This window comes from Arthrobacter sp. M2012083 (assembly GCF_000281065.1).
Taxonomy (GTDB): domain Bacteria; phylum Actinomycetota; class Actinomycetes; order Actinomycetales; family Micrococcaceae; genus Arthrobacter.
Map to the genome: position 1 here is coordinate 112,221 of NZ_AKKK01000003.1, position 50,524 is coordinate 162,744.

A 50,524-nucleotide genomic window follows, 5' to 3' on the forward strand; every position below is an offset into this window, starting at 1 on the left:
GTGGTTGGCGTGGCCGGCGACGGGACACTCTTCCTGTACGCCGGTACTGGCCGGGGAGCATTCCAAACGGTGGTGCTGGACCCGCGGTAGGACATGTCAGAGGTGAGACACTGATGCCATTTTTGTCGTGGCGCGGCGCTAGCATTGGCCCTATGCGCCGTGTCTGCCACGGCATTCCACTCTTGAACCCGGGGGAAATCCGTGTCTTTTCTGAGCATCCGGCACTGGCGTGCGTCCGCCATGGCGATAATTGCAACACTGACGGCATCACTGGTGTTGGGAATGGTTCCGGCGCAGGCCGTGGGCTTGACCCCTCATGCCGTTCGTGCGGAGACGGCAAGCGGAACGACGGGCGGTTCGATCAGCGGAACCGTTACTGTCCGTTCAAATGTGGACCTGGGGTCGGTCTCCGTCTTTGCGATTAATCTCTATAGTCCGTCCTCCAACGCTCCGTCAGGAATGGTGAACCCCGACGGTACCTATACGCTTCCCAGCCTGCCGGCCGCAGAATACAAGGTCTATTTCCATTCCAGCGACCCCGGGTGGACGCGTATGGAAGTCTATGGCGGCTCGGACCTGAGCACCTACACTCCGGTGCTGGTCAACGAGGGACAGGACGTCACGGGAATCGACCAAAACATGAGCGGCGGAAGGATCCAAGGCCGGGTCCAGATGCCCTACTACGTGGATACCACCACCGTGGTCGTCGAGGCTTTGGACTCCTCCGGAGCCGTAGTAGCTTCAGAATTTCCAAGCACCGGCGGCCACTACGATCTCAAGGGACTCCCCAGCGGCGACTACAAAATCCGGGCCAGCGGTGGCGTCCTTACTTCCTGGCATGGAGGAGGGGCCTCGTTCGCTGAGGCCGCCACTATCTCCATTGAGGGCGAGCAGGATGTCTACAACGCAGATCTGGCCGGTGATCCCGGCGCCAGCATCAGTGGCTGGGTTTCCAGCTCGTGGCCCTCAACGGGCGCGGGCTCGCATAGGGTCTCTGTCCATGACCTCGCTGGCAAAGTAGTGAAGGACGTCCCGGTTAATAGCAGTTATTACACCGTCAGCGGACTTCAGCCCGGCCAATACAAGCTTGCGTTGGATATGGTGGCCGTCACCAGCGCCCACCAGGCGAAGAGTTCGTATGAGGGGCAGTACTACAGCGGTGTGAGTGAGGACAAGGGTCCCGGTCCTGCGCAGACGATCACCCTCACGGCGAATGAGCAGAAAACCCGTTTCGATTTCGCCGGCACGGATGGCGGGAGCATGAAGGGATACCTCCGCGATGCCAGCGGCCATCCTTTGCCGTTCGGGGTTGTCGAGGCATACACCCGTGACGGTGCGCTCGTGACGAGGAAAGCCGTCACGGATGCCCAGGGTAGGTTCGAAATCACGGGCCTGACCACCGGGTCGTACCGTCTCCGCGGCAACACGACGAATGTGCGCTTCGCTGGTCTCACCTACTCAGGAAGCGTCGCGGAGCAGTCCGAGGCCAAAGAAATCGCGGTCAGCAGCGGTACCCAGACCGACGTCGGTACAGTGGGCTATTGGTCCCGCGCCAACTTCACCGACGTCTTCGAAGGCCAACAGTTCGACCACCAGATCAGTTGGATGAAGTCCACCGGCATCTCCACGGGCTGGCCGGACGCCACCTTCCGCCCTTTGCTGTCCGTGAATCGTGACGCCATGGCTGCGTTCCTCTACCGGTTGGCTGGGCAACCCGCGTTTACGCCTCCGGCTACGTCGCCTTTCGTGGACGTCCCCACGACCAACCAGTTCTATAAGGAAATCGCGTGGCTCGCGTCCACCAAGATTTCGGGCGGTTGGCCGGACAACACTTTCCGGCCCGTGGAGCCAGTGAACCGCGACGCGATGGCTGCGTTCTTGTACCGCTTCTCCAAAGTCACGGGCTTTGAGCCGCCGGCCACCTCGCCGTTTACCGACGTCCCGGCCAATGGCCAGTTCTACAAGGAAATCGCTTGGTTGGCTTCCACGGAAATCAGCACCGGCTGGGAGGATCACACTTTCCGGCCTGTCACACCCGTCAACCGTGACGCCATGGCTGCCTTCATGTACAGGTTCAACGCACTGGACAAGTAGGGACAACGAAATGCCCGGCATGTCAGGAGGACGTGCCGGGCATTTCCGCGCTTCAGGCCCGGTAAGCGGGAAGGAGCGCTGGGCTTACTTTTGTGCTGGGGTTTTAGTGAACTTGCTTGTGCAGGCCGAGCTCCGTGGTGGGAGTTTTGGCTGATTCGCGGGCGGTCATGGCCGACACAGCTGCGATCACACAGATCACCGCGGTGAAGATCGAGATCTGTACCCATCCGCCGGGCTTGGTGCCACCCAAGGCTGTGACGATGGCCGGTGCGAAGCCTGCCATGAGGAAGCCCAACTGGGTGCCAATGGCCAAGCCGGAGAAACGGACCTTGGTGCTGAACATTTCGCCGTAGAAGGACGGCCATACGGCGTTGGCGGCGGCGTATCCGAAGGAGAAGAACACCACGGATACCAGGAACATCAGCGGCACGTTGCCGCCTTCGAGGGTCAGCAGGAACACCGGCGTCATGATCGCGCTGGAAAGGGCTCCGTAGATGAACACGGGCTTGCGGCCGATCTTGTCCGAGAGCATGCCGAACAGCGGCTGTGTTCCCAGGGCAACCACGTTGGCTGCAACCACCAGCCATAGCGTGATGGTGCTGTTGACGCCGGCAACATCCTGGGCGTACTTGATGGCCAGTGTTCCAAAGACCGTGCTCACTGCGGCGATGAAGGCGCAGCATACTACGCGGAGGACATCGCGCCAGTGCAGCCGCAGGAGATCGGCAACGGGGAGCTTGGAAATTTCATTGTTCTTCTTGGCTTCCGCGAAGGCCGGCGGCTCGTGGAGGGTGCGGCGGATGAAGAACGCCACCAGAACCACCACGGCGCTCAACCAGAACGGAATACGCCAACCGATGCCGTACTTGATGTCGTCGGGCAGTGCTACCACCGGGATGAACACCAACGCAGCGAGGATCTGGCCGCCCTGGGTGCCGGTGAGGGTCCACGAGGTGAAGAAGGAACGGCGGTTGTCCGGGGCGTGCTCCAAAGTCATGGAGGAAGCACCGGCCTGCTCACCAGCTGCAGAAAGTCCCTGGCAAAGACGGGCGACAACCAACAGGATCGGGGCCCACCAGCCGATGGTCTTGAAATCGGGGAGGCAGCCGATCACGAAGGTTGCTGCGCCCATGAGGACCAGTGTGAACATGAGGACCTTCTGCCGGCCGATCCGGTCACCGAAGTGGCCCAGAATCACGGCGCCCACGGGGCGGGCGACATAGGCGAAGCCGAAGGTCGCGAATGACATGATGGCCGCGTTGGCATCGGCGGAGGGGAAGAACACGTGGGGGAAGATCAGGGCCGCGGCAGAACCGAAGATGAAGAAGTCGTAGTACTCGACGGCGCTGCCCAGGAAGCTGGCAAGCGCGGCTTTTTTGGGGGTTCCGGCGGTGGTTTCAGTGCCTGGCGTCGCTGACGGCATTGTTTGGCTCATGGGAGGTTCCTTCTGTGACGACGGTGTCGCGGATCTAGCTTCTGTGGGGAGACCAGAGCGAGGTGCGGCCGGATCATCCCGAAAGTAACCACATGGTGAGAGCTACTTGTGCAATATAGCAATAGTGGCTGTGAGTGGGGTCACTTGTCAAGAGATGTCACCACCATCTAGAAATAGCTCTCACTATGTGAGAGCATCGAGTTATGAGTGTGAAAGAGGACACAAAGACCGACATGGTCGGCAAGGCCTTGAGCCTGTTGGTATTGCTGGGCAATGAACCCCGCGGGGCCAGTGCTGCGGACTTGGCGAGGAGTGCGAACCTTCCGTTCAGCACTACCTACCGACTCCTGGGTTCGCTGACCCGTGACGGCTTTGTGGATTACGAGCCCGATGGGCGCCGCTACCACCTGGGCTTGCGCGTGTTTCAGCTCGGGCAGAGGGTCTCCAATCATCATGGTTTTGCTGCCACCGCGCTGCCCGTCCTCCAGCGCGTTACCGAGCGCACGAATGAGGCAACCATCTTGTCCGTGCGCGATGGCAACCATCACCTCACTGTGAACAAGGTCGACGGGCCCAAGACTTTCCGCGTTACCAGCGACCCCGGGCATTTGGGTGCGCTGCACACCACCTCCGTTGGCAAGGCAATAGTGGCGTTCGAAGACGAGATAGAGCGAAAGAGGCTTCTCGAGGAGCTTCCCCTGGATCCGCTCACCGAACACTCCATCACTGACCGCGACAAGTTCCGGGACGAAATCGAGCGGGTGCGCCGCCAGGGGTATGCCGTCATGGATGAAGAAAATGAGATCGGCATGCGCGCTGTCGCCGTGCCGGTCCTCAACTCCCAGGGGCATGCTTTCGCGTCGGTGGCCACGGCGGTGCCGGTGTTCCGCATGTCCATGGAGGAGTTGATCGCGCACGTGCCCACTCTTCAGGAAGCCGCAGCTGAACTCGCGGCCCGCCTGCCCCAGCGATGACCTCGTCGGCCGGCTCCGTTGTGAGGCCCGATTTGCATGCTAAGGGCAAGGCAAAGGGTGCAGAGTAGGCCCCGCAACGCACCGCCCGTATGGCAAATGTTCGCGATAAGAACAAGCGTGCGGAATATGAACACTTGTAGTAATCTAAATAACACCCGGTCCGGCGGCGCCCCAGAACAGCGCCAAAGACCCGTGGTGCTGAAGTCAAAGGAGCTTTAGGATGAGCAACCGAGCCGAGTCCGTTCTGGTGGGCCTCATAGGCGAAGGTGTTACGCCCTCGCTCACGCCGCCCATGCACGAACGCGAAGCCGACGTACAGGGTCTTCGCCTGCTGTACCGCCCCCTGGACCTGCTGGAACTCGCATTGCCGGCCACCGCCGTCGGGGACCTCCTCACCGCAGCCCAGCGCATGGGCTTCAATGGCCTGAACATCACGCACCCGTGCAAGCAGCTGGTGCTTGAGCACCTGGATGAAATTTCCGACGACGCCCGTCGCCTGGGTGCCGTCAATACGGTTCTCATCCAAGGCGGTCGGTTCATCGGCCACAACACAGACTTCTCCGGTTTTGGCGCAGCCCTTAGCAATGGCCTCCCTAACGCGAAACTGGACCGCGTGGTCCAGCTCGGTGCAGGCGGAGCCGGTTCCGCCGTAGCGTATGCGCTCCTCAAAGCCGGCGTCAGCACGCTGGACCTTGTGGACATGGATCCGGCCCGCGCCGCTGAACGCGCCGCCGAACTCGGCGGACTCTTCCCGGCGGTCACCGTCACGCCGCGCACTACCGCAGAGCTAGGCGGGATCATGCCCCTCGCCGACGGCCTGGTTCACTGCACCCCCATCGGCATGGCCGCGCACCCCGGCCTGCCCCTCGACATCGATCTCCTGGAAACGCGCCACTGGGTGGCGGACATCGTGTACCGCCCCATCGAAACGCAACTGGTCCGCGAGGCACGTGCCAAGGGCTGCGACGTCCTCGACGGAGGCCGGATGGCAGTGGGCCAGGCGGCCGATGCCTTCCAACTCATCACCGGACGCGAAGCCGATCGTGAACGGATGCGGGCGCACTTCCTGGAGCTGATCGCAGTGGAAGACGCTGCGGCTGCGCTGACCCCCGAGCTGACGAAGGCGGGCAACTGATGCGCACCGGAATCGCCACGGTCTGCCTGTCCGGCACGTTGAAGGAGAAGATGCAGGCCTGCGCCATCGCGGGCTTCGACGGCATCGAGATCTTCGAGCAGGACCTCGTCACGTCCCCGCACAGCCCTGAAGACGTCCGGAAAATGGCCGCCGACCTCGGTTTGGGATTGGACCTCTACCAACCGTTCCGGGATTTCGACGGCGTCACTCCGGACCTGCTCAAAGCCAACCTTCGCCGGGCTGATGCCAAGTTCAAGCTCATGTCCCGCTTGGGCATGGACACCATTCTGGTCTGCTCCAACGTAGCCACGGCAACCATCGACGACGACGAACTCCGCGCCTCCCAACTGGCCGAACTGGCCGGACTCGCAGGGGACCACGGCGTCAAGGTTGCCTACGAAGCGCTGGCCTGGGGCAAGTACGTCAACGACTATGAGCACGCGTACCGTCTGGTTGAAATGGTTGACCACCCTAACCTCGGCACCTGCCTCGACTCGTTCCACATTCTGTCCCGGGACTGGGACACCGCGCCGATCGAGGACATCAACGCGGAGAAGATCTTCTTCGTCCAGGTTGCCGACGCCCCCAAGCTCTCCATGGACGTGCTGTCCTGGAGCCGTCACTACCGCGTTTTCCCGGGCGAAGGGCAGTTCGAACTCGCCAAGTTCATGGGCCACGTGGTCCGGGCCGGCTACACGGGTCCGGTATCCCTTGAGGTTTTCAACGACGTCTTCCGCCAGTCGGACACCGAGCGCACCGCCGTGGATGCCATGCGTTCCCTGATCTGGCTGGAGGAGCAGAGCGCCAAGTGGCTCGCAAGCACCTCAACGGATGCCGCGGCCGGTAACGGCAGCGGGTCCCGCCGTCGTTACCCCATGGAACTGGCCACGCTGCCCAAGGTGAACGAACCCGCCGGTTTCAACTTCGCCGAGGTCAAGGCGGACGACACCGCGCAGCTGGAGAAGCTCCTGGGCCAGCTCGGCTTTGGATTCGAGGGCCGGCACCGCACCAAGGATGTCCAGCTGTGGACCATGGGCCAGGCCCGCGTGATCATCAACGAGCAAGCGGCATCGCACTCGGAACCGGCTATCGCCGCTTTGGGGTTCGACGTCGATTCGCCAGTGATTGCCTCCGCTCGCGCCCAGCAACTCAAGGCACCGGTAGTGGCCCGCAAGGTTCAGGCCGACGAGGAAGTCTTCCAAGGCATCTCCGCCCCGGACTCCACGGAGATCTTCCTCTGCCAGGGCAGCCCGGATGGCACCGCGGCGTGGACGCATGAGTTCGGCGAAGGGCTGGAGCGCTCCGCAGCGCCGCAGAACGCTGTCATTGACCACGTGAACCTCGCCCAGCCTTGGCAGCACTTTGACGAAGCTGTCCTCTTCTACACCAGTGCCCTTGCCCTTGAACCACAGCCGTTCGCCGAGGTCCCGAGCCCCAGTGGGCTGGTTCGCTCGCAGGTCATGGAGACCAGCAACGGAGCGGTCAGGCTGGTCTTGAACCTGGCACCCGCGCAGCAGGCACAAGCAGCCCGCAAAACGTACCAGGAACACATCGCCTTCGCTGTGGACGACCTCGTGGCGACTGCCCGGGACGCCCGCGACCGTGGCCTCGAATTCCTGCAGATTCCGGCCAACTACTACGAGGACCTGGACGCCCGATTCGATCTTGAACCCGGATTCCTGGCAACCCTCAAGGAGCTCAACCTCCTGTATGACCGGGACGCCAATGGCGAATTCCTCCACTTCTACACCGCCACCGTGGGCAGTGTGTTCTTCGAAATGGTGGAACGTCGGGGTAACTACGACGGCTACGGGGCCCCCAACGCTCCAGTGCGACACGCCGTCCAATACGACTCGCTCCACCGGGTTTAGGCCCGTAAACCAACAAGAACCCATCAACCGAAAGGAGCCGGCCGTGCCGCAAGAACAGACCGCACAAGCGCTCGAATCCGAGGAACTCGTGCCGCCCGCAGAGGCGCATGCCGCGCACGTTTCCCCCAAGAAGGTGGAAACCCAAGCGGACCTCAGCGCTGAGATGAAGGGCATCAGCGACCGCTATGCCGAGGCCCTGAAGAACGGCCGGGGTCCGGAGACCATGCCGCGCCTGGACTACGCGCCGTACCGCAGCAGCATCCTGCGCCACCCCACCAAGAGCCTGCACCACGCGGACCCGGAGACCATTGAGCTCTACTCGCCCGCGTTCGGCCACCAGGACGTCCACGCGCTGGAATCCGACCTGACTATCCAGCACAACGGCGAACCCCAAGGTGAGCGCATCATCGTTGCAGGCCGTGTCCTTGATGGTGACGGGCGCCCTGTTGCCGGCCAACTCGTGGAGATCTGGCAGGCCAACGCCGCCGGACGCTACATCCACAAGCGCGATCAGCACCCCGCGCCGCTGGACCCGAACTTCACCGGCGTCGGCCGTTGCATCACAGGTGATGACGGCTCCTACAGCTTCACCACCATCAAGCCCGGCGCGTACCCGTGGAAGAACCACCTGAACGCCTGGCGTCCCGCGCACATCCACTTCTCCATGTTCGGCTCGGAATTCACGCAGCGCATCGTCACCCAGATGTACTTCCCGGGTGACCAGCTGTTCCCGCTTGACCCCATTTACCAGTCGATCGTGGACCAGGACGCCCGCGACCGCCTCGTGGCAGAGTACGACCATGAACTCACCAGCCCCGAGTGGGCGCTCGGCTACAAGTGGGACATCATCCTGACCGGCTCCAACCGGACCTGGACAGAGAACGAAGCATACGGCGACGCCGGGGACGAGGAGTAAGCGCATGACCAAGCTGACACCCACACCGGGCCAGACTGTAGGCCCTTTCTACGGCTACGCACTTCCCTTCAAGAAGGACAACGAACTGCTGGCACCAGGCAGCCCCGGCAGCATCCGCCTGCAGGGCACGGTGTACGACGGCTCCGGCAGCACCATCCCGGACGCCATCCTGGAAATCTGGCAGCCGGATTCCGACGGCAACATCGTCCAGCGCACCGGCTCCCTGGTCCGCGACGGCTACACGTTCACCGGTTGGGGTCGCGGCTCCGTGGGCAACTCCGGCGTGTACACATTCACCACCGTCAACCCCGGCCCCACGGCACCCGGCGCTGCGGCCTTCATCTCCGTGGCCGTCTTCGCCCGCGGCCTCATGAACCGCCTCTTCACCCGCGTGTACCTGCCGGAAAACGAGGAAGCATTGGCCAACGACCCTCTGCTGAGCTCCCTGGAACCTGAACGTCGTAAGACGCTTATCGCCCGCCGCGACCCCGACGGCGGCCTCACCTGGGACATCCGCCTGCAGGGAGGCGATGAGACGGTCTTCCTGGACTTCCAGCAGGACGGCTCGCTGGAAACCAGCGTCAACGCCGATCACTCTGCAAGGGACAACAAGGCATGACCGACGGCGACTTCGGCCTCCTTAGCCCCGTCTCGGCGTCGCCCGATGTGGCGGCGCTGACTGGCGACCGTGCCGTGATTGCGGCAATCCTCGACATCGAAGCCTCCTGGGCTGCCGTCCTTGAGGAGGCGGGACTCGTTCCCGCCGGATCCGCCGCCGTGGTGGCCGAAGCCGCCGACCCCGGCTCCTACGATGTCGCATCGTTGGCGGAGCGCGCGCAGGGTGGCGCGAACCCGGTGATTCCCCTGCTCGGGGACCTGCGTTCCCGCGTCAAATCCTTGGACTTGGCGGGGATTGGCGCCGGCAAGGCCGTCCACACCTCGCTGACCAGCCAGGACGTCCTCGACTCCGCCCTGATGCTGCTGGCCAGCCGTACAGTGTCTGCGTTGCTGGTTGACGTCAAAGGCACGACGACGGCGCTCGCCACCTTGGCGGCACAGCATGCGGACACGCTGTGCGTGGGCAGGAGCCTGACGCAGCATGCGCTTCCCTATACGTTCGGGCTCAAGGCGGCCCAGTGGTTCCAGGGTGTGGCCGCTGCGGCTGCTCGTTTGGAGTCGCTTCAGTTGCCGGTTCAGTTCGGGGGAGCCGGAGGAACGCTGGCTTCGGGGACCAAGCTGACGGCGGGATCTGCTTCCACGCCGTTCGATCTGGCCGATTCCCTGGCCTCCCGGCTTGGCCTTGCGCCAGCTCCCGCTCCGTGGCACACCAACCGCCTCGCTGTCACGGCCTTAGGGGATGGCCTTGCTGCCCTGATCGATTCCTTCGGGAAGATCGCCGCCGACCTGCTGTTCCTGAGCCGCCCGGAGGTTGCCGAACTCGGCGAACCCTTGGCTGCCGGGCGCGGTGTTTCCTCGGCCATGCCGCAGAAGCAGAACCCTGTCTTGTCGGTGCTGATCCGCAGTGCGGCGTTGCAGGCTCCCGGCCTCGCATCCCAACTGCACCTTGCTGCGGCAACCTTCAACGATGAGCGGCCAGATGGGGCCTGGCACAGCGAGTGGCCTGCCCTACGTCAGTTGCTCGCGTTGGCACTTGGGGCTGCCGGACACCTCCGCGAACTTACCGAGGGCCTTCGCGTCTTCCCCGATGCGATGCGCCGGAACCTCGACATCTCGGGACCGCTGCTCCTCAGCGAAGGTGTGGTGGCCGCCGTCGCTCCTCTCCTCGGTGAGGACGGAAAGCAGAAGCTGCAGGTCGTCGTCGACGAAACCCTGAAGGCACCGGCCGCAGAGCAGAGCCGGATCTACACAAAACTCCTACGTGAAGCCGTCCCCGCGGACAAGCTTTCCGATTCCGAACTCAAAGCGCTCCTGGACCCCGCCAGCTACCTCGGTGAGGCATCCGGGATCAGCCAAAGAATCCTCAGCGCCTACCCGGACTTCGCGGCGCCAGCCGACTTCACTGGAACTTCAACGAAGGGAACTGCTCGTGGCTAAGCCAACTGTGAAGGCCGTGCTGCTCTCCCCGCAGCGCGATGTGGGAGCCAAACCTCTCCTGGTGGTGGGTCCGTCGCTGGGTACGTCCACTGTGCTCTGGTCCGAAACCGCGGCACTCCTCGGCGACGACTACGACGTCATCGGCTGGGACCTCCCTGGCCACGGCATCTCGCCGACCGCCACCGAAGGTTTCGATATCGCGGAGCTGGCGGACGCCGTCGTCGGTCTTGTGGACTCTGTTTCGCCGGGCGCCAGGTTCCACTACGCGGGTGTTTCGATGGGCGGGGCTACGGGCTTGCAGCTCGGCATCAAGCACGGCGACCGACTGCTCAGCCTGTCGGTCCAGTGCAGTGGCGCCAAGCTCGGCACGCCCGAGGGCTGGCTTGAGCGAGCGGACACTGTGCGCAAACTGGGCACTCCTGTGATGATCCAGGGATCTGCGGAGCGCTGGTTCGCACCGGGTTTCATGGACCGCCAACCGGAGATCAGCAGCCGCCTTCTGCACTCCCTCCGCGACGCGGACCGCTTTGGCTACTCGTTCTGCTGCGAAGCCCTCGCGGCATTCGACGTCCGCGAGCAGCTCGGCAGCATCACGGTTCCCACGCTGGCGATTGCCGGCAGCGAGGACACTGTTGCTCCGCCGTCGTTCGCTGAAGCTGTTGCCGCAGGGATCACTGCAGGCGGCGGCACCGCTGAGGCGGTAACGCTCGACGGCGTCGGTCACCTGGCACCTGCAGAGGCACCGGCCGCTGTGGCTGACCTGATGCGGACCTTCATAAAGGAGAACGAACGATGAGCCCTGTTTCTGAACCCAACGGCCCTGCACGGAAAGGTGCCGTGCAGCCCGACGCCACCGCCCAGGATATTTACGACGCCGGCATGGTGGTCCGCCGCGAAGTACTCGGCAACGCACACGTGGACCGGGCGAACGCCTCCAAGGATTCCTTTACCGAGGACTACCAGGACATGATCACCAGGATCGCTTGGGGTGGCATCTGGACGCGGCCCGGCCTGAACCGTCAAATGCGCTCCGCGGTCACCCTCACCGCACTGGTGGCGCACGGCCATTGGGAGGAGCTGGCAATGCACGTACGGGCAGCCCTCAACAACGGTCTGAGCAGGGACGAGATCAAGGAAATCCTGCTGCAGACTGCCATTTATTGCAGTGTGCCATCGGCCAATTCGGCCTTCAAGACGGCCCAAAAAGTATTCGCTGACCTAGACGCCAACGAACCCAACTAACTCGCACTTGTGGTTGCTTTGAGCCCTCAGGCCAGCCACTACTGCCAGTCAGTTGGGCAGAACGAAAGAGAAACCAATGAACCAGGCTTTCGTGTACGACGCCGTGCGCACGCCCTTTGGCAAGTTCGGCTCCGGCCTGGCTGCCGTCCGTCCCGATGACCTTGCCGCGCATGTGGTCCGTGAGTCCGTGAAGCGGGCGCCCGGGCTGGATGTTGAGCGGATCGACGAGGTGGTGTTCGGCAACGCCAACGGTGCCGGCGAGGAAAACCGCAACGTGGCCCGCATGGCTACCCTGCTGGCCGGCCTCCCGGTCTCCATTCCGGGCACCACGGTGAACCGTCTTTGTGGTTCCTCCTTGGATGCAGCCATTATCGCTTCCCGGCAGATCAACGCCGGCGACGCCGAACTCATGCTGGTGGGAGGTGCCGAGTCGATGTCCCGTGCGCCGTGGGTGCTGCCGAAGACCTCCAAGCCCTACCCGGCCGGTGATATGACACTCGCGTCCACCACGCTCGGGTGGCGACTGGTGAACCCTGCCATGAACAAGGACTGGACCATCTCCTTGGGTGAGGCCACTGAACGGCTCCGGGAGAAGTACGGGATTACTCGTGAACGGCAGGACCAGTTCGCGGCGGACTCGCACAACCTGGCCGACGCCGCGTGGAACGAAGGCTTCTACGATTCGTTGGTTACAGCGGTTCCGGGCACGGACCTCGTCCGTGATGAGGGCATCCGTGCCGGATCATCGGCGGAGAAACTGGCTGGGCTGAAGACCGTTTTCCGTGCCGAGGCTGACGGGCCCGACGGCGGTACGGTCACCGCCGGGAACGCCTCGCCGTTGTCTGACGGTGCCTCTGCGGCGTGGATCGGTTCCGAGAACGCCGCTGGCATTCTGGGCTTGGAGCCCTTGGCCCGTATTGCCGGTCGTGGTGCGCACGGCAATGATCCCCAGTTCTTTGGGTTCGCCCCGGTGGAGGCCGCGAACAAGGCCCTCGCGAAGGCGGGCATCGGCTGGGACCAGGTGGGCGCCGTCGAACTTAACGAAGCGTTCGCCGCGCAATCGCTGGCGTGCGTCGATGCGTGGGGGATCGACCCCGGAATCGTGAACCAGCATGGTGGCGCGATTGCGATGGGTCACCCGCTCGGTGCTTCCGGTACGCGCATCCTCGGGACGCTGGCCCGTTCCCTGCAGGCCTCCGGCCAGCGATGGGGCGTCGCGGCGATCTGCATCGGCGTGGGTCAGGGCCTTGCCGTGGTGCTCGAAAACGTTACTGCCGGCGCATCGGCATAGAAGGGGTAAGAGTCATGCTGAATTTCATTGACACTGTTGGCGAGGCTGTTGCCGGCATCAAGGACGGCTCTACGGTGATGATCGGCGGGTTTGGCAACGCCGGGCAGCCGTTCGAACTGATCGACGCGCTGATGGATTGTGGTGCGAAGGACCTGACCGTGGTCAACAACAACGCTGGCCAGGGCGATCAGGGCCTGGCGTTGCTGATCAAGGAAGGCCGGGTCCGGAAAATGATCTGCTCCTTTCCGCGGCAGTCCGATTCCTGGCATTTCGACGCCAAGTTCCACGCCGGCGAGATCGAGCTGGAGCTGGTACCGCAGGGCAACCTGGCCGAACGGATCCGCGCTGCCGGCGCCGGTATTGGCGGGTTCTTCACCCCCACCGGATACGGCACCACGCTGGCCGAGGGCAAGGAAACCCGGTTGCTGGACGGGAAGTGGCAGGTCTTTGAGACTCCCATCCACGCCGACGTTGCCCTCATCAAGGCACTCAAGGCTGACGGCAAGGGCAACCTCGTGTACCGCAAGACCGCCCGGAACTTCGGGCCCATCATGGCTGCTGCGGCCAAGCACACCATCGTCCAGGTCTCGGAGGTCGTGCCCACCGGCTCCCTGGATCCGGAGAACGTGGTGACCCCTGGGATTTACGTCAACAGCGTGGTCCGCGTCGATTCTGCCGGCTCAAACAAGAAGGTGGCCTGATCATGAGCACCCAAACCAGCATCCAGACCTCGGAAAAGCCGTTGGGCCGCGACGAGCTCGCCCAGTTGGTGGCCCGCGACATCGTCCCGGGTTCGTTCGTGAACCTGGGCATCGGCCAGCCGACGCTCGTGTCCAACTACCTCACCGAGGAACAGAACATCACGCTCCACACGGAGAACGGGATGCTCGGCATGGGCCCGGCAGCTGAAGGTGATGAGATCGATGAAGACTTGATCAACGCCGGTAAGATTCCCGTCACCGAGCTGCCCGGAGCCTCGTACTTCCACCATGCAGACTCGTTCGCGATCATGCGTGGCGGGCACTTGGACATCTGCGTTCTCGGCGCGTTCCAGGTCTCCGCCAAGGGCGATCTAGCCAACTGGCACACCGGAGCCCCGGGTGCCATCCCCGCGGTCGGTGGCGCGATGGACTTGGCAACGGGTGCCAAGGACGTTTTCGTGATGATGACGCTCCTGACCCGCGAAGGCGTGTCCAAACTTGTGGAACAGTGCACCTACCCGCTCACCGGCGTCGGCTGTGTCACCCGCGTGTACACGGACAAGGCCGTGTTCCTGACAGGACCCGACGGCGTGACTGTCCGCGAGACGTTCGGCTGCACCTTCGAGGAAATCCAGGAACTCGTCCCCATGCCCCTCAAAAAGGCAGAGTAGGCCCCGCAAGTTGCGCTCCTCCCGTTGTGAGGCCCGCTCTGCGTGGTATTTCGGGAACGAAACGCGCAGAGTAGGCCCCGCAACGCAATCTAGGATTGGTAACCATGACCGATTCCGCAGTAACCCCGCAGGCCAGCGACCAGTATGTTCAGTCGTTGGCGCGGGGTCTGGCAGTGATCCGGGCGTTTGACGCGAACAACCCCGTGATGACCCTCAGCGAAGTGGCGGCCCGCACGGACCTGACCCGGGCAACGGCACGCCGTTTCCTGCATACCCTGGTTGAGCTCGGCTACGTCCGCACCGACGGCAAGACCTTCGCGCTCACGGCCAAGGTGCTGCAGCTTGGTTACTCGTACTTGTCGGCGTTGTCCCTGCCGCAGTTGGCCCAGCCGCACTTGGAACAGTTGAGCCTGAAGCTGGGGGAGTCGACGTCCGCCGCGGTCCTGGACGGTCCGGACATCTTCTACGTAGCCCGCGTCGCTACACGCCGAATCATGAACGTGGGGATCACCGTGGGCACCCGCTTCCCGGCGTACGCCACCTCCATGGGTCGCGTCCTGCTTGCCGGATTGCCGCAGGCCAAGTTGGAGGCCTACCTCTCGACGGCGGAACTTACGCCGCTCACGCCGCGAACCGTCGCCCGCGTGCCCGACTTGAGGGCCGCCGTCGAGCAGGTCCGTTCGCAAGGGTGGTGCCTTCTGGACCAGGAGCTGGAGATCGGGCTGATGTCCATTGCAGCGCCGGTGTGGAACCACAACAATGGCGACAATGTCGCGGCCATTAACGTGTCCCTGCAAGCTCAGGCAGTCGCGTCCCAGCCGAACCCGGCGAAGTACCTCGACGCCGTGCGCCAAGAAGTGGTCGCCACGGCCAACGCCATCTCGCAGGATGTTTCCGCGAAGCACTAACCCATCCGAGCCGGTTGGGCCAGGGGGGCTACTTGCGGATCGCTGCCAGCCGTGTCTCAAGGATCCGCCGCACCATGGAGTCGGGCACGGGGTTATCCGCAGAAAAACGCAGCGTCCCCGGTGACCACGAATAGCCCCCAAGCTCCTCCGACATCTCCGGTAGGATCTGCCCGCTGAACGGGTACAGGGCCAGGTGCTTTTTGGTTTCCTGCACGCTCAGGAAGCCTTTGCCATCAACCAGCAGCGCGGGCATTCCGTAGCTGATGCCTTCTTCGGCGTCGGGAGCCAACTCGCGGGCGATCCCCACGATCCGCTCCAGAATCGTGCGGTTGGCCTCGCTGACGCCCTCAAGATATTCGGTGACCGTTCCCATAGGGACATGCTTCACCACGGGCACCCGCAAGGGCCAGAGGTTTAGCGTTCCGGAATCACCGCGATGCCCTGGATTTCGATCAGGGCCTCTTTCTGCCAGAGGCGAGTGACGCCGATACCGGCCATTGCGGGGTACTGCGAGCCCGCCATTTCCCGCCAGATTCGTCCGATTTCGCGGCCGTTGGCCATGTAGTCGTCTACGTCGGTGAGGTAGATCGTCACGTTGACCAGGTCTTCGGGCTCTCCGCCAGCCTCACGCAGAGTGGTGATCACGTTGGAGAACGCCTGCGTGAACTGCTCCACAATCCCGCCGGGAACGATGTTCATGTTCTTGTCCAAGGCAGTCTGCCCGCCCAGGAAAACGGTGTTGCCGGCCAGGATGCCGTGTGCGTAGCCGGATGGTTTGGCCAGCGATTCCGGGTTGATTGTTGTGTGGCTCATGCTGTTCCTCCTCGTTGTGGCAACTGCAAAAACTTTTGGAAAGCCTCTGTGCAGATCATTTCCGCCGTGCTACGTTGAGCATATGTGACGATCGTAAAAAAGTCGACACATCACAAAATCTCGAAGGGAAACCCGCAATGAAACTAGCCACCTTGCGCACGGCCGGAGGAAGTACGACGGCGGCCCTCGCCACGGGCGCCGACTCATACCTCCCGTTGCCCGCCACTGACGTCGGGGCCCTCCTGGCTCAGTCGGAATGGCGGATGGTCGTCGAGAAGGCGGAAGGGGCTGCCGCGTCCAAGGAACAGAAATTCATCGCGGCAGGCGAAGCCGAACTTGCGCCGCTCCTTCCCCGCGCCGGCAAAGTCATCTGCTGTGGCCTGAACTACGGTGACCACATCCAGGAAATGGGACGCGAGCTTCCCGAGTACCCCACCCTGTTTGCCAAGTACGCGGACACGCTGGTCGGAGCAAACGACGCTGTGGAAGTCCACGGCAGCGGTCGCGTCGACTGGGAAGCCGAGCTCGCCGTCGTCGTAGGTTCAGAACTCTTCCGGGCGGACGAAGACCAGGCCCGTGAGGCCATTGCCGGATACACAGTTGCCAATGATGTTTCCATGCGCGACTGGCAAAACCGGACCCTGCAGTGGTTCCAAGGCAAAGCCTGGGACGGCACAACCCCCGTGGGCCCGCTCATGGTCACGGCAGATGAAGCCGGGGAACATTTCGACGTCCGCGGATACGTCAACGGCGAGCTTGTGCAGCAGGGGAACACCAGCACTTTGGTGTTCGGTCCGGCACAGCTGCTGTCCTATATTTCGCAATTCACCACCCTGCGCCCCGGCGACCTCGTCCTCACCGGAACGCCCGGGGGAGTGGGGATGGGAATGACCCCGCCGCGCTTCCTCAAGGACGGCGACGTCCTCACCACCGAGATCGACGGGATCGGCCGGTTGGATAACCAGTTCCGGATCCATGCACCGCTCCCGGCAAACGCCTAAGAACACCACACCAAAAGGAGAGACCCAATGAGCCAGACCACCACCGAATACCGCCTCGAAGGCGATAACTCCATCTACGCCCAGGCTGACGGCAAGGTTGTTCCTGTAGTCACCCGCGCCGGTGCCGAAGACACCAACACGGCACAGTCCGGCGATTGCATCCGCGTCTCCGGCGTGAGTATCCAGCACACCCCGGCAACCAAGATCTGGTTCGGCCAGGTGTCCAACACTCCGGGCTACCGCTCACTCCCGCACCACCACGGCGAGGCTGAGACCGGTGGCTACGTGCTCCGCGGCCACGGCCGGATCTACTTCGGCGAGAACTACTCAGAGTTCATCGACATGAAGGCCGGTGACTGGGTATTCGTTCCGCCGTTCATGCCCCATGTCGAGGCCAACATGTCCGTCACGGAAGAACTCGTGTGGCTCACTGCGCGCACCCCGGAGAACCTCGTGGTCAACCTCGAAGACGTTGCCGACGAGACCCTCGCCGACTACCGCCGGGCCTAAGCCATGATCACTGGAACCCTGACGTCCGAAACCTTTCTCAAGGCCGTTGAACTCACGCCCGCAACGGCCGAGGTGTTCGACGAAGCCTACGAAGCAACCACCCAGTACGTGCCGTGGCCAAAAGCCTATGGTGGAGACATGGTGGCACAGGCTGCGGCCGCAATGATGCGGTCCGTTGATGCTGACAGGACTTTGCACTCGATGCACAGCTACTTTATGCGTCCGGTGGATATCGGTTCCAGTGTCCGCTACGAAGTGGAGCGTCTGCGGGACGGCCGCGGGTACTCTACCCGTACGGTCCGTGGCTTCCAGAACGGCAAGCCCGTCTATGCAGCCATGGGTTCGTTTCAGGTGCCCGAAAACGGCCCCGACTTCCAGCCCGAGGCCCCTGCCGCCGTCGAGCCTGAATCGCTCCGGACCGCTGCCGAAGCGTTGGACGGAACGGATGGTCCGGCCGCGGACTACTGGTCCACGGGCCGCAGCTTCGATATGCGCCATATTCCAGGACCGGTATATATCGAACTGGAAGGCGGATCGGTGCCGCAGCAGGCGATTTGGGTTAAGGCCTTCGACGCCCTGCCTGACGACGCCGACCTCCACCGCACAGCTTTGGCTTACGTCTGCGATTACACAATTTTGGAGCCGCTGCTCCGGGTGAACGGACTCAATTGGTCCAGCCCGGGACTCGCCACCGCCAGCCTGGACCACTCCATGTGGTTCCACCGCGACGGTCGTGCTGACCACTGGGTGCTCTACGCCCAGGAAGCTGTCTCCGGTCAGAGCAACAGGGGCCTCGCGATGGGCCGCTTCTTTGATCGGCAAGGAAGACTGCTGGCCACGGTCGCCCAGGAGGGCATGATCCGGGCCGGCTCCTCAACAGTTTGAACCCCCAACCCCACTCCGCTTCAACGACGCACCACTGAAAGGAACGGCCATGAGCATGATGCCATCGGCCCACGTGGACACGTTCACCCGCGACCACCTGCCGCCCGCCGATACCTGGCCTGCGCTTGAATTCACCCTTCCCGAACTCCACTACCCGGAACGGCTCAATGCTGCTGCGGTCCTGATCGACGACGGCGTCGAACAGTACGGCGCGGACGGCCCGGCCCTGCGGACCCCGGACGGCGTTGTCTGGACCTACGGTCAACTCCAGCAGCGTTCCAACCAGGTGGCCCAGGTCCTCACCGAAGACCTCGGCGTGGTTCCAGGCAATCGCGTGTTGCTGCGCGGGCCCAACAACCCCTGGATCGTGGCTGCCTGGCTCGGCGTACTGAAGGCCGGCGCCGTGGTGGTGACCACCATGCCCATGCTGCGCTCCAATGAAGTCTCCACGCTGATCCAGCTCACCAAGCCTGTTGTGGCCATCTCTGATCACCGCTTCGTGGACGAGCTCAGGGTCGCGGCGGGGGACCAGGTTAAGGTCCTGACGTACGGGTCCGACGACGACGATGACCTCACCTCCCGCTGTGGGCAAAAGAGCGGCGAGTTCACGGCTGTGGATACCTCGGCGGACGATGTTGCCCTGCTGGGTCCGACGTCGGGTACTACGGGCGTGCCGAAGGTGACCATGCACTTCCACCGGGACGTCCTGGCCAACGCGGACACCTTCGCCCGCTTCATTCTGGAGCCCACGGCCGATGACGTCTTCGCCGGTTCGCCGCCCCTGGCTTTTACGTTCGGACTGGGCGGCCTGGTGGTCTTCCCCCTCCGTTTCGGCGCGTCTTCGCTCCTGACTGAGAAAGCCGGGCCCGTGGAACTGGCAGAGCACGCCGCAGCGGCTGGCGCCACGATCCTCTTCACGGCTCCCACTGCGTACCGGGCCATCCTGAAGGAGAAGCGGGGGGACCTCCTCCGCGGACTCCGCGTTGCTGTCTCTGCTGGAGAGCACCTGTCCAAGGAGACCTGGGAAGCTGTCCGGGAGGCTACCGGCCTGCGTCTGGTCAACGGAATCGGCGCCACTGAGCTGCTCCATGTGTTTATTTCCGCCGCCGGCGATGACATCCGTCCTGGAACCACGGGGCGCGCGGTGCCGGGGTTCCGGGCCACCATCCTGGACGACGACGGCAACGAACTCGGCCCGGGAAACATCGGACGCCTGGCCGTGATCGGCCCTACCGGGTGCCGCTACCTCGACGACGCCAGGCAGGCAAACTACGTGGTCCGGGGCTGGAACGTCACCGGCGACACGTTTGCCATGGACGCCGACGGGTACTTCACCTACCAGGCCCGCTCGGACAACATGATCGTCTCCTCCGGTTACAACATCGGTGCACCCGAGGTTGAAACGGCTATCGATCAGCACCCGGATGTGGTGGAAAACGCGGTCATCGGAGTTCCGGACGAAGAGCGTGGCAGCATCGTCTGCGCTTTCATCGTGCTGCGCGAAGGCGTCACCGGCGACGCTGCAAAGCGCAAGGAAATACAAGACTTCGTGAAGCAGGCCATCGCCCCCTACAAGTACCCCCGGGATGTCCGCTTCGTCAACGAACTGCCACGCAATCCCAGCGGCAAACTCCAGCACTTCAAGCTCCGCGACGGTCTTCTTTCAGAAAATACTGCGACCACGCCATTAGAGAGCGCCGCGGAACACACCGAACAACTTACCCCTGCCGGCCAGAGCCAGGCCTGAGAAGGAGCAACACCCATGAAAATCGCAATCGTTGGAGGCGGCCCCGGCGGCCTGTACTTCGCAGCACTGATGAAGCAGCTGGACCCGTCGCACGACATCACCTTGTGGGAACGCAACGCTGCCAGCGACACCTTTGGCTTCGGCGTCGTATTTTCCGATGAGACACTCGGCGGCATCGGCAACGCCGATCCCGTGGTGGCTGAATACATGAGCCGCCGCTTCGCCCGCTGGTCCGACATCGACATCCACTTCCGCGGCGAAATGATGACAGTCGGCGGCCAGGGCTTCGCTGCCATGAGCCGCAAGGAATTGCTGGAGCTGCTTCAACGCCGCTGCATCGAACTGAACGTTGACGTGCGGTTCAGTACCTTGGCTCCCGCCGTCGAGGAACTTGAAGCCAACTACGATCTGGTTCTTGCCGCGGACGGCATCAACTCGCAGATCCGCGCCAAGTACGCCGATTCGTTCAAGCCAAACCTGGACCCGCGGACCAACAAGTTCATGTGGCTTGGTACAGACCAAGTGTTTGAGGCCTTCAAGTTCTTCGTGAAGGAAACCGAGTGGGGCATCATGCAGATCCACGGTTACCCGTACTCGGACGAGGGGTCCACATTCATTGTGGAAATGCACCAGGACGTGTGGCATGCGGCAGGTTTCGATGAGACCGCCAACGAGATCTTCCCTCCCGGCGTCTCGGATGAAAAGGCCATCGCCAGGATCCGCGAGATCTTCGCCGAGGAACTGGACGGCTACGAGGTCCTCACCAACAACTCGAAGTGGATCAACTTCACCACGGTCCGCAACGAAAACTGGCGCCATAACAACGTCGTGCTCCTGGGCGACGCTGCCCACACTGCCCACTTCTCCATTGGTTCCGGCACCAAGCTGGCTATGGAGGACTCGCTGGCACTGGCCGCTTGCCTGCACGAGCACCCGGATATTGAGTCCGCGTTGGCAGCTTATGAGGCTGAGCGTCGGCCCGTGGTCGCTTCCACGCAGCGCGCAGCCCAGGCCTCCCTTGAGTGGTTCGAACGGATCGGACAGTACAAGGACCAGGACCCCACCCAGTTCGCGTTCAACCTGCTCACCCGCAGCCGCCGCATCACCCAGGAGAATCTGCGCCTGCGCGATCCCGAGTTCGCAGAGGCGGTGGATCGCGGCTTCGCCGAGTCCCAGGGCCTCAGCGAGGTGGCACCGGCCATGTTCCAGCCCTTCCGTATCGGCGAGCTGGAGCTTAAGAACCGTATTGTGGTCTCCCCGATGGACATGTACTCGGCCACGGACGGCGTTCCGGGTGACTTCCACAAGGTCCACTTGGGCTCCAAAGCACTCGGTGGCGCCGGCTTGGTCATGACCGAAATGGTCTGTGTTTCCGAAGCCGGCCGCATCACCCCCGGCTGCAGCGGCCTCTACACCGATGGCCAGCGTGACAGCTGGAAAGAAATCGTGGACTTCGTTCACAGCCGCTCCACCGCAAAGATCGGCGCGCAGCTGGGACACTCCGGCCGGAAGGGCTCCACCAAGCTCATGTGGGAAGGCATCGACCAGCCACTCGACTCCGGAAACTGGACCGCCGTCGGCCCTTCTGCCCTTCCCTACAGCCCGGAAAACCAGACGCCCGTGGAGTTGGATCGCGTCGGCATGGATGCCATCAAAGCGGAGTTCGTCGCTTCGACGATCCGTGCTGATGAGGCTGGTTTCGACCTCCTGGAAATCCACGCCGCGCACGGCTACCTGCTGTCCTCCTTCCTTTCGCCCGTGTCCAACAAGCGGACCGACCAGTACGGTGGCAGCCTGGAGAACCGGCTGCGGTTCCCGCTGGAAGTGTTCGACGCCGTTCGCGCGGCATGGCCTGCCCACAAGCCTTTGACGGTGCGCATCTCAGCCACTGACTGGATCGAAGGTGGCAACACTTCCGACGATTCCGTGGCCATCGCCAAGGCGTTCGTTGAGCACGGCGCTGCCGGCCTGGATGTTTCCACCGGACAGGTGGCCAAGGAAGAGAAGCCCGCTTTCGGCCGCAGCTACCAGACCCCGTTTGCCGACCGCATCCGCCAGGAAGTTGCCGCCCCGGCAGGCGTGGCTGTGATCGCCGTCGGCGCCATCTCCACGTACGACGACGTGAACTCCATCCTCCTGGCGGGCCGCGCGGACCTGATCGCCTTGGGCCGTACGCACCTTTACGATCCCCAGTGGACGCTGCATGCCGCAGCTGAGCAGGAGTATCAAGGTCCCGGAGCCGAGTGGATCCCGCAGTTCCGCGCTGGCCGAAGGAAGCCGCCCAGCTCGCGTACTGACGCAGTGCGGCCGCGCCTGTCCTTGCTGAAGGAAGCGGACATCGAAGAGAACATCACCCACCTTCGCTGGACTCCTGAGTCCGCCACGGCATCGGTTTTGGTGAAGTAGCCATGGCAACCGCACCCCTCAACACATGGAATGTGCCCAGGAAGACCACCGGACTGGTGTTGTTCTGCTGCTGGCTCGCGATCCTCGCCGAAGGCTACGACGTGGGCGTACTCGGGGCCATCCTTCCTGCCCTTGCCGAGTACAAGGAATGGAATCTTAGCCCGTTGGCACTCGGTGGACTCGGCTCATATGCCCTGATCGGCATGCTTATCGGAGCCCTGTTCATCGGCACTCTCAGCGACCTCGTGGGCCGGAAGAAGATGCTCTTGGCGTCCATGGCGATCTTCACGCTCACCCAGGCCGGAGCCGCGTGGGCCCCGACGCCGGAGCTCTTCGGCCTGTTCCGGCTCATCGGTGGCCTGGGAATGGGCGGTGTCATCCCGGTGGCAGCGGCCCTGACCATTGAATACTCGGCGCCGAACAAGCGTTCCTACAACTACGGCCTCATGTACTCCGGCTACTCGTTGGGAATAGTCGCGGCCGCCCTCGCCGCCCTGTTCGTCCTTCCCATGGGCGGCTGGCGTGCGGTGATCGCCATCGGGGCAGCGCCAGTAGTGCTGATTCCGATTATCTGGAAGTTCCTCCCGGAGTCCTTGGAATTCCTGGAATCGAAGGGCCGGAAGTCCGAAGCGAAGGCTTTGGCAGCGAAATTGAACATCGCCAACTACAAGCCGATTGTCGCAGCGGCTCCCGCAGCTCCTGCTGCCCAAGGCGGTCAGGCCGATCCGTGGTGGAAGACCATCACCACCATGTTCTCCCGGAAGTACCTGCGTTCAACGGTGTTCTTCTGGATCTCGCTGTTCTGCGGTTTGGTACTGGTTTACGGCCTGAACACGTGGCTGCCGAGCATCATGAAGAAGGCCGGCTACGACCTCGGCTCGTCCTTGACGTTCCTCTTGGTCTTCAGCCTTGCTTCCGCGATTGGTGGCCTGCTCCTGGGCCGCGCCGCGGACAAATACGGCAAGAAGCTCATCCTGGTGGTGTTCTACATTCTGGGCGGCTTGGGCATCATGCTCCTGGTCTTCCCCAACACCATGGTGGTCAACTTGCTGTTCGTGGCCTTCGCGGGTGTGGGGTCCATCTCCACATCGCTGGTCCTGACCGGCTACATCGCCGACTACTATCCGGCGAAGGTTCGTGGCACGGCAACGGGCTGGGCCTTGAGCTTCGCTCGTCTGGGTGCCATCTCCGGACCGTTGATCGGTGGCTGGATCGCAGGCTCCAAGCTGCCGTTTGAGGCCAATTTCGCCATCTTCGCGGGTATTGCCGTACTTGCAGCAGGCGCTGTGGCAATGATTCCCAAGCCACAGCCTGAGGTGCCGGTTGCCGCCGTCGACGTTGATCCTGACGACGTCGCCGTCAGCGCGCGCTAGGAGAATCATGGACAGGTATCCGGAGGCATGCGTCGAGCGAACGGTGGAGTGGGTAGACACCGATGCCTCCGGACACCAGCACAACTCGGCAATCCTGCGCTGGGTTGAGGCTGCCGAAGCTGAGCTCTTCCGCTCTCTGGAGCTGCCGGACTACTTCCCTAGCGCTCCGCGGGTGCAGCAAGTGATTAATTACAAGGCCAAGCTGTGGTTCGGCCAGCGCATCACCGCCACGGTGAAGATTCAGGCGCTCGGCCGGACCTCGCTGACCATGGCTTTCGATGTAACGTCCGACGCCGGTGAGGTCGCCGCGTACGGGACGGTCACCACGGTGCACGTCCCTAACGGCAGCACCGCTGCGCAGCCTTGGCCGGAGCATCTGGTCCGGGCCGTAAAGGGTGTGCCGGCAGCCGAATAGCTCCGCCGAGATGGCAGTTGACACCAATGTTGAAGCCTGGGATTGGTGTCTACTGCCATCTCGGCGAGGTGTTTGTCTAGCGCAGGCCCTTAAGGATGTTCTTGGGCCGCTGCATCTCACCGTGCTTGGCACCCAGGATGATCACCCAGGCAGCAAACGCGGGAATGGCCCACTGGAGTGCTTTCAGCTGGGTTTGGGCGGTCTTCAACTCGTCCGATGCGCCGGGCCGCGGCTCCGTGGCACCCTCGGCGCCTTCATCGGAGAGCTCGTCCACCTTCTTGCCCACTACACCTGCGTACAAGGTGATAGCTGCACCGGCCAAGGTCACTACTGTCTTGTAGATGGTGTTGGCGGCGACGCTGTCCTGCTTGGCGATCCTGCCTTTGTTTTCCCAAGCGATTGCCAGGTCCGCCGCGAGGTGTCCGGCGAAAGCTGCCGTCTGAACCGGGGCCCACTTCCCCCAGCCTTTGCTTGAGAGGCGGGTTCGTTCGGTGGGGTCTTTGGCTTCCGCTGCGGCCCCGTTGAGTCCGATTGCCCCCATCAGCGAACCGCCGAACCATGCTGCGGCTGTGAGGTCGTGAATGGAACGGGCTACGAGATTTCCTGCCATGATGTGCTTCCTATCGTCGATCCGGAAAGTACCTTTTAGGCCGTGTCAGCCTCGAAACAGCGTGGTTCTATACTAAGCATGCTTACTAAGGTGCGGCCAGTCGGTAGAGCGACGCCTTGCGGTTACGCTTAGCCCGTGGAGCAGCTTTACGCGATTCTTGCGTGCACAATTCTTGGTTGTTTGGCCGTTTTCCAAGTGGCGTTGGTGGTTGGCGCGCCCCTCGGGCGGTTCGCTTGGGGTGGGCAGCATGACGTCCTGCCGCAGAAGCTGCGGGTGGGAAGTGTAGTCTCCATTGTGCTGTACGCCCTGTTCGGCTACTCGGCGTTGGCAAAAGCGGGATTAGTGCCGGTGCCGGTCAGTGAAACCTTCACCGGCATTGTCATGTGGGTACTTACCGCCTACTTCATTGTGGGCGTTGCGATGAATGCGATCTCCCGCAGCAAGCCCGAGCGTTTCGTCATGACCCCGGTGGCGCTGGTTCTCGCAATCCTCTTCCTGCTTCTTTCGCTGGATTGATTCGAACACCAGGCTGATCCGGAGCATCGGCAGGGGCCCGCGCCGCACCTATGATGAACTGGACTGGCGCCGGAACTGCGGCGCGGAAATGAGGACCCTTAGATGTTCGCCGTTCCGGCACCCCCGGTGCGCCACCAGCAACTGCTCGTCACGATTTTCGGTCTTTACGGCCGGAACGCCGGCGACGCGTTGCCGGTTTCTGCCCTGATTTCCATGCTGGGCTCGCTCGGCTACGACGCTCCGGGTGTGAGGTCGTCCGTCTCCAGGCTTAAAGCCAAGGGCGTACTGAAGAGTGTCCGTGAGGGCGGAATCGCCAAGTACAAGATCTCCGAGTCCGTCAGCGACGTGTTCCGTGAAGGTGACCGGCGGATCTTCGCGCCAGAGCAGCCTGCGCCGGTGGATACCTGGGTGCTGGCCGTCTTCTCCGTGCCGGAATCGATGCGTAACCGCAGGCACCAGCTGCGGTCTGCACTGCTCGGGCTTGGTTTTGGTTCCGTTGCCAACGGTGTGTGGATCGCACCCGCACACAAGCTGGAGCAAGCCCGGGAACGCCTTACCGCGAGTGGGCTGATCGAGTTCGTCGATCTTTTCCGGAGCGATTACGTGTTTGACGGGCCCATGCGCCCCAAAATATCTGAGTGGTGGGACCTCAAGGAACTCGATCAGCAGTTCACCGAGTTCCTTGAGGTGTACAAGGGCGCGGAGCGGCAATGGACCGAGCAGGTGGGTGATGATCCGGAAGCTGCCCTGGCTTCGTCCACCGAAGAGCTGCGACGCGACGCATTCCGTTTTTACATTCCCATGCTCACCATGTGGCGTAAGTTCCCGTACCGGGACCCGAACCTCCCCACCGACTACCTTCCGCCCGAGTGGCACGGACCAGCGGTGCGCAAGACCTTCCTGGCCGTACACCGCTTGGCGGCACCCCTTGCAGCAGCCCACGCACATGAGGTCATTGCTGAAGCTTTGAACCCGGCCGCCGCTTGAACCCGGAGGCCTTGCTCGCGGCGGCCTGGGCCTTGGGCTGTCCGGTTACTCGTTGATGCGGGGTGCGTCGATGATGCCGAACACTTCACCCTGCGGCGCTTGAATCATGGACATGCGTCCCAGAGGGCTCTCCGTCACGGGCATCAGAAGGGTGGAACCGAGCACCACCGCCCGTTCCGCAGTGCCTTGGACGTCGTCGCTGGCGAACCAGGTCAACCAGTGGTTAGGGGTATCTTCGGGGATATCGGCGTCATGCTGGATTCCTCCCACTTCCCGGCCGTCAAGCGGCCTGCGGAAAGTGGAGTAGGAAAGGCCGTCCTCGGTGGCGTCCTGGTAGCTGATATCGAAGACGTCTGAGTAGAACGATTTGGCGGCTGTTAAGTCGCGGGTGTGGAGCTCGTTCCAGCACAGTGCGCCGTGTTCATTGACGCGTTCCGCTCCGATATGGGTGCCGGCCTGCCAGATGCCAAAGGCCGCGCCCCCGGTGTCAACGGCCAACGCCATGCGGCCGGATTCCATGACATCGAACGGTGGCGCGATCAACACTCCGCCAGCCGCGCTGATTTTCCCGGCAGTAAGGTCCACATCGTCCGACGCCAGGAACGTGGTCCAGACTGTGGGCATGCCAGGTGCCTGCTTCGGCCCCAGGCCCGCTACGGCGCGCCCGCGAAGGTGCGCCAGGAGGTACTCCCCGGCGTCCGGGCCACCGGATACGAATTCCCAGCCGAAGAGAGCCGCGTAAAAGGCTTTCCCGGCTGCGAGGTCGTCCACGCCCAGGTCCACCCACATGGGCGTTGCTGCCGGCCAGCTCGAGATTTTGGTGGACATGGGACTCCTCGGGGTAGGGCGCTTAGGGGGTGGCTGACTCCCCAGACGCCCGATGCGCCGGGCGTCTGAAGAGACAGCCACTATAAAGTGCGCCGTTGTCCCGGTTCGTGACACGATTTCAACCCTGCGTTTTGCGCGCGCCCCAAAACCGCCCGCCCCAAAACCGCCCGTCCCAAGAAGGCGGCGGGAAAGCGAAAGCCGCCGTCCCGCCGTCGTGCGTTTCCAGCTAGACCGTGCGCGTTGCCTTCGCGAGGTTCTGGCGGAGTTCGTCCGCGTTCTGCCGGATGACGTAGGCCGGGCGGTCGCGCTCAACGCGCCAGCTGTCCTCCAGCGGGCCGACGTTGACGGTGTCGAAGCCGAACTCGTCGTAGAGCTTGGTGACAAGCTCGGCTGCTTCCGGGAAGTCACTCGAGGTAGCAAGGGCGCGACGGTTGGCGCTGCCTGCGGGGGCGCCGTCGGTGGTGATGTCCTTGGCGAAGATGTGATTGAAACCCTTGGCCACTTTGGAGGTTGGGAGGTGCTTCTGGAGCAGGCCGGAGGTGGTTGCTTCTCCGTTATCCAGCTCGGGAATGCGGCCGTCGCGCTCCCAGTAGTAGTTGTTGGTGTCGATGACGATCTTGCCCTCAAGCGGCTCAGTCGGAATGTCCTGGTAGTTCTTGAGGGGTACGGTCACGACGGCGAAATCACCCGCCGCTGCTGCTTCGGCTGCCGTCGCAGCCCGGGCGCGCGGCCCCAGCTCCGCCACCAGCCCGCTAAGGGTCTCGGGACCCCGTGAATTGCTGATGACGACGTCATAGCCAAGTTCCACCGCTTTGCGGGCGACCTGGCTGCCAATGTGTCCTGCTCCGATGATTCCGATTGTTGTCATGACCTTGCCAACAATAAGTTGCAGACGCCGCATTCCCGCGTTACGCAATATTTCTGGGAGGCCTATACTAAGTAGTCTTACTATACTGGTTGGCATCGAAGACGAGGAGGTAGGGATGGCCGGGCATTTGGAACTGGTTGAGACGCCTGATGGGGAATTTCGGATCTTGATGGTGGACGGCGAGGACGTGTTGATGGGTCTCTCCAAGCGGTTCGCTTCAATGGACGAGGCCGTTGAGGGAGTTGCTGCCATCAGGGAAGTTGCGGGGACCGGACTCCTTCGCACCTCAACGGCAGAGCGGTATGCCGTGCTGATGTTGGAGGAACCTGTGATCGATTCTGCGCTGGCAGCGCAGGGTGTGCACGGTGCACAGGCCCGGACGAAGGTGGTTAACTGTGGCAGCTGATGCGACGACTCAGAAGAAACGCGGCGTTCTTTTCGATGTGGATGGAACGCTGATCGATTCGAGCTACTTCCACACCATGGCTTGGTGGCAGGCGTTCCGACGCGAGGGGTTGGACATCGAGATGTCCGCCATCCATCGTCGAGTGGGCATGGGTGGCGACCGGCTCATCCAGAGCCTGGTTCCGGACTGCACTGAGGATATGCAGGAAGATCTGAAGTCCGCGCATAGTGCGGTTTTCTCCACGTTTTGGCCCACTCTGCGTACCTTCGATTCGGTTCGGGACCTTCTGGCCGCGTGTTCCGACGCCGGCCTGGCGGTTGGCTTGGCGTCCTCGGCGCAGGAGCGCGACCTGGAAGTGAGCAGGCACCTCCTGGACGCCGGATCTTCCATTGATGCGTGGACCAGTTCCAATGACGCCAAGGAGAGCAAGCCCGCTCCGGACATTCTTGAGGCGTGCTTGGAGAAGCTTGGGCTTAGCCCGGAGGACGTGGTGTTCGTTGGGGACGCGGTATGGGACGTGAAGGCCGGCAGTGCCATCGGCATTCCCGTCATCGCGCTGACCTGCGGTGGAATCAGTGAAGCCGAACTGCGGGACGCCGGCGCCGCGGAAGTCTATGACAATCCGCGGCACCTGCTGGAGAACCTGGAGACCAGCATGATCGGCACGTTGATGGCTGGTTCCCGGGACGCCTAATGGCTGTTGCCGGTGCGTCTAGCGCGGCTCGTTGCTGATTCCCTTGTCCCGCCCGCGCCGGTTCCGCAGGGTCCAAATGATCAACGCGATGATGATGGCTGCCGCAACGCCCGCAAGAATCCACGGAACGACGTCGGTGCGGGTCTGCTCCTGCTGTTCGGTCTCGCTGGTGCCTGGATTGGCAGGTCCGGTGCCGGCGGGATTCGAGACGTCCGTGGTCGGCTCCGCGGTGGGCGTGGCCGTGGATGGGCCGGAGGGGTTGCTGGGTTCCGGCGAGGGGGTGGTGGTGGCAGCTACGCTGCCCTGCGCACCGACTGCTGCATTGGCTGCAATGGCAGTGGAAAGCATGGACCCGGCGAAGAGGGTCAAAGCAAGGGTGGTCATGGCCAATCTGCGAAGCATTGTTCCTCCTGGGTTACTAGCATGATTCCTCATATAGTAAGCATACTGAGTAAACCCTGGCTGTGGTCGCTAATAGCGGGCGCCGCCGGCAGTAGATCCGGAGCGGCACCCGCGGGCGCCCTAACGCGTGAGCTTGGCGGAATCCGGTTCCGGGTCGCCGATGTGGCCCGGCGCATTGGCGGCGAGGACCCGCTGGACGAACGCACTGTACTCCTCCATGTAGTGTCGCAACAGCCCGGCCGTTCCTTCGTCCTTAACTGAACCGTCGTCGTCGTACGCGTCTGCCACGAACCGGATATAAGCCTCAGGTGCGTTCAGCTGCGGCGCGTCCAGGAAGCTCAGGACGCTGCGCATGGACGACTGCATCACCGCCGTACCGATGCCACCCGGGGATGCGCCAATGATTCCGGTCGGCTTGCGCGCGAACGAGTTGCTGCCCCACGGGCGCGAACCCCAGTCGATGGCATTCTTCAACGCCCCCGGAATTGAGCGGTTGTACTCGGGGGAAACGAAAAGGATGCCGTCCGATGCGGCGATGGCATCCTTCAATTCCCGGCCTGCCGGGGGAAAGTCGGCGTCGTAGTCCGAGCTGTACAGGGGAAGGTCCTTGATGGCAATTTCATGGAACTCGAGTTCCGGCGGCGCAACGCTGATTAAGGCCTTGGAGAGGACCCGATTGATGGAATTGCTTGCCAGGCTTCCGACGAAATAACCGATTTTGAAAGTGTCCATAGTGGCTTTCCTTTCCGACGGCACGGCCGGAACCGGCTCGTCGACGGTGTGGTGGCTGGTTGCCCCCAGCTTCCACCGACCCTAGTTGACTTATGCACATAGCGCAGCCCCTACTCCCGCCGGGACCTCTGCGGTCATAGACTCATGCCAACTGAGTTCTGGAGAGTTCCGGAAGAGGGGTGGCGGGTGAAAGCAGGCATAGCGCGCGAGACGCTCGACGGCGAGCGACGTGTTGCCGCAACGCCGGAAACGGTGAAGCAACTGGTGGCTTTGGGCCTTGAGGTCGAGATCGAGTCCGGCGCGGGGCTGGCGTCCGGCCACAGCGACGGCGACTACCGGGCGGCGGGCGCCGCTGTGGTGGAGTCGTTGGTTCTCGGATCGCTGGATGTTTACTGCCACGTGCGTCCCATGGAACCGTCGACGGCGGGGGCTCTCCGCCGCGGTTCGGTCACCGTCGGTCTAGGATCGCCGTCCTCGGAGTTGCCCACAGTGCGGGCACTCGCCGCGGGAGGAATCACCTCCTTTGCGCTTGAACTGGTTCCGCGTATATCCCGTGCCCAGTCCATGGATGCACTCACTTCCCAGGCCCTGGTGGCTGGCTATCGATGTGTCCTCGAGGCGGCCATGCGGCTCCCACGGTTCTTCCCGCTGTACATGACGGCGGCAGGGACCATTCCACCCGCCCGCGTCCTGGTCCTCGGTGCCGGAGTGGCTGGGTTGCAGGCTATCGGAACTGCCAAAAGGCTAGGTGCACGGGTTTCCGCCAACGATATCCGCCCGGCCTCGGCTGACGAAGTGGCATCCATGGGAGGCACCTTCATCAAGCTGGACCTGGAAACCGCCGAAGCGTCCGGCGGATACGCGCGGGAACTCAGCGCAGACCGGGGAGCCCTGCAGCGTGCCCTTCTGACGCCGCACGTGGCCCAGGCCGATGTCCTGATTACCACGGCCGCTGTACCGGGAAGGCGGGCGCCCCTCCTAGTGACCCGCGAGATGGTCCAAGGGATGCGCCCGGGATCCGTGGTGGTGGACTTGGCTGCCGAATCCGGGGGCAACGTGGAAGGGAGCACCCCCGGCCAGGACATCCCCATCCCCACCGGCGACGGTCAGGGTGTGGTGACACTCGTGGGAATCAAGGACCCTGCCTCGGCGATGCCTGCGGACGCCTCCCGCTTGTACGCCAAGAATGTGTCCAACTTTTTGGGCCTGATGACGCATAACGGCGTTGTTGCTCCGGACTTCAAAGATGAAGTTGTTGCCGGCACGTGCCTCACCCACGACAGCGAGGTCAGGCACGCGCCAACTGCGGAAGCACTAACGGCGCTCGCAGGGGAGACCGCCCCCTTTGGTAGCGGGCCTGCCGGCAGTTCCCACACGGGCAGTTCCCACAAGGGCAGTGAAGGAGTGCGCTGATGGACGGCATGAGCTTGCTAACGATCACGGTCCTGGCAGTGTTCGTGGGCTTTGAAGTGGTTTCCAAGGTCTCCAGCACCCTGCACACGCCGCTCATGTCAGGGGCCAACGCCATCCACGGCATCATCTTGGTGGGCGCCATCATCGTGGCCGGGCAGGCTGCTGATCCGTGGATGTTGGCGGTCGCCCTGCTGGCCGTAGTCCTTGCCACGGCCAACCTCGTGGGCGGGTTCGTGGTGACCGACCGCATGCTGGAGATGTTCCGCGGAAGGCAACGGCCGCCGTCGGATGCTGGTCCGGGAAGTTCCGGCGCCGTGGAGCCGGTTCGAGGGGAGCGCCGGCCATGACGCTTCTCAATCCCACGTGGACGGCACTTCTGTACCTGGCCGCCGCAGCCTGCTTCATCCTCGCCCTGAAGGGATTGAATTCGCCAAAGACTGCACGGCGCGGCAACCTGATCGGAGCACTAGGTGCCTTGCTGGCTGTGGTGACGGTGTTTGTTTCAGTGAAGCTGGACAACGTTCCATGGATTCTTGGGGCCATAGCTGTGGGCTCGGGGGTTGCTGCGCCTGTGGCCCGTCGCGTGCAAATGACTCAGATGCCGCAGCTCGTAGCCCTCTTCAACGGTGTGGGTGGTGGTGCCGCGGCGCTGGTCGCTCTGCTGGAACTCTCCCACGCGGACGATCCGTGGGTTCGATTGGCAATCGTCTTCACGTTGCTGGTGGGTGCGGTGTCCTTCGCTGGCTCCGGTGTCACTTTCGCCAAACTCCAGGGGCTCATGACCACCCGTCCGGTGACGTTCCCTGGCCTGCCCGCCCTGATGGCCGTGGTGCTGTTGGCCGCCTTGGGAGCCGGCGTCGTGGTGATCCTGAATGGCTCGTTGGTGTTGGCGCTGGTCCTGCTGGTTCTGGGGCTGGTTGCCGGAGTGCTGTTGGTGCTCCCGGTGGGTGGCGCCGATGTGCCGATTGTCATTTCGCTCCTGAATGCCTTCACTGGGCTGGCCGTCGCGGCATCTGGATTGGTGCTGGGCAATGTCCTCCTCGTCGTGGCCGGCACGTTGGTGGGAGCTTCCGGCACCATCCTCACCCGTGCCATGGCTGCCGCGATGGGACGCAGTGTTGCAGGCATCATGTTCGGGGCCTTCAAGGGGGGATCCACGGCCGGATCCACTGCCGTGAGTGAGCGGCCGGTGCGTTCCTCCAGTGCGGAGGACGTGGCAGTACTGCTCGGCTATGCGCAGCGGGTGATCATCGTTCCGGGATATGGCCTTGCGGTCGCCCAGGGGCAGCACACCGCCGCAGAGCTTGCCCTTGCCTTGGAAGCGCGCGGTATTGAAGTGGACTTTGCCATCCATCCTGTGGCTGGGCGCATGCCCGGCCATATGAACGTACTGCTCGCAGAGGCCAACGTCCCGTACGAGTCGCTGAAGGAAATGAGTGACATCAACTCCGAGTTCAAGACCACCGATGTGGCCTTGGTGGTGGGCGCCAACGATGTTGTGAATCCAGCAGCAAAGACCACCTCGGGATCGCCCATCTACGGAATGCCTATCCTGGAGGTCGCCGACGCCCGGCAAGTGGTTTTCCTCAAACGCTCCATGCGTCCCGGGTTTGCGGGGATCGAGAATGAACTGTTGTACGAACCTCAAACCACCCTGTTGTTCGGCGATGCGAAGGACTCGCTGACCAAGGTCCTGGGGGCCGTCAAGGCGCTCTAGAGACTTATCCTCCCAATTCGACCCGCGTATTTCCGTCATGGATTGACCAGTTCCGGCACACGTCTTGTACAGAAAGCTTCTAGGGTGAGCTTGCATACGGGCGAGGGGCCATCGATTTGGAGAACGGTAAGAGGGATTCGATGTTTGGGACCCGCTTCAGCCAAGCAAGAGGAAGGCGGGTAACCAATTGGAGGTCTCTGGTTGGCCAAACTGTCCAGGTCTGTCGCGGCAACGACGTCGTGGACCAGGGCACGGTGGAAGCGGTGACTGCTGACGGCACGGTGCTCTGGCTGAGCCAGAAGGGGCCGGTGGAACGACGGATGGTGATGAAGGAACGGGGCAGCGGCCTCTGGATTCGGCTCATGAACTGACGGCTTGGACGCGTCCCCGCTGGATTGACGGATCTTCCGGACCCTCCGCGGGAGTTCTAAGCTGGCTGCACGAACTACCGAAAGCCAGCCACATCCAAGCGAGGTTGCGCCATGACCGTGAAACTCAACAAGAAAGCGCTTGACCACGCGAAGCGCCTGGTCCGCGACGGCAAGGTGGTCAAGGATTCCCGGGATGACTGGAGCGAGCACGCCCCCAGTGCCAAGGATGAAAGTGCATTTCTGGACAAACATGGGCGCTCGGAGTACTCCAAGTGGTTCCTCGGTGTGGACGACGATCACCCCGACGACCAAAAGGGCCACTATAAATTTCCCATTGGTGACTTCAAGAAGATCCACCGCTGCGGTGTGATTTCCGCCGAGAGCAGGGCCGGCCAGTACGACTACGACGATATTCGTGATGCCTTGGGGAAGCTTCTCGAAAAGATCGACGAGGACTGAAATCCCGTATGTCTTTGGACGGCTACATCGCGGTTACGGATGTGAGGAAACCCTGCTGGAATTCGTGCAGGTGCGCACTTGGCAATGGCACCATCTTCCTGAGGTACCGCGTGTTGACCAGACGCTTCCGCCTTCCCTCAGTTTGTGGACGGTTCGTACGCAGGACTATGCGCCAGGATTTCCGCGAGTTCGGCCAACCTGTGCGCGCGTGCCGATTCGGCGGGTGAAAATGGTTCGCCAGGTCGGGAAAAGAGCAGCGGGCCGTGCCACGCCGTCGGGACCTTGAGGATGTCAGTTGAAGGCCCGACGACGGTAGCCGCCTCGGTCATGGGGCGCTCCGGATCGATCTGGACTACTTTTGCGGACAGGAGTTCGGCGACGGCCATCGGAAGCTCGGCCGGATTCCCCGCGATGCGGTTGGCGAGACTCAGGGCCTTTGTTTGACCGTCGGCCATGGCCAAAGCAGTAGTGGGCCACACGTGGGACTCACGCCCGCCGCCGTCGTGCAGTGCCTTCAGCAGTTCCTGTTCGGAGACGTCGCCCGGCGTGGAGAGAACGAACTCGTCCATCACCCTTTCACTGTGGGCTGTAAGAGCTGAGCCGGTTCCGATCATCGGGTGGACGTGCAGGCTGAGGATGTTGGCGTCCATCTTGGCGAGGGCATGGGTAATTTTCTCCAGGGATCCTGGTTGGTCCATGAGCACCGTTCGTGCACGCCACAGTGCAGGGGCGAGGTGCAGTTTATGCCGCTGACGGAGGGCAGGCGCATGCAGCCAGCGGCGGAGGACCTTGGCCGCTGAAGGTTCGGCAACCCAAATGACCAACACCGTGGCGGTGACGGCCAGCAGCAGGACCTTGGCCACGTAGTGCAGATGGGTTCCAACCACCGCCGCATGAACCAGCAATTCGATGGGAAGCATCACTGCGATGTTCGCGAGTGTGAGCCGGGCTTTGGGCACTTCGGGCAACTGACCGCAGACGTCGCAGAGGAGATCCGCGGTGACGGGAGTGCTCGGGTTGGGCTTCATGCTTTCATGCTGCCCTGACGCTGTTTCAAACCCGTTGCCTTCGCGTCACGTTCTGGGGACGGGCCTGTGAACGAACGAACCCGGCACCCTCGCGGTGAGGATGCCGGGTTCGATCCAGCAGACGGGAGGAGCCCTCGAAGTGAGCGGGCAGTGTTAGCGCGTGCGGTCGGAGTCGAAATCCGGATCCAGTTCGGAAGTCTGGCCTGCGTTGCGGTGGGCCGCCGCCTCCTTGAGGAGATCGCGGATTTCGGCCAGGAGCGCTGTGTCTGCCGGGAGCGGCTCTTCCTCGGGTTCTTCTGTAGATAGGCGGTTCTTGACCAGGGAATTGATCTTGTTCATGGGCGCTACGAAGATGAAATAGACCACGGCGGCGGTAATCACGAAGGTAACGAGTGCCGTCAGAACAGCGCCGATGTTCACGAGCGTGGCGGGATTGTTTTCCCAGATCCTGAAGCCGAGTCCGTCAGCATTCATGCCGCCGGCGGCGGCGATCACCGGGTTGATGATGTTGGTGGTGAAAGCCGTAACAAGAGCGGTGAACGCACTACCGATGACCACGGCAATGGCCAACTCGATCACGTTGCCGCGAAGTATGAAGTCCTTGAAACCCTTAAGCATGGATGATCCTCCGATTGGGTGCGGGTGGCTGCTCAGCAGAGATCAAACTACCACTCGGAGGTTTCAAGGAGTTGTCACAAGAGGTGAGAGAGGGTTGGCCGGAAGGGCTGGGGAGGTGAGAGAGGGTTGGCCGGGAGGGCTGGGGAGGTGAGAGAGGGTTGGCCGGGAGGGCTGGGGAGGTGAGAGAGGGTTGGCCCCCTCCCCGTCAGGCGAGCAGCGACCTGGTGTGGTCGTTGAGGAACATTCCGCGGGGATCAAATTCCTTGCGGACTTGGATGAAGGTATCCAGCTCCGGGTAGAGGCGTTCCAAGCGGTTACGGGTCATGAAATGGATCTTTCCCCAATGGGCGCGTGGTTCGAAATCCTGCAGCACGGCGTCGGCGTCCCGGAAGAACTGCCAGTAATCCGTTCCCGGTTCGGTTGTCAGGGTGATGACGGTGCTGTCGCGGCCTTGGAACTGGGACATGTACGCGTCGTCGGACTTCACCCAGCGGACCTCAACGGGATACTTCTGCTCGGGGTACTTCCTGCGGATGAGGTCCTGGATGGCCTCGACGGCCACCAATCCGTCCTCGCTGCGGACAAAATACTCAAGTTCATGGAACTGCGTGGTGAAGCCGCCCGGGTATATCCGGTAGGAGCGATCCAGCCGCGCACCCTCCACGGCAGAGAGCTGGCTTTCATCCTGAATGGAAGCAATGTTGTACCGCTTCGTGTAACTGCGGCCGCCCATGCTGTGATCCGGGGAACCCGGAAGATCAAGGAGTTCGCAGGAGTCGTCCTCGGGGCACCAGAGGAAGGAGTAATGCCTGTTGTCATCGATGTCGGCCTGCCACGTGGAGGTGGTTTCCGCCCACGTGGGGTAGGTAATCTGTTCCTGCAGGTAGTAGCTGTCCTCAACGGCCAACTCGACTTCCAGGAAGATCCCCAACGTTCCCAGGGCTGTCTGTGCGGCACGGAGCTCCCGCAGCTGGCCTTCGCCGATCTCCACGATCTCGCCGTAGCCGTTGATCAGCTTCACCCAGCGCAGCTTGGAGGAGAAGCTGCCCAGGTCCTTGCCGGACCCATGGGTGCTGGTGGCCAGTGCGCCTGCTATCTGCTGCTTGTCAATGTCCCCTTGATTGCTGAGCGCCAGTCCCTTCTCCCACAAGGCGTCCCCGAATGCGTTGATGGTTGTACCGGCCAAGGCCCGGGCGCGGCGCCCCAACTGGTCAGTTCCGGTGATGCCCGAAAGGCCTGCCATGTCCATCAGGACTCCGCCGGTTTGAACCAATGGCGACGACGAATGTCCTGAACCGACTGCCCGGACAGGCAGGCCTTCGCGAATGGCGAAACGGACGGCGTCGAGCGCTTCTTTTTCATTCCTGGGCCGAACGGTGAAGGCGGGTGTCGCGCTTTGGTTACCGCCCCAGTTGGTCCACGTGGCATCCGTGGCAAAAGGGGCAGAAGGGGTAGCGGCACCTGGCAAGGAAGCCGGGCGGGAAACATTAGTGGTCATGGTGAAAGCTCCGTTGCTTGTCTGAACGCTCACGCGCCGTGGTTGATCATGACGTGCTTGGTGCGCGAATAATCGTCCAGGGCATAGAGCGAGAGGTCGCGGCCGTAGCCGGAACCTTTGAATCCGCCCCACGGTACCTCGCACGCGAGGACGAGGTGGGCATTGACCCACACGGTGCCGAAGTCCAGCTGCTTGGGAATCCGGAGGGAAAGGCTTGAATCGCGCGTCCACACCGAGGCTGACAAACCGTATGGGCTCTCGTTGGCCCGCATGACGGCTTCTTCGGTGGTGCTGAAGGTTTCCACGGTGACCACTGGGCCGAAGATTTCGTGTGTTGCGATGGGCGCGCCCGCCGGCACATTGCTGATGACGGTGGGCTGGATGAAGTATCCGGGACCATCCATAGCGGATCCGCCAACGGCCACGTTAAGGCCCGCTTCCCTGGCTTCTGCCAACGATTCCTTGACCCGCTCGTAGTGCGGGAGGGAGATCATGGGGCCGATTTCGACGTCGTCGCCGGCATCGGGTGAGCCGAGCACCAAGGTGCTGACCTCCCGGACCAGGTGTTCGGTGAATTCTTCGGCCACTGACTCGTGCACCAGAACGCGGCAGGCGGCGCCGCAGTCCTGTCCGGCGTTCCAGAAGCCGGCGTTGCGCACGCCCGCAGCGGCAGCGCGGAGGTCGGCGTCGGGGAAGACAACAACGGGAGCCTTGCCGCCGAGTTCCAGGTGGACGCGCTTGACGGATTTTGCGGCGGTTTCAGCCACTGCCTGGCCACTGACGACGCTGCCGGTCAGGGCGACCAAGGCAATGTCAGGATGCTCGGACAGGCGCTGTCCCACGGTCCGGCCACGGCCCGTGACCACGTTGAGGATCCCGTCCGGGATGCGCCCGGCCAGCACTTCCACCAGCTTCAGCGTGGACAACGGGGTTTGCTCGGAGGGCTTGATGACGATGCTGTTGCCGGCGGCGAGGATGGGTGCGATCTTCCAGGCAGCCATGAGCAACGGATAGTTCCAAGGGGTGATGACGCCGACCACGCCCACGGGTTCGCGGAGGATCACGGAGGTGTGGTCCGTGGCGTAATCACCGCCGGCCATGGAGGTCAAAGTCCGTGAGGCGCCGGCCATGAACCGGAAGGTGTCGATGGTGCTGGAGACGTCGTCCTCGGATACAGCCTGCGGCTTGCCGGTGTTGGCCGATTCCAGGACCTCGAAGACCTTGCGGTTCTCCTCGACGATGTTCGCAATGAGGTTCAGGACATCCGCACGCTCCTTGGGGGTGGTGGTACCCCAGGTCTTTTGGGCCACGACGGCGGCGGCAACCGCCACGTCAACATCATCGGCTGTGCCTGCCTGCACGGACGTGATGACCTGTTCCGTGGTGGGATCCACGACGTCGATGGACTGGCCTGACGAACCCTGGACGAAGGATCCGTTGATGAAGTGCCCCGCCGGAGGCAGTGGCAGTTCCGGAAGAGGCAGGTTATGGGTATCAGCGGATGTGCGTCGGACGGTGAACTGTTCGGTCTGGGTGGTCATGATGTTTCGCTTTCAGATGAGGTCTGGGGTGAGTGCGGTTGCGGGAAAGGGCGCGGCTTCTGTTTTCTTGCCGAACAGCCGGGCCGCGAAGTAATAGAGGGGAGCGACGACGACAAGGCCAACGATCCAGGAGATGTCCACTCCACCCATCGCTGCGGCAAGTGGGCCTGTGTAGATTGCGGTTGCCGAGAAGGGAACCTGGATCAGGGCGCCCGCTATATAGGAGCCGATGGCGACCCAATTGAACCGCCCGTAAACGCCGCCGTCGCGCTTGAAGAAGTCTTCAACCCGGTAATCTCCGTGCCGTAGGAGGTAGTAGTCCACCAGGTTGATGGCCGTCCACGGAACCAGGACGTACATCAGGAAGGAGAGGAAGTTGGTGTAGAAGAGGATGAAATTGTCGCGGGCAAACAGGGCGATGGAGACTGCGACAACGAAGAGGATGATCGCGGCGACGCTGCGGGTCTTTGCGCGTGGCAACCAGCTTGGCTTGAACGTCTGCCCGATGGTGAGGGCGCACAGGACGCCGCAGTACAAGTTCATTGCGTTCGACGCCGCGACGCCCAGGCAGAAGATGCCCACGATGATCAGCGTCCATGGCTGGAGCAGTGCACCCAGGCTGCCGACGATTTCTACGTCGTCGGCACTCATGGAGACAGCGAGCGTCCCTACCAAGGCGCCCAGGATCATGGGGAACAACGTTCCCAGCACACAGCCTGAGTAGGAGGCCCAGAAGGCCGGGGCGGATCCTGTTCCTTGCGGCATGTATCGCGAGTAGTCGGAGACGTAGGGTGCGTAGGCCAGCTGCCACAGGGCGGAGACGGAGATGGTCCCCATGAAGCCCACCCAGTTGAAGTTACCCGTCTCCAGGAAGTTTCCGGGCAGTCCGTGGACCATCAGGATCCACGCGAATGCCAGCAACAAGGCCAGGCCGGCCGCGACGCTGAGGACGCGTGCATAGGCGTGGATAAGCCGGTAGCCGAAGATTGTGGCGATGACGCTGACCACGCCGATGATGATGATGCCCGCGTCAACGCTGATGCCCGGGCTGACCGCGGCCATTGCTTCCCCGCCGAACACGAGGTTCGCTGCGAAGAAGCCGACGTACATGATGACCACGATGGCCACGATCAGCAAGGCGCCGAAGGATCCGAACTGGCCACGGGTCTGGATCATCTGGGCCACACCCAGTTGCGGGCCCTGGGCGGAGTGCAGCGCCATGAAGATGCCGCCCACTACGTTGCCGATGATGATGCCCACGATCGCCGGAACAAAGCCCAGGCCGAACACCGTGGTGGCGAGCCCGCCGGTCACGATGGTCATGATCATGATGTTGGAGCCGAACCAGATGGTGAAGAGGTCCCGGGCCTTGCCATGACGTTCGTTGGCCGGGATGGGCTGGATGGTTTTGTCTTCGAGCCGGGGTACTTCAGTGACTGGAGCAGTACTCATGACGCACTCCGGGATGCCGAAGCGAGTTCGCGAACAGCGGTGTTGTCTGCTTTGCTGCGGTTTACCATGAGGCCGAGCAGGTCGAACACCAGGGTGGCCGCGGCGACGGTGGTGATGTCCGCATGGTCGTACGCCGGAGCGACTTCCACGACGTCGGCGCCAACGATGTTGATGCCGTCCAGTCCACGGAGCAAAGCCAGGAGTTCGCGGGAGTGGAGACCGCCCATCTCCGGGGTTCCAGTGCCGGGGGCGAAGGCGGGGTCAAGGACGTCGATGTCGATGGAGACGTAGACAGGGGTATCGCCGAGCCTGTCCTTCACGCGCTGGATAGCTGCCGGGACACCAATAACGTCCAGGTCCGAGCAACGAATGATCTGGAAACCGAACTCGTGGTCGCGGAGGAAGTCGTTGCGGTCGTAGACCGGGCCGCGGATACCCACATGCATGGACTTGTCCTCCACCAGCAGGCCTTCCTCGAACGCCCTCCGGAAGATGGTTCCGTGCGTGATCGGCTGATCGAAGTATGTGTCCCAGGTGTCCAAGTGCGCGTCGAAGTGCAGCAGCGCTACCGGGCCATGGACCTTGTTCAACGCCCGGAGCATGGGCAGGGCGATGGTGTGGTCGCCGCCGATGGAAATGAGCCGCTTGTCCGCGCTGATGAGGGGCAACGCCTGCTCTTCGATCTCACGAACTGCCCGGGTGATGTCGTAAGGCGTGCAGGCGATGTCGCCGGCGTCCACCACCTGCGCTTCGTACACCGGTTCAACGTCGAGCTCCGGGTGGTAGCCGGGACGCAGGAGGCGGGAGGCCTCGCGGACTGCGGCAGGACCGAAACGGGCGCCGGGCCGGAAGGAGGTTCCGCCGTCGAACGGCACGCCGACGATCGCAATGTCGTAATCCGGGACGCGGTCGATTTGGGGGAGGCGGGCGAAGGTGCCGAGGCCTGCATACCTGGGGACTTTGGTTGCGTCGACAGGACCGATGGGCTTGTGGGTTGTCATTGACGGATCCTTGGGTTGAGGGGTGCTCGCCGTTGAGCGGGAAGTAAGTAATTCCATTCTTGGTGATGTGGATCACCCCGGATAGCGGTACATTGACTACAAATGGTCGTGCCGTTTAGACGAATGTCTAAGTCCCGCCGGATACAGCGGCGCAGCGGCCCAACAGAACAGAAATCGGGGAGAAAAGTGGCGATCACGGTGGCTGAACTCATCGCAGAGCCGCAGCTTGGACTCACCTTGATGGCCGGACCGGCTGGCTTGGAAAACCGCATCACTTGGGCTCATACCTCGGACCTGCCCAGGCTGTGGGAATGGGTGACCGGTGGGGAGCTCATGATGACCAATGGCCTCTCCATTCCCGCCGACGCCGAAGGGCAGGTGGCGCTCGCCGAAGCTCTGATGGACAGCGGCGCCAGTGCGTTGGCGATCGGTGAGAAGATGCACGCGCCGCCGCTCACGGAGGAATTCCTGGAGGCCTGCAATCGCCTTCCGCTGCCCCTGATCAACATCCCGTATCCGCTGCCCTTCATCGCGATCGCCCGTTCGGTGGCCGAATCCTCGCTGCTCGAAGAGTCCCGCCGTTTACGGCAAACGGCCCGTGTTTACGACCTTCTCCGCACCGCGGCAACCTCCGAGGACCATTGGCAGAGCCTCGTCCAAAGGCTTGCTACCGAGCTCGATGCGGACCTGTTCGTGGTGGACCGGCGCTGCCTCCACCCTTGGCATCCCGATGGCCAATCGCTTCCGGTGTTTCTCGCCGAGGAATGGGCTCCGCTATCCGGGCAGGTGTCCTTCGCCGGGAAGAACTTCCAATGGCACCGCATCCGCGGCAGGCATGTGCTCACCATGGATATTCCCACCCACGCCAACGCGCTCCTGGTGGTGCTGCCCAACAGCGAACCACACCCGGACGCCGTCGTTCTTCTTCATGCCGCAACCGTGCTGGGGCTGCAGCTTTCGCGCATCGTTTTGTCGCTGGAAGGCCGCCACCGACTGGCGGGCGAGTTCCTGCTGCAAGCCACGGATGGTCGTCTGGGCGCGGCCGAGATGGAGAGCCGGCTCGCCGGCTTTGAGGTTCCACCCCAGGATTTCCTGCTCGCCTCCATGGCCGAGGCGGCCGGCGATAAAACAGCGGACGACGGCGGCAGGCTGGCTAACGTTCATATCGAACTGTGGCGGCACGGGGTTGCGTCGGCGACGTTGAAGCGGAACAACAGGCTCCACGTGGTGGTCCCGGCCGACGTTTCTGACGACGTCCTGGTGCACTGCGCAGGGGCAGAAGCCGCCATAGGAATCAGCACGCCGGCGGCCGTCGCCAACATCCAGCGCGCACTGCAGGAGTCTCTCTGGGCGCTGGGTTCGGCCCGTGCCGCCAACCTGGGGCTGACCCGTTATGCGGAGGGGCCTTCGTGGCTGGGGCTCACCAGTTTTGAGGAAGGAACGGCACTGGTCCGGCGTCTTTTGGGGCCGATTTTCGACTACGAACAGAGCCAGGAAGGCGATCTCCTGATCACCTTGAGGACGTATTTGGACTCGCAACGCTCTTGGCAAAAGACTGCGACGGCGCTCTTTGCCCATCGGCAGACCATCATCTATCGAATGCGGAAGATCGGCGAACTGACGGGGCTGGACATGGGTGAAACGTCCACCGTTGCCCAAATGTGGTTTGCGCTTCAGATCCATGAAGCGATGCATCAATAGCCATACCTTGCTTGCGCTTTTTCGAAACGACCAGCTATGGTGTGAAGCGTGTCACTCAGGTGACGCAACGCTTTTGATCTGCGGCGGGAGAGTCCTGCCGGTACATCCAGTCAGGCGCCGTAGGAGCAAATCCTCCCCAGGAATCTCTCAGGCCCATGTACCGCCGCGGTTAGGCAACTCTGGAAAGCAGTCCGGGTAACCGGGCTCACCGACGGTGCAAGCAGGCAATAATTGCTGCGGAATCTCTCAGGTCCAATACAGAGCGGGGAGGAACCCACATCATCGTGGCGCTCACTGGGCGCCTGAATCATGGAGTTCCTCATGACTGTTCACTCAACCCCCACCGCCTTCGCGGACCGGCACATCGGCGCCCGCCGCCAAGCCGACGTTGACACCATGCTCAAGGCCATCGGCTATGACTCTGTCGACGGCTTGGTAGACGTCGCGGTCCCCGATTCCATCCGCCAGGACACGGCGCTGAAGCTGCAGGACGCCCTCACCGAGGTGCAGGTCCTCGCCGAGCTCCGCAAGCTCGCGTCCAAGAACAAGACCGCCGTCCAGATGATCGGCCAGGGCTACTACGACACCGTCACGCCCCCGGTGATCCGCCGCAACATCCTGGAAGCTCCGGCCTGGTACACGGCCTACACGCCGTACCAGCCGGAAATTTCCCAGGGCCGGCTTGAAGCGCTCCTGAACTTCCAGACCATGGTGCAGGACCTTACGGGTCTTCCCGTGGCAAACGCCTCGCTCCTGGACGAAGCCACCGCTGTTGCTGAGGCTGTGTTGCTGATGCGCCGCGCCAACAAGTCCAAGACGGCCAAGGACGGCAAGACCGTTCTGGACGCCGATCTTCTGCCTCAGACCATCGCGATTGTGAAGGGCCGCGCCGAGGCGTTGGGCTTCGAGGTTGAGATTGCCGACCTTTCGGCTGGCCTTCCCGACGGCGACATCAACGGCCTCGTCCTGCAGCAGCCCGGCGTTTCCGGCCGCGTGTTCGACCACTCTGCCGTGATTGCCGACGCTAAGGAACGTGGTGCGCTGGTCACCGTTGCAGCTGACCTTTTGGCGCTCACCCTCATCACGCCCCCGGGTGAACAAGGTGCGGACATCGCCGTCGGAACCGCGCAGCGCTTCGGCGTCCCGCTGTTCTTCGGTGGCCCGCACGCCGCTTACATGGCAGTCCGCGAAGGTATGGAGCGCACGCTCCCGGGACGCATCGTGGGCGTTTCCAAGGACAACGCCGGCGTACCGGCCTACCGCCTGGCACTGCAGACCCGTGAGCAGCACATCCGCCGCGAAAAGGCTACGTCCAACATCTGTACCGCCCAGGCGCTGCTCGCGATCGTCGCTTCGATGTACGCCGTCTACCACGGCCCCGAGGGCTTGAAAGCAATTGCCGAAACCGTCCACGGCCACGCCCGTGTTTTGGCCTCGGCTTTGCAGAAGGCCGGCCGCGAACTGGTGTCCGAGACGTTCTTCGACACCCTCACAGTCCGTGTTCCCGGCAAGGCGGACAAGGTCATTGCCGCCGCCGAAGCCCGCGGCATCAACCTGCGGTTCATCGACGCCGACACCGTTGGGGTTTCGGTTGATGAAACCACGACGCCGGAGGTCCTCTCCGCGGTGGCCGTAGCCTTTGGTGCCGGTCCGGTGAAGGACGCCTCCGGGTTCGAACTGCCCTCTGAGGTGGTCCGCAGCTCTGATTTCCTGCAGCATCCGGTGTTCAACACGCACCGTTCCGAGACGCAGCTGTTGCGCTATATCCGCAAGCTGTCCGACCGGGACTTGGCGCTGGATCGCACCATGATTCCGCTGGGCTCGTGCACCATGAAGCTGAACGCCACGGCTGAGATGGAAGCCATTTCCTGGCCGGAGTTCGCCTCCATCCACCCGTTCGCTCCGGATCACCAGACGGCGGGTTGGCGCGAGCTGATTGAGGACCTGGAAGCGGACCTTACGGAGATCACGGGCTACGACCAGGTCTCCATCCAGCCGAACGCCGGTTCGCAGGGTGAGCTCGCGGGCCTGCTGGCGATCCGTGGCTACCACCTGTCCCGTGGTGACGAGCAACGTACTGTCTGCTTGATTCCGGCTTCGGCTCACGGCACCAACGCTGCCTCCGCTGTGCTGGCGGGCATGAAGGTTGTGGTTGTGGCCACGGCTCCTGACGGAACCATCGACCACGCAGATCTGGCCAGCAAGATCGAAGCCAACAAGGACGTCCTGTCCTGCATCATGATCACCTACCCGTCCACTCACGGAGTGTACGACGCCGACGTCCGCGAGGTGTGCGACGCGATCCATGCCGCTGGCGGCCAGGTGTACGTTGACGGTGCGAACCTCAACGCCCTGGTTGGGCTGGCCCAGCCGGGTAAGTTCGGCGGGGACGTGTCCCACTTGAACCTGCACAAGACGTTCTGCATCCCCCACGGCGGCGGCGGTCCTGGTGTTGGCCCTGTTGCGGCGAAAGCCCACTTGGCTCCGTTTATGCCGGGCGACGCGAACAAAGCGGCGCACGAGGAAGGGCACGGCGTGGCCATCTCGGCGTCGCGCTATGGTTCGGCCGGCGTGCTGCCGATCTCCTGGGCGTATGTGAAGCTCATGGGTGGGCAGGGTTTGACCGAAGCCACCAAGTCCGCGTTGCTGGCAGCCAACTACGTCGCGTCCCGCTTGGACGAGCACTTCCCGGTCCTCTACACGGGCGAGGGCGGACTCGTGGCCCACGAGTGCATCCTGGACCTCCGTGAACTGACATCCCGCACGGGCGTTACTGCCGAGGACGTGGCCAAGCGCCTGATTGACTTCGGCTTCCACGCTCCCACACTGGCGTTCCCGGTTGCGGGCACGTTGATGGTGGAGCCCACCGAGTCGGAAGACCTCGCGGAGATCGACCGCTTCATCGAAGCGATGATCACCATCCGTGCCGAGATCGAGCAGGTGGCCAGCGGTGATTTCACTGTGGAGAAGTCGCCGCTGCGCAACGCACCCCACACAGCTGCCGCCGTCGTAAATTCCGCCTGGGACCGCGACTACCCGCGCGAGCAGGCCGCCTTCCCGGTCCATCACCTCAAGCAGGACAAGTACTTCCCGCCGGTTGGCAGGATCGACGGCGCCGCCGGTGACCGGAATCTTGTGTGCTCCTGCCCGCCCCTCACGGACTTCGAAAACTAAGGACTCCCGATCATGTCTGAGAACTACACAGCCCTGTACGAGCAGCACAAAAAGGCCGGCGCTTCCTTCACCGACTTCGGCGGCTGGCAGATGCCCCTCAAGTACGAGTCCGAGCTCGCTGAACACCATGCAGTCCGCAAGACCGCGGGCCTGTTCGACCTCTCCCACATGGGCGAAGTCTGGGTAACCGGTCCCGACGCTGCTGCCTTCCTGGACTACGCGCTGGTGGGCAAGTTGTCCGCAGTGGCCGTGGGCAAAGCCAAGTATTCGCTGATCTGCAATGCCGACGGCGGCATCATCGACGATCTCATTTCCTACCGTCGCCCCTCTCCCGAAGAAGGCATCGACAAGTACCTTGTAGTCCCCAACGCGGGCAACGCCAAGGTAGTTGCTGCGGCACTGCTGGAGCGCGCAGCCGGCTTCGACGTCATGGTGGAGGATGCTTCCGCTGAGACGTCACTCATCGCCGTGCAGGGCCCGAACGCCGAAGCCATCCTGCTGACCCTGGTCCCCGCCGATCAGCACGCGCTGGTCACCGAGCTGAAGTACTACGCGGCGGTTGAGGTCTCCATCAACGGGCAGGGCCTGCTGCTGGCCCGCACCGGATACACCGGCGAGGACGGCTTCGAGATCTACCTCCCGAACGTCGACGCCGCAAGCCTCTGGGAAGCCCTGCTCGAAGCAGGCGAAAACCACGGACTCATCCCTGCGGGCCTCGCTGCGCGCGACTCCCTGCGCCTCGAAGCCGGAATGCCCCTGTACGGCAACGAGCTTTCCCGCCACGTCAACGCTTACGCGGCGGGACTGGGCCCGGTAGTTTCCTTGGCCAAGGAAAGCGACTTCATTGGCCGCGATGCGCTCACTGCCATCAAGGCCGCCGGCGTCGGCTCCGCACTTGGACAGAAGCTCGTGGGCCTCAAGGGCGCCGGACGCCGTGCCGCCCGCGCCCACTACTCGGTGTTGAAAGACGGTTCGCTCATCGGCGAAGTCACGTCCGGCCAGCCGAGCCCGACGCTCGGCTACCCAATCGCCTTGGCGTATGTCGACGTCGAGCATTCAGAGCCGGGCGCCATCGTCGAGGTTGACCTCCGCGGCAAGGCAGAGCCGTTCGAGGTCGTTCAGCTCCCGTTCTACAAGCGCCAGAAATAACCGCCGGATCACCCTGCCCGCGGAATCGATGGACCGAGGCAACCTGCTGAAAGGCGGTTCCAATGCCTTGGTTCGCTGATTCTTTGGGCGAGTGGCGCCGGGGGAACGGCCGGCCGGCGGCGAAACGGACTCCGGAAGCGTGCGTCTAAGGAAGCGGCACGTCCGCTCAGCAGGCGTCTTCGCGACCGAGCACGCGGAGGAGTTCGGGTCTCCGCCACCCAGCCCGGGACCGCGGAACACAACAGTTTTAGACATTCGAGAAGTGAGGAATTGAAATGAGCAAAGTAGTTGCCGAGCTGAAGTACTCGGCTGAGCACGAGTGGGTTGCCGTCGATGGCGACGGGCCCGTAGGTATTGGGATTTCCGCCGTCGCCGCTGACGCCCTGGGCGACATTGTGTACGTTGACCTGCCCGAGGTCGGTTCCACGGTCACCGCCGGCGAGACCTGTGGCGAGGTGGAATCGACCAAGTCGGTATCGGACCTGTACTCGCCCGTGACCGGTGAGGTGACCGAGATCAACGACGCCGTCGTCAGCGATCCCGCCCTCATCAACAACGATCCCTATGGCGCCGGCTGGCTGTTCAAGGTGGCCGCCACCGAAGAAGGGCCGCTCATGTCGGCCGAAGAATACGCTGCAACGAACGGTGGAGAACTGTGAACCCGGTATCTGTAACTGACTTTCAGCAGGTTGTGTCGGCGTCGTTGGACGCCCAACTTTCCGAGCTGGATCCTGAGGTCGCTGCGAAGATCGACGACGAACTGGGTCGCCAGCGCGACGGCCTGGAAATGATCGCCTCCGAGAACCACACAGCTGTTGCCGTCATGCAGGCGCAAGGTTCGGTGCTGACCAACAAGTACGCCGAGGGCTACCCGGGCAAGCGATACTACGGCGGATGCGAACACGTTGACGTGATCGAGCAGCTCGCGATTGACCGCATCAAGGCCCTGTTCGGCGCGGAGTTCGCCAACGTCCAGCCGCACTCCGGAGCCCAGGCCAACGCCTCCGTGATGCACGCGCTGATCAAGCCTGGCGACACCATCATGGGCCTCAACCTGGCCCACGGCGGCCACCTGACCCACGGCATGCGGATCAACTTCTCCGGCAAGCTCTACAACGTGGTGCCCTACGGCGTCCGCGAGGACACCCACACCGTGGACATGGCCGAAGTTGAGCGCTTGGCGCAAGAGCACAAGCCTGCACTGATCGTTGCCGGCTGGTCCGCGTACGCGCGGCAGTTGGACTTCGCTGAGTTCCGGCGGATCGCCGACTCCGTGGGCGCCTACCTGATGGTTGATATGGCGCACTTCGCCGGCTTGGTGGCCGCGGGGCTGCACCCCTCGCCGGTCCCGCACGCGCACGTCACTACGTCCACCACGCACAAGACCCTCGCCGGTCCTCGTGGCGGCATCATCCTCTCCAACGACGCCGACATCGCCAAGAAGATCAACTCCGCAGTGTTCCCGGGCCAGCAGGGTGGTCCGCTGGAGCACGTGATCGCCGGCAAGGCTGTCGCGTTCAAAATTGCTGCTTCGGAGGAGTTCCGTGAGCGCCAGGCACGTGTTCTTGCCGGTGCGCGGATTCTCGCAGAGCGTCTGGTCCAGTCCGACGTCGCGGAGAAGGGCATCAGCGTCGTCTCCGGCGGAACGGACGTGCACCTGGTCCTCGTCGACCTCCGCAACTGCGAACTCGACGGCCAGCAAGCCGAGGACCGCCTCGCCGCGATCGACATTACCGTCAACCGCAACGCCGTGCCGTTCGATCCGCGCCCGCCGATGGTTACCTCGGGCCTGCGCATCGGCACCCCGGCCCTGGCAACGCGCGGTTTCGGCGAAGAGGCGTTCCGCGAGGTGGCGGACATCATCGCCGAAGTGTTGATTGCCGACGCCGATGCGGACCTCTCCGGGTTGCGGCACCGTGTTGATGTGCTTGCGAAGGCGCATCCGCTGTACCCGGGTGTTGCGATCCTGAGCTAGTCGGTGTCTTTGGGCTCGTCGACCGCGACATCCTCTGCATGCTCGGTTCGGCCCGTTGGGGCCGACATCCTCCGCGGGCTCGGTCGCTTGAGCGCCCGCTGAGCGGACGCGAAGCTCCCTTAGACGCCCGCTTCCGGATGCCGGCCCCAAAAGGGCAGCAGGGGGTTGGCGTTCCGGGGCCCGGGCTTGCGGTTCGTCTGTTTGAGAAATGGGTCTGGCTGCCGAGGGTGGGCATGTTTTGATCTCCCGGGTGTGGCATTTGCTGGGAACGAATGCCGCACACAAGAACCGGGTCTGGAGGTTCGCACTGGGACCTCCACGGGGGGCCGGCGCCGCCTTGGCTCGGGATTGGGCTCGGCCCCCACACTAAGTTTTGCTCGTTCTTTCTTCCCCGAAAGGGATTCAGCCATGGCTGTTGGTGTTTTCGATTTGTTTTCTGTGGGTATTGGCCCGTCGAGTTCGCATACTGTGGGGCCGATGCGGGCTGCTGCGGTGTTCGCTGGTGAGCTCAAGGACGCCGGTGTCCTGGGCTCGGTGGCAGGGTTGCGGGTTGATTTGTATGGTTCGTTGGCTGCCACGGGTCGTGGGCATGGCACCATGACGGCCACGCTGCTGGGCTTGGAGGGGTATCACCCGGAGCTGATCCTGCCCGACGAGGTGGAGGAGCGGCTCGCGACGATCGCTGAGACGGGTGTCCTGAATCTGGCCGGCGCCTCCGGTGGGGGTGTGGAGCTGCCGTATGCGGTGGAGGACATGATCTTGCATCCGTTGACGGTGTTGCCGCGGCATACGAATGGGATGAAGTTTGCTGTCTCTGATGCTGGTGGGAAGGTGCTGCGGGAGGCGACGTTCTTTTCGGTCGGTGGTGGGTTCATTGTCCGTGAGGGTGAGGAGGATGCGGCCCGGGAGGAACTCGAGGAGTCGAAGAAGGAGTTGCCGTT

49 protein-coding genes and 1 riboswitch (1 of these 50 running past the window's edge) are annotated in these 50,524 nt (G+C 63.0%); of the genes, 35 read left to right on the top strand and 14 right to left on the bottom strand.

The window, feature by feature from the left end:
- Both A477_RS0101835 and A477_RS23225 read left to right on the top strand, forming a co-directional pair.
- A protein-coding gene (locus tag A477_RS0101835; RefSeq protein ID WP_026005289.1) for an FG-GAP-like repeat-containing protein crosses the window boundary here: on the top strand, positions 1-90 show its 3' end. Its footprint begins 2,631 nt before the window's first position; only the last 90 of its 2,721 coding nucleotides appear in the window; the start codon falls outside the window, past its left edge; its stop codon occupies positions 88-90.
- A gap of 111 nt (positions 91-201) precedes the next feature.
- Entirely contained in the window at positions 202-2,094 is a 1,893-nt protein-coding gene (locus A477_RS23225) for an S-layer homology domain-containing protein (protein ID WP_020372781.1), read from the top strand.
- Between the two features lie 103 nt (positions 2,095-2,197).
- On the opposite strand, the gene A477_RS0101845 is transcribed toward A477_RS23225, so the two are convergent.
- Positions 2,198-3,529 (bottom strand): MFS transporter, encoded by a 1,332-nt coding sequence (locus A477_RS0101845; protein ID WP_017197344.1) that lies wholly within the window; start codon positions 3,527-3,529, stop codon positions 2,198-2,200.
- Positions 3,530-3,732: 203 nt separating this feature from the next.
- Between A477_RS0101845 and A477_RS0101850 the strand changes: the two genes are divergently transcribed.
- The 12 genes from A477_RS0101850 to A477_RS0101905 all read left to right on the top strand — a co-directional run bounded on the left by A477_RS0101850 (position 3,733) and on the right by A477_RS0101905 (position 15,293).
- Positions 3,733-4,503 (top strand): IclR family transcriptional regulator, encoded by a 771-nt coding sequence (locus A477_RS0101850; RefSeq protein WP_017197345.1) that lies wholly within the window; start codon positions 3,733-3,735, stop codon positions 4,501-4,503.
- 220 nt (positions 4,504-4,723) lie between these two features.
- The gene (locus A477_RS0101855) at positions 4,724-5,638 is read left to right on the top strand and encodes a shikimate dehydrogenase (protein WP_017197346.1); all 915 of its coding nucleotides are present in this window, start codon (positions 4,724-4,726) and stop codon (positions 5,636-5,638) included.
- Complete coding sequence (locus tag A477_RS0101860; protein ID WP_017197347.1) at positions 5,638-7,509, top strand: bifunctional sugar phosphate isomerase/epimerase/4-hydroxyphenylpyruvate dioxygenase family protein; 1,872 nt, start codon at positions 5,638-5,640, stop codon at positions 7,507-7,509. Before A477_RS0101855 ends, A477_RS0101860 begins: the two co-directional genes overlap by 1 nt.
- 43 nt (positions 7,510-7,552) lie before the next feature.
- A complete protein-coding gene (gene pcaH, locus A477_RS0101865) occupies positions 7,553-8,425 on the top strand; it encodes a protocatechuate 3,4-dioxygenase subunit beta (RefSeq protein ID WP_017197348.1) in 873 nt (290 codons plus the stop codon).
- 4 nt (positions 8,426-8,429) lie between these two features.
- Positions 8,430-9,044: a protocatechuate 3,4-dioxygenase subunit alpha gene (pcaG, locus tag A477_RS0101870; RefSeq protein WP_017197349.1), complete on the top strand. Its 615-nt coding sequence runs from the start codon at positions 8,430-8,432 to the stop codon at positions 9,042-9,044.
- Complete coding sequence (locus A477_RS0101875) at positions 9,041-10,480, top strand: class-II fumarase/aspartase family protein (protein ID WP_017197350.1); 1,440 nt, start codon at positions 9,041-9,043, stop codon at positions 10,478-10,480. The genes pcaG and A477_RS0101875 overlap by 4 nt, the downstream gene beginning before the upstream one ends.
- The gene (locus A477_RS0101880) at positions 10,473-11,276 is read left to right on the top strand and encodes an alpha/beta fold hydrolase (RefSeq protein ID WP_017197351.1); all 804 of its coding nucleotides are present in this window, start codon (positions 10,473-10,475) and stop codon (positions 11,274-11,276) included. The genes A477_RS0101875 and A477_RS0101880 overlap by 8 nt, the downstream gene beginning before the upstream one ends.
- Positions 11,273-11,722, top strand: coding sequence for a 4-carboxymuconolactone decarboxylase (gene pcaC / locus A477_RS0101885; protein WP_017197352.1), 450 nt, complete (start codon positions 11,273-11,275; stop codon positions 11,720-11,722). Before A477_RS0101880 ends, pcaC begins: the two co-directional genes overlap by 4 nt.
- A 76-nt stretch (positions 11,723-11,798) precedes the next feature.
- The gene (locus A477_RS0101890) at positions 11,799-13,013 is read left to right on the top strand and encodes a thiolase family protein (protein WP_017197353.1); all 1,215 of its coding nucleotides are present in this window, start codon (positions 11,799-11,801) and stop codon (positions 13,011-13,013) included.
- Positions 13,014-13,027: 14 nt separating this feature from the next.
- Positions 13,028-13,714: a 3-oxoacid CoA-transferase subunit A gene (locus A477_RS0101895; protein WP_017197354.1), complete on the top strand. Its 687-nt coding sequence runs from the start codon at positions 13,028-13,030 to the stop codon at positions 13,712-13,714.
- 2 nt (positions 13,715-13,716) lie between these two features.
- Entirely contained in the window at positions 13,717-14,385 is a 669-nt protein-coding gene (locus A477_RS0101900) for a 3-oxoacid CoA-transferase subunit B (RefSeq protein WP_017197355.1), read from the top strand.
- A 104-nt stretch (positions 14,386-14,489) separates the two neighbouring features.
- Positions 14,490-15,293: an IclR family transcriptional regulator domain-containing protein gene (locus tag A477_RS0101905; RefSeq protein WP_017197356.1), complete on the top strand. Its 804-nt coding sequence runs from the start codon at positions 14,490-14,492 to the stop codon at positions 15,291-15,293.
- Positions 15,294-15,321: 28 nt separating this feature from the next.
- Here the strand turns inward: A477_RS0101905 and A477_RS0101910 are convergent, their stop codons facing one another.
- Positions 15,322-15,666, bottom strand: coding sequence for an iron chaperone (locus A477_RS0101910; RefSeq protein ID WP_017197357.1), 345 nt, complete (start codon positions 15,664-15,666; stop codon positions 15,322-15,324).
- Between the two features lie 41 nt (positions 15,667-15,707).
- Positions 15,708-16,106 carry a RidA family protein gene (locus A477_RS0101915; protein ID WP_017197358.1) on the bottom strand — a complete coding sequence of 133 codons (399 nt, stop codon included), beginning with the start codon at positions 16,104-16,106 and terminating at the stop codon, positions 15,708-15,710.
- Positions 16,107-16,243: 137 nt separating this feature from the next.
- Here A477_RS0101915 and A477_RS0101920 point away from each other — a divergent pair, with 137 nt between their 5' ends.
- The 7 genes from A477_RS0101920 to A477_RS0101950 are packed head-to-tail and all read left to right on the top strand — an operon-like array spanning position 16,244 to position 24,443.
- A complete protein-coding gene (locus A477_RS0101920; protein WP_017197359.1) occupies positions 16,244-17,107 on the top strand; it encodes a fumarylacetoacetate hydrolase family protein in 864 nt (287 codons plus the stop codon).
- A gap of 27 nt (positions 17,108-17,134) precedes the next feature.
- Positions 17,135-17,617, top strand: coding sequence for a cupin domain-containing protein (locus tag A477_RS0101925; RefSeq protein WP_017197360.1), 483 nt, complete (start codon positions 17,135-17,137; stop codon positions 17,615-17,617).
- A gap of 3 nt (positions 17,618-17,620) precedes the next feature.
- A complete protein-coding gene (locus tag A477_RS0101930) occupies positions 17,621-18,502 on the top strand; it encodes an acyl-CoA thioesterase (RefSeq protein ID WP_017197361.1) in 882 nt (293 codons plus the stop codon).
- Positions 18,503-18,551: 49 nt separating this feature from the next.
- Entirely contained in the window at positions 18,552-20,249 is a 1,698-nt protein-coding gene (locus tag A477_RS0101935; protein WP_017197362.1) for an AMP-binding protein, read from the top strand.
- A 15-nt stretch (positions 20,250-20,264) separates the two neighbouring features.
- The gene (locus tag A477_RS0101940) at positions 20,265-22,655 is read left to right on the top strand and encodes a bifunctional salicylyl-CoA 5-hydroxylase/oxidoreductase (RefSeq protein ID WP_017197363.1); all 2,391 of its coding nucleotides are present in this window, start codon (positions 20,265-20,267) and stop codon (positions 22,653-22,655) included.
- Between the two features lie 2 nt (positions 22,656-22,657).
- On the top strand, positions 22,658-24,028 hold the full coding sequence (locus A477_RS0101945) for an MFS transporter (RefSeq protein WP_017197364.1): 1,371 nt from the start codon (positions 22,658-22,660) through the stop codon (positions 24,026-24,028).
- A gap of 7 nt (positions 24,029-24,035) precedes the next feature.
- A complete protein-coding gene (locus A477_RS0101950; protein ID WP_017197365.1) occupies positions 24,036-24,443 on the top strand; it encodes an acyl-CoA thioesterase in 408 nt (135 codons plus the stop codon).
- 76 nt (positions 24,444-24,519) lie between these two features.
- Here A477_RS0101950 and A477_RS0101955 read toward each other — a convergent pair whose 3' ends face one another.
- Complete coding sequence (locus A477_RS0101955) at positions 24,520-25,053, bottom strand: ABC transporter permease family protein (protein ID WP_017197366.1); 534 nt, start codon at positions 25,051-25,053, stop codon at positions 24,520-24,522.
- A 135-nt stretch (positions 25,054-25,188) separates the two neighbouring features.
- Between A477_RS0101955 and A477_RS0101960 the strand changes: the two genes are divergently transcribed.
- Together A477_RS0101960 and A477_RS0101965 are read left to right on the top strand one after the other, a co-directional pair.
- Positions 25,189-25,569, top strand: a complete 381-nt coding sequence (locus tag A477_RS0101960) for a hypothetical protein (protein ID WP_017197367.1) — start codon at positions 25,189-25,191, stop codon at positions 25,567-25,569.
- Between the two features lie 102 nt (positions 25,570-25,671).
- Positions 25,672-26,556, top strand: coding sequence for a PaaX family transcriptional regulator (locus tag A477_RS0101965; protein ID WP_017197368.1), 885 nt, complete (start codon positions 25,672-25,674; stop codon positions 26,554-26,556).
- A 45-nt stretch (positions 26,557-26,601) separates the two neighbouring features.
- Here A477_RS0101965 and A477_RS0101970 read toward each other — a convergent pair whose 3' ends face one another.
- Together A477_RS0101970 and A477_RS0101975 are read right to left on the bottom strand one after the other, a co-directional pair.
- On the bottom strand, positions 26,602-27,384 hold the full coding sequence (locus tag A477_RS0101970) for a VOC family protein (RefSeq protein ID WP_017197369.1): 783 nt from the start codon (positions 27,382-27,384) through the stop codon (positions 26,602-26,604).
- A 226-nt stretch (positions 27,385-27,610) separates the two neighbouring features.
- Complete coding sequence (locus tag A477_RS0101975; RefSeq protein ID WP_026005291.1) at positions 27,611-28,252, bottom strand: NADPH-dependent F420 reductase; 642 nt, start codon at positions 28,250-28,252, stop codon at positions 27,611-27,613.
- A gap of 115 nt (positions 28,253-28,367) precedes the next feature.
- Between A477_RS0101975 and A477_RS0101980 the strand changes: the two genes are divergently transcribed.
- Positions 28,368-28,658, top strand: coding sequence for a hypothetical protein (locus A477_RS0101980; RefSeq protein WP_026005292.1), 291 nt, complete (start codon positions 28,368-28,370; stop codon positions 28,656-28,658).
- Positions 28,648-29,352, top strand: coding sequence for an HAD family hydrolase (locus tag A477_RS0101985; protein WP_017197372.1), 705 nt, complete (start codon positions 28,648-28,650; stop codon positions 29,350-29,352). The genes A477_RS0101980 and A477_RS0101985 overlap by 11 nt, the downstream gene beginning before the upstream one ends.
- An 18-nt stretch (positions 29,353-29,370) precedes the next feature.
- Here the strand turns inward: A477_RS0101985 and A477_RS0101990 are convergent, their stop codons facing one another.
- Positions 29,371-29,754, bottom strand: coding sequence for a hypothetical protein (locus A477_RS0101990; protein ID WP_017197373.1), 384 nt, complete (start codon positions 29,752-29,754; stop codon positions 29,371-29,373).
- Between the two features lie 120 nt (positions 29,755-29,874).
- The gene (locus A477_RS0101995) at positions 29,875-30,486 is read right to left on the bottom strand and encodes an NADPH-dependent FMN reductase (RefSeq protein ID WP_017197374.1); all 612 of its coding nucleotides are present in this window, start codon (positions 30,484-30,486) and stop codon (positions 29,875-29,877) included.
- Between the two features lie 186 nt (positions 30,487-30,672).
- On the opposite strand from A477_RS0101995, the gene A477_RS21890 reads away from it, so the two are divergent.
- From A477_RS21890 to A477_RS0102020, 4 genes are all read left to right on the top strand, one after another.
- Positions 30,673-31,899, top strand: a complete 1,227-nt coding sequence (locus A477_RS21890) for an NAD(P) transhydrogenase subunit alpha (RefSeq protein WP_017197375.1) — start codon at positions 30,673-30,675, stop codon at positions 31,897-31,899.
- Positions 31,899-32,246, top strand: coding sequence for an NAD(P) transhydrogenase subunit alpha part 2 (locus tag A477_RS0102005; RefSeq protein ID WP_017197376.1), 348 nt, complete (start codon positions 31,899-31,901; stop codon positions 32,244-32,246). The genes A477_RS21890 and A477_RS0102005 overlap by 1 nt, the downstream gene beginning before the upstream one ends.
- Complete coding sequence (locus tag A477_RS0102010; RefSeq protein WP_017197377.1) at positions 32,243-33,616, top strand: NAD(P)(+) transhydrogenase (Re/Si-specific) subunit beta; 1,374 nt, start codon at positions 32,243-32,245, stop codon at positions 33,614-33,616. Before A477_RS0102005 ends, A477_RS0102010 begins: the two co-directional genes overlap by 4 nt.
- 482 nt (positions 33,617-34,098) lie before the next feature.
- Positions 34,099-34,446 (top strand): hypothetical protein, encoded by a 348-nt coding sequence (locus tag A477_RS0102020; RefSeq protein ID WP_017197379.1) that lies wholly within the window; start codon positions 34,099-34,101, stop codon positions 34,444-34,446.
- A 137-nt stretch (positions 34,447-34,583) separates the two neighbouring features.
- On the opposite strand, the gene A477_RS0102025 is transcribed toward A477_RS0102020, so the two are convergent.
- The 6 genes from A477_RS0102025 to speB all read right to left on the bottom strand — a co-directional run bounded on the left by A477_RS0102025 (position 34,584) and on the right by speB (position 41,584).
- Positions 34,584-35,474 carry an ACT domain-containing protein gene (locus A477_RS0102025; protein ID WP_017197380.1) on the bottom strand — a complete coding sequence of 297 codons (891 nt, stop codon included), beginning with the start codon at positions 35,472-35,474 and terminating at the stop codon, positions 34,584-34,586.
- 153 nt (positions 35,475-35,627) lie between these two features.
- The gene (mscL, locus tag A477_RS0102030; RefSeq protein ID WP_017197381.1) at positions 35,628-36,092 is read right to left on the bottom strand and encodes a large conductance mechanosensitive channel protein MscL; all 465 of its coding nucleotides are present in this window, start codon (positions 36,090-36,092) and stop codon (positions 35,628-35,630) included.
- A gap of 205 nt (positions 36,093-36,297) precedes the next feature.
- Positions 36,298-37,590: a D-arabinono-1,4-lactone oxidase gene (locus A477_RS0102035; protein WP_026005293.1), complete on the bottom strand. Its 1,293-nt coding sequence runs from the start codon at positions 37,588-37,590 to the stop codon at positions 36,298-36,300.
- 29 nt (positions 37,591-37,619) lie between these two features.
- Entirely contained in the window at positions 37,620-39,131 is a 1,512-nt protein-coding gene (locus A477_RS0102040; RefSeq protein WP_017197383.1) for an aminobutyraldehyde dehydrogenase, read from the bottom strand.
- A gap of 12 nt (positions 39,132-39,143) precedes the next feature.
- Positions 39,144-40,583 carry a purine-cytosine permease family protein gene (locus A477_RS0102045; RefSeq protein WP_017197384.1) on the bottom strand — a complete coding sequence of 480 codons (1,440 nt, stop codon included), beginning with the start codon at positions 40,581-40,583 and terminating at the stop codon, positions 39,144-39,146.
- Positions 40,580-41,584 (bottom strand): agmatinase, encoded by a 1,005-nt coding sequence (gene speB, locus A477_RS0102050; protein WP_192811967.1) that lies wholly within the window; start codon positions 41,582-41,584, stop codon positions 40,580-40,582. Before speB ends, A477_RS0102045 begins: the two co-directional genes overlap by 4 nt.
- A 186-nt stretch (positions 41,585-41,770) precedes the next feature.
- Between speB and A477_RS0102055 the strand changes: the two genes are divergently transcribed.
- From A477_RS0102055 to A477_RS0102080, 6 genes are all read left to right on the top strand, one after another.
- Entirely contained in the window at positions 41,771-43,285 is a 1,515-nt protein-coding gene (locus A477_RS0102055) for a PucR family transcriptional regulator (RefSeq protein ID WP_017197386.1), read from the top strand.
- Between the two features lie 74 nt (positions 43,286-43,359).
- A riboswitch (glycine riboswitch) is annotated at positions 43,360-43,458 on the top strand.
- Between the two features lie 148 nt (positions 43,459-43,606).
- Positions 43,607-46,459: an aminomethyl-transferring glycine dehydrogenase gene (gene gcvP, locus A477_RS0102060; protein WP_017197387.1), complete on the top strand. Its 2,853-nt coding sequence runs from the start codon at positions 43,607-43,609 to the stop codon at positions 46,457-46,459.
- 12 nt (positions 46,460-46,471) lie between these two features.
- Positions 46,472-47,608, top strand: a complete 1,137-nt coding sequence (gene gcvT, locus A477_RS0102065) for a glycine cleavage system aminomethyltransferase GcvT (protein WP_017197388.1) — start codon at positions 46,472-46,474, stop codon at positions 47,606-47,608.
- Positions 47,609-47,883: 275 nt separating this feature from the next.
- On the top strand, positions 47,884-48,267 hold the full coding sequence (gene gcvH / locus A477_RS0102070; protein ID WP_017197389.1) for a glycine cleavage system protein GcvH: 384 nt from the start codon (positions 47,884-47,886) through the stop codon (positions 48,265-48,267).
- Positions 48,264-49,583 (top strand): serine hydroxymethyltransferase, encoded by a 1,320-nt coding sequence (gene glyA, locus A477_RS0102075; protein WP_017197390.1) that lies wholly within the window; start codon positions 48,264-48,266, stop codon positions 49,581-49,583. The genes gcvH and glyA overlap by 4 nt, the downstream gene beginning before the upstream one ends.
- 408 nt (positions 49,584-49,991) lie before the next feature.
- Positions 49,992-50,524: serine dehydratase beta chain (locus tag A477_RS0102080; protein ID WP_017197391.1), on the top strand; the 533-nt coding region annotated here is incomplete at its 3' end.

What these genes read in the sequence shown, in the direction of transcription:
- A477_RS0101940 (WP_017197363.1), top strand. Translation starts at nt 20,265, where the DNA reads ATGAAAATCGCAATCGTTGGAGGCGGCCCCGGCGGCCTGTACTTCGCA.
- A477_RS0101855 (WP_017197346.1), top strand. Translation starts at nt 4,724, where the DNA reads ATGAGCAACCGAGCCGAGTCCGTTCTGGTGGGCCTCATAGGCGAAGGT.
- A477_RS0101980 (WP_026005292.1), top strand. Translation starts at nt 28,368, where the DNA reads ATGGCCGGGCATTTGGAACTGGTTGAGACGCCTGATGGGGAATTTCGG.
- A477_RS0101930 (WP_017197361.1), top strand. Translation starts at nt 17,621, where the DNA reads ATGATCACTGGAACCCTGACGTCCGAAACCTTTCTCAAGGCCGTTGAA.
- A477_RS0101875 (WP_017197350.1), top strand. Translation starts at nt 9,041, where the DNA reads ATGACCGACGGCGACTTCGGCCTCCTTAGCCCCGTCTCGGCGTCGCCC.
- A477_RS0101970 (WP_017197369.1), bottom strand. Translation starts at nt 27,384, where the DNA reads ATGTCCACCAAAATCTCGAGCTGGCCGGCAGCAACGCCCATGTGGGTG.
- A477_RS0101910 (WP_017197357.1), bottom strand. Translation starts at nt 15,666, where the DNA reads ATGGGAACGGTCACCGAATATCTTGAGGGCGTCAGCGAGGCCAACCGC.
- gcvP (WP_017197387.1), top strand. Translation starts at nt 43,607, where the DNA reads ATGACTGTTCACTCAACCCCCACCGCCTTCGCGGACCGGCACATCGGC.
- mscL (WP_017197381.1), bottom strand. Translation starts at nt 36,092, where the DNA reads ATGCTTAAGGGTTTCAAGGACTTCATACTTCGCGGCAACGTGATCGAG.
- A477_RS0101990 (WP_017197373.1), bottom strand. Translation starts at nt 29,754, where the DNA reads ATGCTTCGCAGATTGGCCATGACCACCCTTGCTTTGACCCTCTTCGCC.
- pcaG (WP_017197349.1), top strand. Translation starts at nt 8,430, where the DNA reads ATGACCAAGCTGACACCCACACCGGGCCAGACTGTAGGCCCTTTCTAC.
- A477_RS0101890 (WP_017197353.1), top strand. Translation starts at nt 11,799, where the DNA reads ATGAACCAGGCTTTCGTGTACGACGCCGTGCGCACGCCCTTTGGCAAG.
- A477_RS0101975 (WP_026005291.1), bottom strand. Translation starts at nt 28,252, where the DNA reads ATGACAACAATCGGAATCATCGGAGCAGGACACATTGGCAGCCAGGTC.
- A477_RS0102020 (WP_017197379.1), top strand. Translation starts at nt 34,099, where the DNA reads ATGACCGTGAAACTCAACAAGAAAGCGCTTGACCACGCGAAGCGCCTG.
- A477_RS0101935 (WP_017197362.1), top strand. Translation starts at nt 18,552, where the DNA reads ATGAGCATGATGCCATCGGCCCACGTGGACACGTTCACCCGCGACCAC.
- A477_RS0101995 (WP_017197374.1), bottom strand. Translation starts at nt 30,486, where the DNA reads ATGGACACTTTCAAAATCGGTTATTTCGTCGGAAGCCTGGCAAGCAAT.
- A477_RS0102040 (WP_017197383.1), bottom strand. Translation starts at nt 39,131, where the DNA reads ATGACCACCCAGACCGAACAGTTCACCGTCCGACGCACATCCGCTGAT.
- A477_RS0102025 (WP_017197380.1), bottom strand. Translation starts at nt 35,474, where the DNA reads ATGAAGCCCAACCCGAGCACTCCCGTCACCGCGGATCTCCTCTGCGAC.
- A477_RS0101925 (WP_017197360.1), top strand. Translation starts at nt 17,135, where the DNA reads ATGAGCCAGACCACCACCGAATACCGCCTCGAAGGCGATAACTCCATC.
- A477_RS0101850 (WP_017197345.1), top strand. Translation starts at nt 3,733, where the DNA reads ATGAGTGTGAAAGAGGACACAAAGACCGACATGGTCGGCAAGGCCTTG.
- A477_RS0101945 (WP_017197364.1), top strand. Translation starts at nt 22,658, where the DNA reads ATGGCAACCGCACCCCTCAACACATGGAATGTGCCCAGGAAGACCACC.
- A477_RS0102010 (WP_017197377.1), top strand. Translation starts at nt 32,243, where the DNA reads ATGACGCTTCTCAATCCCACGTGGACGGCACTTCTGTACCTGGCCGCC.
- A477_RS0101965 (WP_017197368.1), top strand. Translation starts at nt 25,672, where the DNA reads ATGTTCGCCGTTCCGGCACCCCCGGTGCGCCACCAGCAACTGCTCGTC.
- gcvT (WP_017197388.1), top strand. Translation starts at nt 46,472, where the DNA reads ATGTCTGAGAACTACACAGCCCTGTACGAGCAGCACAAAAAGGCCGGC.
- A477_RS0101900 (WP_017197355.1), top strand. Translation starts at nt 13,717, where the DNA reads ATGAGCACCCAAACCAGCATCCAGACCTCGGAAAAGCCGTTGGGCCGC.
- A477_RS0101860 (WP_017197347.1), top strand. Translation starts at nt 5,638, where the DNA reads ATGCGCACCGGAATCGCCACGGTCTGCCTGTCCGGCACGTTGAAGGAG.
- A477_RS0102035 (WP_026005293.1), bottom strand. Translation starts at nt 37,590, where the DNA reads ATGACCACTAATGTTTCCCGCCCGGCTTCCTTGCCAGGTGCCGCTACC.
- gcvH (WP_017197389.1), top strand. Translation starts at nt 47,884, where the DNA reads ATGAGCAAAGTAGTTGCCGAGCTGAAGTACTCGGCTGAGCACGAGTGG.
- A477_RS0101845 (WP_017197344.1), bottom strand. Translation starts at nt 3,529, where the DNA reads ATGAGCCAAACAATGCCGTCAGCGACGCCAGGCACTGAAACCACCGCC.
- A477_RS0101955 (WP_017197366.1), bottom strand. Translation starts at nt 25,053, where the DNA reads ATGGCAGGAAATCTCGTAGCCCGTTCCATTCACGACCTCACAGCCGCA.
- A477_RS0102045 (WP_017197384.1), bottom strand. Translation starts at nt 40,583, where the DNA reads ATGAGTACTGCTCCAGTCACTGAAGTACCCCGGCTCGAAGACAAAACC.
- A477_RS0101915 (WP_017197358.1), bottom strand. Translation starts at nt 16,106, where the DNA reads ATGAGCCACACAACAATCAACCCGGAATCGCTGGCCAAACCATCCGGC.
- A477_RS0101905 (WP_017197356.1), top strand. Translation starts at nt 14,490, where the DNA reads ATGACCGATTCCGCAGTAACCCCGCAGGCCAGCGACCAGTATGTTCAG.
- A477_RS0101920 (WP_017197359.1), top strand. Translation starts at nt 16,244, where the DNA reads ATGAAACTAGCCACCTTGCGCACGGCCGGAGGAAGTACGACGGCGGCC.
- A477_RS0101950 (WP_017197365.1), top strand. Translation starts at nt 24,036, where the DNA reads ATGGACAGGTATCCGGAGGCATGCGTCGAGCGAACGGTGGAGTGGGTA.
- speB (WP_192811967.1), bottom strand. Translation starts at nt 41,584, where the DNA reads ATGACAACCCACAAGCCCATCGGTCCTGTCGACGCAACCAAAGTCCCC.
- pcaC (WP_017197352.1), top strand. Translation starts at nt 11,273, where the DNA reads ATGAGCCCTGTTTCTGAACCCAACGGCCCTGCACGGAAAGGTGCCGTG.
- A477_RS0102005 (WP_017197376.1), top strand. Translation starts at nt 31,899, where the DNA reads ATGGACGGCATGAGCTTGCTAACGATCACGGTCCTGGCAGTGTTCGTG.
- A477_RS0101895 (WP_017197354.1), top strand. Translation starts at nt 13,028, where the DNA reads ATGCTGAATTTCATTGACACTGTTGGCGAGGCTGTTGCCGGCATCAAG.